The organism is Rhodosalinus halophilus, from assembly GCF_003298775.1.
Lineage (GTDB): Bacteria > Pseudomonadota > Alphaproteobacteria > Rhodobacterales > Rhodobacteraceae > Rhodosalinus > Rhodosalinus halophilus.
In genome coordinates this window covers 1-56886 of record NZ_QNTQ01000016.1, presented here as the reverse complement: position 1 = coordinate 56886, position 56886 = coordinate 1, and the positions used below count along the sequence as shown (strand labels likewise).

The 56886-nt window shown below is 67.4% G+C and carries 53 protein-coding genes (1 of these 53 only partly in view); 31 read left to right on the top strand and 22 right to left on the bottom strand.

Annotation, left to right across the window (positions count from 1 at the left end; genetic code table 11):
• On the bottom strand, window positions 1–182 hold the 5' end (the start) of the coding sequence (locus DRV85_RS15665) for a phytoene desaturase family protein (protein WP_113290422.1). 1399 nt of this gene lie to the left of the window's left edge; only the first 182 of its 1581 coding nucleotides appear in the window; it begins with the start codon at window positions 180–182; the stop codon falls past the left edge of the window.
• Window positions 179–1816: a phytoene desaturase family protein gene (locus DRV85_RS15660; RefSeq protein WP_113290421.1), complete on the bottom strand. Its 1638-nt coding sequence runs from the start codon at window positions 1814–1816 to the stop codon at window positions 179–181. Before DRV85_RS15660 ends, DRV85_RS15665 begins: the two co-directional genes overlap by 4 nt.
• A gap of 140 nt (window positions 1817–1956) precedes the next feature.
• On the opposite strand from DRV85_RS15660, the gene DRV85_RS15655 reads away from it, so the two are divergent.
• The 9 genes from DRV85_RS15655 to DRV85_RS19050 all read left to right on the top strand — a co-directional run bounded on the left by DRV85_RS15655 (window position 1957) and on the right by DRV85_RS19050 (window position 10483).
• Window positions 1957–2610, top strand: coding sequence for a TetR family transcriptional regulator C-terminal domain-containing protein (locus DRV85_RS15655; RefSeq protein WP_233495547.1), 654 nt, complete (start codon window positions 1957–1959; stop codon window positions 2608–2610).
• 305 nt (window positions 2611–2915) lie between these two features.
• On the top strand, window positions 2916–4031 hold the full coding sequence (locus tag DRV85_RS15650; protein WP_113290420.1) for an ABC transporter substrate-binding protein: 1116 nt from the start codon (window positions 2916–2918) through the stop codon (window positions 4029–4031).
• A gap of 98 nt (window positions 4032–4129) precedes the next feature.
• Window positions 4130–5068 carry an ABC transporter permease gene (locus DRV85_RS15645; RefSeq protein ID WP_113290419.1) on the top strand — a complete coding sequence of 313 codons (939 nt, stop codon included), beginning with the start codon at window positions 4130–4132 and terminating at the stop codon, window positions 5066–5068.
• On the top strand, window positions 5065–5889 hold the full coding sequence (locus tag DRV85_RS15640) for an ABC transporter permease (protein WP_113290418.1): 825 nt from the start codon (window positions 5065–5067) through the stop codon (window positions 5887–5889). The genes DRV85_RS15645 and DRV85_RS15640 overlap by 4 nt, the downstream gene beginning before the upstream one ends.
• Window positions 5886–6974 carry an ABC transporter ATP-binding protein gene (locus DRV85_RS15635; RefSeq protein WP_113290417.1) on the top strand — a complete coding sequence of 363 codons (1089 nt, stop codon included), beginning with the start codon at window positions 5886–5888 and terminating at the stop codon, window positions 6972–6974. Before DRV85_RS15640 ends, DRV85_RS15635 begins: the two co-directional genes overlap by 4 nt.
• Window positions 6975–6994: 20 nt before the next feature.
• Window positions 6995–7651 (top strand): transcriptional regulator BetI, encoded by a 657-nt coding sequence (gene betI, locus DRV85_RS15630; RefSeq protein ID WP_233495546.1) that lies wholly within the window; start codon window positions 6995–6997, stop codon window positions 7649–7651.
• Complete coding sequence (locus DRV85_RS15625) at window positions 7648–9735, top strand: oxidoreductase (RefSeq protein ID WP_113290415.1); 2088 nt, start codon at window positions 7648–7650, stop codon at window positions 9733–9735. Before betI ends, DRV85_RS15625 begins: the two co-directional genes overlap by 4 nt.
• The gene (locus DRV85_RS15620) at window positions 9732–10241 is read left to right on the top strand and encodes a hypothetical protein (RefSeq protein ID WP_113290414.1); all 510 of its coding nucleotides are present in this window, start codon (window positions 9732–9734) and stop codon (window positions 10239–10241) included. The genes DRV85_RS15625 and DRV85_RS15620 overlap by 4 nt, the downstream gene beginning before the upstream one ends.
• A gap of 14 nt (window positions 10242–10255) precedes the next feature.
• Window positions 10256–10483, top strand: coding sequence for a hypothetical protein (locus tag DRV85_RS19050; RefSeq protein WP_233495545.1), 228 nt, complete (start codon window positions 10256–10258; stop codon window positions 10481–10483).
• On the opposite strand, the gene DRV85_RS15615 is transcribed toward DRV85_RS19050, so the two are convergent.
• Entirely contained in the window at window positions 10461–11888 is a 1428-nt protein-coding gene (locus DRV85_RS15615) for an aldehyde dehydrogenase family protein (RefSeq protein WP_113290413.1), read from the bottom strand. The genes DRV85_RS19050 and DRV85_RS15615 overlap by 23 nt on opposite strands.
• A 209-nt stretch (window positions 11889–12097) precedes the next feature.
• On the opposite strand from DRV85_RS15615, the gene DRV85_RS15610 reads away from it, so the two are divergent.
• Window positions 12098–14554: a GcvT family protein gene (locus DRV85_RS15610; protein ID WP_113290412.1), complete on the top strand. Its 2457-nt coding sequence runs from the start codon at window positions 12098–12100 to the stop codon at window positions 14552–14554.
• A 13-nt stretch (window positions 14555–14567) separates the two neighbouring features.
• Here DRV85_RS15610 and DRV85_RS15605 read toward each other — a convergent pair whose 3' ends face one another.
• Window positions 14568–15905 carry a flavin monoamine oxidase family protein gene (locus tag DRV85_RS15605; protein WP_113290411.1) on the bottom strand — a complete coding sequence of 446 codons (1338 nt, stop codon included), beginning with the start codon at window positions 15903–15905 and terminating at the stop codon, window positions 14568–14570.
• Between the two features lie 88 nt (window positions 15906–15993).
• Between DRV85_RS15605 and DRV85_RS15600 the strand changes: the two genes are divergently transcribed.
• The gene (locus tag DRV85_RS15600; RefSeq protein ID WP_147238865.1) at window positions 15994–16623 is read left to right on the top strand and encodes a TetR/AcrR family transcriptional regulator C-terminal domain-containing protein; all 630 of its coding nucleotides are present in this window, start codon (window positions 15994–15996) and stop codon (window positions 16621–16623) included.
• Window positions 16624–16644: 21 nt separating this feature from the next.
• Here DRV85_RS15600 and DRV85_RS15595 read toward each other — a convergent pair whose 3' ends face one another.
• Complete coding sequence (locus DRV85_RS15595) at window positions 16645–17772, bottom strand: permease (protein WP_113290469.1); 1128 nt, start codon at window positions 17770–17772, stop codon at window positions 16645–16647.
• Window positions 17773–17954: 182 nt separating this feature from the next.
• Here DRV85_RS15595 and DRV85_RS15590 point away from each other — a divergent pair, with 182 nt between their 5' ends.
• Window positions 17955–18401: a MerR family transcriptional regulator gene (locus tag DRV85_RS15590; RefSeq protein WP_113290409.1), complete on the top strand. Its 447-nt coding sequence runs from the start codon at window positions 17955–17957 to the stop codon at window positions 18399–18401.
• Here DRV85_RS15590 and DRV85_RS15585 read toward each other — a convergent pair.
• The 6 genes from DRV85_RS15585 to DRV85_RS15560 all read right to left on the bottom strand — a co-directional run bounded on the left by DRV85_RS15585 (window position 18385) and on the right by DRV85_RS15560 (window position 24475).
• Window positions 18385–19041 carry a uracil-DNA glycosylase family protein gene (locus DRV85_RS15585; RefSeq protein WP_158540178.1) on the bottom strand — a complete coding sequence of 219 codons (657 nt, stop codon included), beginning with the start codon at window positions 19039–19041 and terminating at the stop codon, window positions 18385–18387. The genes DRV85_RS15590 and DRV85_RS15585 overlap by 17 nt on opposite strands.
• An 82-nt stretch (window positions 19042–19123) precedes the next feature.
• Entirely contained in the window at window positions 19124–20056 is a 933-nt protein-coding gene (locus tag DRV85_RS15580; protein ID WP_113290407.1) for a metal ABC transporter permease, read from the bottom strand.
• The gene (locus tag DRV85_RS15575; RefSeq protein ID WP_113290406.1) at window positions 20056–21270 is read right to left on the bottom strand and encodes a metal ABC transporter permease; all 1215 of its coding nucleotides are present in this window, start codon (window positions 21268–21270) and stop codon (window positions 20056–20058) included. The genes DRV85_RS15580 and DRV85_RS15575 overlap by 1 nt, the downstream gene beginning before the upstream one ends.
• Window positions 21267–22094 carry a metal ABC transporter ATP-binding protein gene (locus DRV85_RS15570; protein ID WP_113290468.1) on the bottom strand — a complete coding sequence of 276 codons (828 nt, stop codon included), beginning with the start codon at window positions 22092–22094 and terminating at the stop codon, window positions 21267–21269. The genes DRV85_RS15575 and DRV85_RS15570 overlap by 4 nt, the downstream gene beginning before the upstream one ends.
• An 11-nt stretch (window positions 22095–22105) precedes the next feature.
• Window positions 22106–23017 carry a metal ABC transporter solute-binding protein, Zn/Mn family gene (locus DRV85_RS15565; RefSeq protein WP_275401727.1) on the bottom strand — a complete coding sequence of 304 codons (912 nt, stop codon included), beginning with the start codon at window positions 23015–23017 and terminating at the stop codon, window positions 22106–22108.
• A gap of 567 nt (window positions 23018–23584) precedes the next feature.
• Window positions 23585–24475: an AraC family transcriptional regulator gene (locus tag DRV85_RS15560; protein WP_113290404.1), complete on the bottom strand. Its 891-nt coding sequence runs from the start codon at window positions 24473–24475 to the stop codon at window positions 23585–23587.
• A 155-nt stretch (window positions 24476–24630) separates the two neighbouring features.
• Here DRV85_RS15560 and DRV85_RS15555 point away from each other — a divergent pair, with 155 nt between their 5' ends.
• Window positions 24631–25500, top strand: a complete 870-nt coding sequence (locus DRV85_RS15555) for an SDR family NAD(P)-dependent oxidoreductase (protein WP_113290403.1) — start codon at window positions 24631–24633, stop codon at window positions 25498–25500.
• A gap of 10 nt (window positions 25501–25510) precedes the next feature.
• Window positions 25511–26323 (top strand): SDR family oxidoreductase, encoded by an 813-nt coding sequence (locus DRV85_RS15550; protein ID WP_113290402.1) that lies wholly within the window; start codon window positions 25511–25513, stop codon window positions 26321–26323.
• 522 nt (window positions 26324–26845) lie between these two features.
• Here DRV85_RS15550 and DRV85_RS15540 read toward each other — a convergent pair.
• Both DRV85_RS15540 and DRV85_RS15535 read right to left on the bottom strand, forming a co-directional pair.
• Entirely contained in the window at window positions 26846–27160 is a 315-nt protein-coding gene (locus DRV85_RS15540; protein ID WP_113290400.1) for a type II toxin-antitoxin system RelE/ParE family toxin, read from the bottom strand.
• 4 nt (window positions 27161–27164) lie between these two features.
• The gene (locus tag DRV85_RS15535) at window positions 27165–27419 is read right to left on the bottom strand and encodes a ribbon-helix-helix domain-containing protein (protein WP_113290399.1); all 255 of its coding nucleotides are present in this window, start codon (window positions 27417–27419) and stop codon (window positions 27165–27167) included.
• A gap of 383 nt (window positions 27420–27802) precedes the next feature.
• Between DRV85_RS15535 and DRV85_RS15530 the strand changes: the two genes are divergently transcribed.
• The 5 genes from DRV85_RS15530 to DRV85_RS19045 all read left to right on the top strand — a co-directional run bounded on the left by DRV85_RS15530 (window position 27803) and on the right by DRV85_RS19045 (window position 32474).
• On the top strand, window positions 27803–28969 hold the full coding sequence (locus tag DRV85_RS15530) for a MerR family transcriptional regulator (protein ID WP_113290398.1): 1167 nt from the start codon (window positions 27803–27805) through the stop codon (window positions 28967–28969).
• A 29-nt stretch (window positions 28970–28998) separates the two neighbouring features.
• Window positions 28999–29538: a GNAT family N-acetyltransferase gene (locus tag DRV85_RS15525; RefSeq protein ID WP_113290397.1), complete on the top strand. Its 540-nt coding sequence runs from the start codon at window positions 28999–29001 to the stop codon at window positions 29536–29538.
• Window positions 29538–30614 (top strand): ribosome small subunit-dependent GTPase A, encoded by a 1077-nt coding sequence (gene rsgA, locus DRV85_RS15520; RefSeq protein ID WP_113290396.1) that lies wholly within the window; start codon window positions 29538–29540, stop codon window positions 30612–30614. Before DRV85_RS15525 ends, rsgA begins: the two co-directional genes overlap by 1 nt.
• Before the next feature lie 308 nt (window positions 30615–30922).
• Window positions 30923–31762 (top strand): DUF305 domain-containing protein, encoded by an 840-nt coding sequence (locus DRV85_RS15515; protein WP_113290395.1) that lies wholly within the window; start codon window positions 30923–30925, stop codon window positions 31760–31762.
• Window positions 31763–31790: 28 nt separating this feature from the next.
• The gene (locus DRV85_RS19045) at window positions 31791–32474 is read left to right on the top strand and encodes a hypothetical protein (protein WP_147238864.1); all 684 of its coding nucleotides are present in this window, start codon (window positions 31791–31793) and stop codon (window positions 32472–32474) included.
• Window positions 32475–32832: 358 nt separating this feature from the next.
• Here the strand turns inward: DRV85_RS19045 and DRV85_RS15505 are convergent, their stop codons facing one another.
• The 6 genes from DRV85_RS15505 to DRV85_RS15480 form a co-directional block, all read right to left on the bottom strand.
• The gene (locus DRV85_RS15505; protein WP_113290394.1) at window positions 32833–33561 is read right to left on the bottom strand and encodes a DsbA family protein; all 729 of its coding nucleotides are present in this window, start codon (window positions 33559–33561) and stop codon (window positions 32833–32835) included.
• Window positions 33562–33565: 4 nt separating this feature from the next.
• Window positions 33566–33949, bottom strand: coding sequence for a c-type cytochrome (locus DRV85_RS15500; protein WP_420820929.1), 384 nt, complete (start codon window positions 33947–33949; stop codon window positions 33566–33568).
• A gap of 101 nt (window positions 33950–34050) precedes the next feature.
• On the bottom strand, window positions 34051–35445 hold the full coding sequence (locus DRV85_RS15495; protein WP_113290392.1) for a multicopper oxidase family protein: 1395 nt from the start codon (window positions 35443–35445) through the stop codon (window positions 34051–34053).
• Window positions 35446–35489: 44 nt separating this feature from the next.
• Complete coding sequence (locus tag DRV85_RS15490) at window positions 35490–36428, bottom strand: c-type cytochrome (protein ID WP_113290391.1); 939 nt, start codon at window positions 36426–36428, stop codon at window positions 35490–35492.
• Between the two features lie 2 nt (window positions 36429–36430).
• Window positions 36431–37030, bottom strand: a complete 600-nt coding sequence (locus DRV85_RS15485) for a c-type cytochrome (protein ID WP_113290390.1) — start codon at window positions 37028–37030, stop codon at window positions 36431–36433.
• Window positions 37031–37421: 391 nt separating this feature from the next.
• Window positions 37422–37877 carry a c-type cytochrome gene (locus DRV85_RS15480; protein WP_113290389.1) on the bottom strand — a complete coding sequence of 152 codons (456 nt, stop codon included), beginning with the start codon at window positions 37875–37877 and terminating at the stop codon, window positions 37422–37424.
• Window positions 37878–38043: 166 nt separating this feature from the next.
• On the opposite strand from DRV85_RS15480, the gene DRV85_RS15475 reads away from it, so the two are divergent.
• Window positions 38044–38808, top strand: a complete 765-nt coding sequence (locus DRV85_RS15475; protein WP_113290388.1) for a DsbA family protein — start codon at window positions 38044–38046, stop codon at window positions 38806–38808.
• A complete protein-coding gene (locus DRV85_RS15470) occupies window positions 38802–40940 on the top strand; it encodes a protein-disulfide reductase DsbD family protein (RefSeq protein ID WP_233495544.1) in 2139 nt (712 codons plus the stop codon). The genes DRV85_RS15475 and DRV85_RS15470 overlap by 7 nt, the downstream gene beginning before the upstream one ends.
• Window positions 40941–40961: 21 nt before the next feature.
• Here the strand turns inward: DRV85_RS15470 and DRV85_RS15465 are convergent, their stop codons facing one another.
• The 3 genes from DRV85_RS15465 to DRV85_RS15455 are packed head-to-tail and all read right to left on the bottom strand — an operon-like array spanning window position 40962 to window position 43421.
• Window positions 40962–41186, bottom strand: a complete 225-nt coding sequence (locus DRV85_RS15465) for an SHOCT domain-containing protein (RefSeq protein ID WP_233495543.1) — start codon at window positions 41184–41186, stop codon at window positions 40962–40964.
• A gap of 4 nt (window positions 41187–41190) precedes the next feature.
• On the bottom strand, window positions 41191–42702 hold the full coding sequence (locus tag DRV85_RS15460; protein WP_113290387.1) for an ATP-binding protein: 1512 nt from the start codon (window positions 42700–42702) through the stop codon (window positions 41191–41193).
• Complete coding sequence (locus DRV85_RS15455) at window positions 42699–43421, bottom strand: response regulator (RefSeq protein ID WP_113290386.1); 723 nt, start codon at window positions 43419–43421, stop codon at window positions 42699–42701. Before DRV85_RS15455 ends, DRV85_RS15460 begins: the two co-directional genes overlap by 4 nt.
• A 203-nt stretch (window positions 43422–43624) precedes the next feature.
• On the opposite strand from DRV85_RS15455, the gene DRV85_RS15450 reads away from it, so the two are divergent.
• The 10 genes from DRV85_RS15450 to DRV85_RS15405 all read left to right on the top strand — a co-directional run bounded on the left by DRV85_RS15450 (window position 43625) and on the right by DRV85_RS15405 (window position 56825).
• Window positions 43625–44236 carry an EF-hand domain-containing protein gene (locus DRV85_RS15450; protein WP_233495542.1) on the top strand — a complete coding sequence of 204 codons (612 nt, stop codon included), beginning with the start codon at window positions 43625–43627 and terminating at the stop codon, window positions 44234–44236.
• A gap of 83 nt (window positions 44237–44319) precedes the next feature.
• On the top strand, window positions 44320–44706 hold the full coding sequence (locus tag DRV85_RS15445) for a DUF302 domain-containing protein (protein WP_113290384.1): 387 nt from the start codon (window positions 44320–44322) through the stop codon (window positions 44704–44706).
• A 12-nt stretch (window positions 44707–44718) separates the two neighbouring features.
• Complete coding sequence (locus DRV85_RS15440) at window positions 44719–45192, top strand: rhodanese-like domain-containing protein (protein ID WP_113290383.1); 474 nt, start codon at window positions 44719–44721, stop codon at window positions 45190–45192.
• A gap of 1 nt (window position 45193) precedes the next feature.
• Window positions 45194–45925: a TVP38/TMEM64 family protein gene (locus DRV85_RS15435; protein ID WP_420820928.1), complete on the top strand. Its 732-nt coding sequence runs from the start codon at window positions 45194–45196 to the stop codon at window positions 45923–45925.
• Window positions 45922–47268: an APC family permease gene (locus tag DRV85_RS15430; protein WP_113290381.1), complete on the top strand. Its 1347-nt coding sequence runs from the start codon at window positions 45922–45924 to the stop codon at window positions 47266–47268. Before DRV85_RS15435 ends, DRV85_RS15430 begins: the two co-directional genes overlap by 4 nt.
• A 49-nt stretch (window positions 47269–47317) precedes the next feature.
• Window positions 47318–49651 carry a heavy metal translocating P-type ATPase gene (locus DRV85_RS15425; protein ID WP_113290380.1) on the top strand — a complete coding sequence of 778 codons (2334 nt, stop codon included), beginning with the start codon at window positions 47318–47320 and terminating at the stop codon, window positions 49649–49651.
• A gap of 124 nt (window positions 49652–49775) precedes the next feature.
• A complete protein-coding gene (locus DRV85_RS15420; RefSeq protein WP_113290379.1) occupies window positions 49776–49970 on the top strand; it encodes a heavy-metal-associated domain-containing protein in 195 nt (64 codons plus the stop codon).
• Window positions 49971–50036: 66 nt separating this feature from the next.
• Window positions 50037–50489 (top strand): DUF411 domain-containing protein, encoded by a 453-nt coding sequence (locus DRV85_RS15415; RefSeq protein ID WP_113290378.1) that lies wholly within the window; start codon window positions 50037–50039, stop codon window positions 50487–50489.
• Between the two features lie 727 nt (window positions 50490–51216).
• Window positions 51217–53649: an efflux RND transporter periplasmic adaptor subunit gene (locus tag DRV85_RS15410; protein WP_113290377.1), complete on the top strand. Its 2433-nt coding sequence runs from the start codon at window positions 51217–51219 to the stop codon at window positions 53647–53649.
• Entirely contained in the window at window positions 53646–56825 is a 3180-nt protein-coding gene (locus DRV85_RS15405) for an efflux RND transporter permease subunit (RefSeq protein ID WP_113290376.1), read from the top strand. The genes DRV85_RS15410 and DRV85_RS15405 overlap by 4 nt, the downstream gene beginning before the upstream one ends.
• Window positions 56826–56886 lie beyond the last annotated feature (61 nt).

The window sequence follows — 56886 nt, the reverse complement described above, 5'->3', positions numbered from 1 at the left end:
AGCAGGTGCGCGATCCGCGGCATCGGCGTTCCGTCCGGGAAGGCGCCGCCCGCCGCCATCCCGCCGAGCCGGTCGGCCCGCTCCAGCACGCAGACCCGGCGCCCGGCGCGCGCGAGCGTCGCGGCGGCGACGAGGCCGTTGTGCCCGCCGCCGACCACAACGGCGTCGTAGCGCGCGCTCATGCCGCGAGATCCGGCATGTTGCCGGCCCGCCCGATGCGATGCAGGATCTCGCGCGCCGCGTTCGCGCCCGGCGCGGCCATGACGCCGCCGCCGGGATGCGCGGAGGAGCCGACGATGTAGAGCCCCTTCACCGGCGTGTCGTAGCGCGCATAGCCCGGCACCGGACGGTTGAAGAGCAGCTGGTCGAAGGTCAGCTCGCCCTGGAAGATGTTGCCCTCGGTGAGCCCCACCTCGTCCTCCAGCTCCTTCGGACTGCGGATTTCCATGTGATGGATGCGGCGACGGATATCGGGGCAGGCGACCTCGATCTTGTCGAGGACGGTTTCGGCCATCGCCTGCCGGCGCTCGGGCGTCCAGTTCCCGGCCGCGCGCAGGCCCTCCGCCTCCAGCTCGTAGGGCGCATACTGGATGAACACCGTCATCATGTGCTTGCCCGGCGGCGCCATCGTCGGGTCGATCTGCGAGGGGATCAGCATGTCGAAATAGGGCTCGTCCGACCAGCGCCCGCGCTTCCAGTCGTCGTAGGCGCGCTCGAGCTCCCGAAGCGACTCCGAACAGTGCAGATCGCCGCGCAGGAAGCTCGCGCCCGGCGGCGCCGCGGGAAACTCCGGCATGCCGTCGAGCGCGATGTTGAGCTTGGCCGAGGAGCCGCGGATCTTGAATCGCTCGACCGCGCGCAGGTAATCCTCCGGCAGCGCCGCGCGCGGCGTGTGGCGCAGGATCGTGCGCTTGACGTCCATGTTCGAGGCGACGATGGGCGCGCGGAACTCCGCCCCGTCCGACAGCGCGAGGCCGGTCACCTTCCCGTCGTCGACGAGGATCTCCTCCACCCCTGCGCCGGTGCGGATCGTGCCGCCGGCTTCCTCGAAGGCCGCCGCCAACGCGTTCGAGATCGCGCCCATGCCGCCCCGCGCGAAGCCCCAGGCGCCGATCGCGCCGTCCACGTCGCCCATGTAGTGGTGCAGCAGGACATAGGCGGTGCCGGGGGAATAGACGCCGAGTCCCGTGCCGATGATGCCCGAGCCGGCGAGATGCGCCTTGACCAGGTCGCTCTCGAAATGCTCGTCGAGGAAATCGCCGATCGAGGCGGTCCAGAAGCGGATCGTCTCGCCGAGCTCGCGGGAACCAAGGCCGTGCGCCCGCTTGAGCAGGAAGGCCAGTTCGCCCAGGTCCCGCGGCCGCGCCGAGAGCGGATCGGGCGCCGGCCGCAGCAGGAAGGGTCGGATGAAGCGGCACTGCCGCAGGATCGTCCGGCTGTAGCGCTGGTAGGCGTCGGCGTCGCGTGGGCTGTGGCGGCGCAGCTCGCGCCGAAGTTGCGCAGGGTCGGCGTAGTAGCCGAAGTGCCGCCCGTCCCGGGTGAAGCTGCCGCCGCCTTCGTAGGGGATCACCTGCAGCCCGAAGCGCGGCAGGTCGAGGTCGCGCACGATCTCGCGGCGCAGCAGCGAGCAGACGTAGGAGCAGTTGGAGTAGGTCCATCCAGGCGTGAGCGACCGGCTGACCGCGGCGCCGCCGATCCAGTCGTTCTTCTCGACGACCAGCGTGCGCAGGCCCGCCTTCTGCAGGTAGCAGGCGGCGGTCAGGCCATTGTGGCCCGCGCCGGCGACGATGGCGTCGTATCGGCCATGCTCCGACATCTTGCTCCCCCGGTGAGTCGCCCCGACGGTAGCGGGCGCGCAGGCCGCGGTAAAGTTTGAATGAACGCTCAAACAATTCCTGCGCTGGACCCCCATGGGACTTGCTGCTATTCGCGGCGCGCCAAGCGGGAGAGACTGCGATGAGCGAGATGCGCACCGGGCAGAGCGGCTCGCAGCGTCCCCGGAAGGAGCGCAAGACCAACGCCGACATGCGCCGCCGGCAGCTGGTGGAGGCGACGCTGAGCTCGATCGTCCGGCACGGTCTGGCGCGTACGACGCTCGCCACCGTGGCGCGCGAGGCCGGGCTCTCGCAGGGCGTGGCCGTGTTCTACTTCGAGACCAAGCAGGGTCTTCTGACCGCAGCGCTGCGCGAGATCTATCGCCGCTACGAGGCGAACTGGATGGCTGCGCTCGACGCTGCCGGCCCGCGCGCCGAGGACCGGCTGCTCGCGCTGCTCGACGCGGATTTCCGGCCGGAAGTCTGCAGCCGCGACGCGCTGGCGGTCTGGTATGCCTTCTGGGGCGAGCTGAAGACGACCGAAACCTACGCGGAGATCGCCGCCGATTTCGACGCCCGCAGGTTCGACGCGCTGCGCGGCATCTGCCGCGAGCTCGTGAGCGGCGACGCAGACGCAGGCGAGTTGGCCGAATGGCTCGACACCTTCTGCGACGGCTACTGGCAGAAGCTCTATCTGTTCCCCTCGGCGCACGGGCCCGAAGACGGCCGCCGCGCGCTGCGCGGTCTGCTTGCCCGGCTGTTGCCGGACCGCGGGGCCTTCGCCGCCCGGGACTGACCGATACGGGCGGGCGAGCCGATTCGCCCTGATGGCGGTCGTCCGGCCGTGGAAGGGCCTGTGGCCGCGTCAGGTCCGACGGCGCCGGAACGGGCACGAGACCGTGCATTTCTTGTGCGTTTCGAGGAGACCGCGCGGGAACGCCCGTGTTCGGCCACGAGCACGGGCTTGACGCGGCGGGAGGCTGCGGACACTCTTTGAATGAGCGCTCAATCAATGAGCGGTCCGGCCTCCCGCCCGCGGGACGCCGCAATCCGGAAAAGGGCAGGGCGGCTGGAACCGTCCGCACGACAGGGAGACAACGCATGGACGTGATCGATCATCTCGCCGCCGTCCGGCGCGGCAGGCTCAGCCGGCGGGCCTTCACCAGGACGCTGCTGGCCGCCGGCGTCGCCACGGTCGCCATGCCGCTGCGCCCGGCGCGCGCGCAGAGCGATGGGGCGACCTTCTTCACCTGGGGGGGCTACGACATCCCCGAGCTTTTCGTGCCCTATGCCGAAAAGCACGGCGCGCCGCCCAACTTCACCACCTTCGGCGGCTCCGAAGAGGCACTGACCAAGATGCGGGCGGGCTTCGTCGTCGATGTCTCGCATCCCTGCAACCAGGGGCTGCCGCGCTGGGTGGCATCGGGGCTGTTCCAGCCGATCGACACGGCGAAGCTGTCGAACTGGGGCGACGTGATGCCCGAACTGATCGACCTGCCGGGCAACGAGGCCGAGGGCGGCCTGCCGTGGATGGCGCCCTTCGACTGGGGGCAGACATCGGTCACCTACCGCACCGACATCTTCGAGGTCGAAGGCGAGGAGTCCTGGGACATGCTCTGGGACGATCGCTACAGCGGGCGGCTCGGCAGTCTCGCCTCGGCCGGCGACGCCTGGTGGTGCGCGGCGATCAAGGCGGGCGTGGACTTCGCCGACATCGCCACCGAGGACGGCTTCCAGGCGACGGCGGCGGCGCTGCGCGAACAGCGCCCGCACATCCGCGTCTATACCGACGACACCACCACGCTGGAACAGGCGCTCGCCTCGGGCGAGCTCGCCGCCGCGATGACCTGGAACTCCTCGGCGGTTCTGCTGCAGGCCGACGGTGTCCCGGTGAAATTCGCCAAGCCCAGGGAGGGCGCGCTGACCTGGGTCTGCGGGCTCATGATCCACAAGGATGCGCCCCACCCGGAGCTGGCGCACGACATCATCGACTCGCTGCTCAGCGTCGAGAGCGGGCACTTCATGATCGAGGACTACGGCTACGGCCATTCCAACATGCGCTCCTTCGACAAGTTCAGCGAAGAGACGCTTACGGGCCTCGGCCTGTCCAAGAACCCGCTCGAGATCCTGCAGGCCGGTCACTTCCAGACACCGCAGACGCAGGAATTCGAGACCCGGATCAACGAGGAGTTCGAGATGATCAAGGCCGGCTTCTGAGCCGGCCTGCGACGCACCGCTCCGGAGCGCGGGCGCCCCGCGGTCCGGCCCGCCGCCCGCCCCGCCGGGCGGCCCCATCCTGAACCGGAGGCGCGCGCGTGGCCGACATTGCCGAGCCAGCCCAGGCGCAGCAAGCCGCCCGGCCCGCACGACGCGGGCGGGGCGCCAACGGACGCCTGTTCTACAGGCACGAAAGGCTGCGGGGCTACGGGCTGCTCATGCCGGCGCTGCTGTTCATGGCGGCGGGGATCCTCATCCCCTTCGGCATTCTCGTGACGATGAGCTTCTGGACCCAGACCGGGTTCGACATCGACACCTCCTTCACCCTGGACAACTACGCCAAGGCCTTCGAGCAGCCGGTCTACCAGACGCTCATCCTCCGCTCGCTCTACATGTCCGGCGCGGCCACGGTGGCGACGGTGCTGTTGTGCTATCCGATCGCCTATTTCGTGGCCTTCCATGTCCACCGCGGCAAGATGCTCTGGCTCATCCTGCTGACGCTGCCGTTCTGGACGAGCTACCTGCTGCGCGTCTTCGCGTGGAAGACGGTGCTCGGTTACAACGGGGTGATCAACTCGGCGCTGATGTCCGTGGGCCTGATCGACCAGCCGCTCGAGTTCCTGCTCTACAGCCAGTCGGCGGTGATCATCACGCTCGCCCATGCCTGGGCACCCTTCGCCATATTGCCGATCTACGTCTCGCTGGAAAAGATCGACCGCTCGCTGCTGGAGGCGGCGACCGACCTGGGCGACGGCCCCTGGCGGCGCTTTCTTCGCGTCACGCTGCCCCTCTCGGCGCCGGGGATCATCGCGGCCACGCTGCTGATCTTCATTCCCACCGTGGGCGACTACATCACGCCCGCGCTCCTGGGCGGGCCCGACGGCGTGATGATCGGCAACATGATCCAGATGCAGTTCGGCCGCATCAACGACTGGCCGATGGGCGCGACCCTCGCGATCATCATGATGATCTGCGTCGCGATCGTGGCCCTGACGGTCATCGTCGGCACGAGTCGCCTGAAGGCGCGGGCGTCATGAAGGGCGACTCCTACATCGACCGGTCGAGCCGGACGCTCACGCTCTACGCCGTGCTGTTCCTGATCGTGCTCTACTTGCCGATCCTCTTCCTGCCGCTCTTCTCGTTCAACGACTCGATCTACATCGCCTTCCCGCTCCAGGGATTCACCACCGCCTGGTACGCGCAGATGTGGGAGAACCCGCAGATGTGGGCGGCGCTGGGCAACAGCGTGAAGGTGGGGATGGCGACGGCGGTGATCTCCACCGCGCTGGGCGTCTTCGCCGCGAAGGCCATCACCCGCTACCGGCTGCCGGGGCAGGGGCCGCTCGTGGGCTTCATGATGCTGCCGCTGGTGGTGCCGCTCATCATTCTCGGGGTGGCGATCCTGATCCTGATGTCCCGGCTCGGCGTGCCGCTCTCGCTCTACACGGTGACGCTGGGCCATCTGCTGATCTGCACGCCCTTCGCGATCGCCACGCTGATCCCGCGCTTCGAGGGGCTCGATCCCTCGCTCGAGGAGGCCTCGGCCGATCTGGGCGAGAACATCTGGTGGACCTTCTGGCGCGTGACCTTCCCGGTCGTCTATCCGGGGATCATCGCGAGCCTGCTGCTGACCTTCACCATCTCCTTCGACGAGTTCATCGTGGCCTTCTTCCTGGCCGGCACCGAGCAGACGCTGCCGATCTACATCTGGAACCAGCTCCGCTTCCCGCGCGAGCTGCCCAAGGTGCTCGCGCTGGCGTCGGTCATCCTGCTCGTCTCCTTCGTCGTGGTGTTCCTCAGCCTCTGGCTGACCAACCGCGGTAACCGCACTCTCGTCCAGCCCGGCAAGGATCAATGACCCAGGACGCCTACATCCGCATCGAGAACGTCACCAAGCGTTTCGGCAGCTTCACGGCGCTCGGCGACGTGTCGATGGACATCCGTGAGGGCGAGTTCTTTTCGCTTCTGGGCGCCTCGGGCTGCGGAAAGACGACGCTCCTGCGCCTGCTCGCCGGGTTCGAGAGCCCGACCGAGGGCGAGATCTATCTCGACGGAGACCCGATCAGCGGCGTGCCGCCCAATCACCGGCCGGTGAACATGGTGTTCCAGTCCTACGCGATCTTCCCGCACCTCGACGTGCGCGACAACATCGCCTACGGGCTGCGCAAGCGGAAGCTGCCGAAGGCGCGGCGTGACGAGATGGTGGACGAGATGCTCCACCTCATCAAGCTGCCGGACTACGGCGACCGGCGCGCGAACCAGCTCTCGGGCGGCCAGCGCCAGCGCGTGGCGCTGGCGCGCGCGCTGATCCTGCGGCCCAAGGTGCTGCTGCTCGACGAGCCGCTGGGCGCGCTTGACAAGAACCTGCGCGAGCAGATGCAGCTGGAGCTCAGGCAGATCCAGCGCACGGTGGGCATCACCTTCGTCTTCGTGACCCACGACCAGGAGGAGGCGCTGACGCTGTCGGATCGCATGGCCGTGATGGCGCGCGGCAAGCCGCTGCAGATCGACACGCCCGAGGCGCTCTACGAGCGCCCCGCCAACCGCGAGGTGGCCGAGTTCATCGGCAGCATGAACTTCTTCGAGGGCCGGGTCACGCAGGCCGACGGGCAGGGCGTCGATCTGGACGTCGCGGCGCTCGGCCGGATCGCGGCGCCGGACGGGGCAGGGGGGCTGTCGCCCGGCCAGCGGGTCGCGCTCGCCATCCGTCCCGAAAAGATCGCTCTGAGCGACACGCGCCCCGAGCGCGGCCACGCCGTGCGCGGACGCATCCAGAACGCCGCCTACCTGGGCGAGCGCAGCCACTACTACGTGCAGCTCGACGGGATCGAGGCGCCTGTCGCGGTCTCCGCCAACAACAGCGCGCCGGTGCGGCACGTCCCCGAGGCCGGCGAGGTCTGGCTGAGCTGGCCGGACGAGGCGATGCGCGTGCTGGCCGAATGACCGCGCGGGAGGTCGGCGCCATGACGACGCGGACGCGGCCCCGCCGCACCGAACCCAGGGAGGTTCGCCGCCAGCAGTTGATCGACGCCACCATCGCCTCGATCGCGCAGCACGGCATGTCGGGCACGACCATGGCGACCGTCACGCGGCTCGCCAATCTGTCGAGCGGGATCGTCGCCTTCCACTTCCAGAGCAAGGAGAACCTGTTGGTGGAGACGCTGCTGAGCCTCGCGCGCGAGCATCGCGAGGTCTGGCGGGCGGCCTACGACGACGCGGCGCTCGCGCCCGAGGCGAAGCTCTGGGCCTTCGTCGCCGCGCATTTCCACCCCTCGGTCTGCGAACGGCCCAAGCTGTCGGTCTGGTTCGCCTTCTTCGGCGACGCCCAGTTGCGGCGGCTCTACCGCGAACGCCTCGGCGAGATCGACGAGGAGCGCTGGCAGGAGGCCAAGCGCCTGTGCCGCGCGCTGCAGGAGGAGGGCGGATACGAGGGCCTCGATCCCATGGATATCGCGAAATCCCTCGAAGGGCTCTACGACGGCCTCTGGCTCAACATGATGATCCACCCCGAGGAGTTCACCGCCGAGGATGCGAAGCGGCAGGTGCTGCAGTTTCTCGCCCGCACCTTCCCGCGGCACTTCGATCCCGAGAGACCGCCCGACCCGGAGCGCCCCGAATGAACCGCGATCCCCGCTATGACCTGCTGTTCGAACCGCTCCGGATCGGGCCGGTGACGACGAAGAACCGCTTCTACCAGGTGCCGCACTGCACGGGCATGGGCTGGCTGCGGCCCCGGATGCTGGCCGAGATGCGCGGCGTGAAGGCCGAGGGCGGCTGGGGCGTGGTCTGCACCGAGTACAACTCGATTCACCCCGCCTCGGACGACCTTCCCCATCCCTCCGGCTCCCTTTGGGACGACAGCGACATCCGCGCCAACGCGCTGATGGTCGAGAAGGTGCACGCGCATGGCGCGCTCGCGGGCGCGGAACTGTGGTTCGGCGGCGCGCGCACCGCGAACCTCTACAGCCGCGAAGTGTCGATGGACGTGATCTCGGCCCCGAACTTCACCGGCCACCCGTTCCAGACGCGGGCGATGGACAGGCAGGACATCCGCGACTTCCGCAGCTGGCACCGAGATGCTGCCCTGCGCGCGAAGGAGGCCGGCTACGATATCGTCTATGTCTACGCCACGCACGGCTATCTGCTGTCGAATTTCCTGTCGCCCGTGATGAACACGCGCAGCGACGACTACGGCGGCAGCCTGACGAACCGCGTCCGCCTCGTCCGCGAGGTGGTCGAGGAGACGAAGGAGGCCGTGGGCGACCGCTGCGCCGTCGCGGTGCGCTGGTCGGCCGACGAGTCGATCGGCGAGGACGGCGTGCCCGTCTTCGGCGAGCGGCACGAGATGTTCGGGCTGCTGGCCGACCTGCCCGACCTCTGGGACATCAACATCGCCGACTACTCCGTCGAGATGGGGCTGTCGCGCTTCGTCAAGGAGGGCGCGCTCGAACCCTACATGCGGCACGTCAAGGCGATGACCTCGAAGCCTGTGGTGACGGTGGGCCGCTTCACCTCGCCCGACACCATGGCGCGCTGGGTAAAAAGCGGCCTCGTGGACCTGATCGGGGCCGCGCGGCCCTCGATCGCCGATCCCTTCCTGCCGAAGAAGATCGAGGAGGGACGGCTCGACGAGATCCGCGAATGCATCGGCTGCAACGTCTGCTACGCGGGCGACGGCATCGGCGTGCCGATCCGCTGCACGCAGAATCCCGCGATGGGCGAGGAATGGCGCCGCGGCTGGCATCCCGAACGCCTGCCGCCTGCGCCGCGCGCAGCGACCGTGCTGATCGTCGGCGCGGGGCCCGCGGGGCTGGAAGCCGCGCGCGCGGCGGCGGTGCGCGGCTACGAGGTGATGCTGGCCGAGGCCGGGACGGAGCTTGGCGGTCGGGTCACGCGCGAGGCCCGCCTGCCTGGGCTCGGCGAATGGATCCGGGTGCGCGACTATCGCGTGCAGGCCCTGCAGAAGATGCCCAACGTGCAGATCTTCCTCGACAGCGAGATGACGGCCGAGGCGGTGCGCGAGGTCGGTGCGGATCACGTCGGCATCGCCACCGGCGCGCGCTGGCGGCCGGAGGTGCACGAGATGGGCGCGTTCCGCGCCGTCGCGCCCGAGGGCGTCCCGGTGCTCACCCCCGACTCCATCATGGCCGGACAGATGCCGGAGGGGCCCACGCTCGTCTTCGACGGCGACGGCTACTACCACGGCGCCGCCATCGCCGAGAAGCTCGCGGCGGCGGGCCGTCCCGTGACCTATGCCACGGCCGAGGATTCCGTGGCGAGCTGGGGCGGCTACACTATAGAGAGCGGCCGCGTGCGCGCGCGGCTCATGCGCCTTGGCGTGCGGCTCGTCCTTTCGCACGCGATGGGGGCGTTCGACGGGGCGCGCGCGCGGCTCTCCTGCGTCTATACCGGCGCCGAGCAGGAGCTCGCCGCCACCTCCCTCGTGATGGTCAGTGCGCGCCGGCCGAACGACGGGCTCTATCGTGCGCTGCTCGACGCCGCCGGGGGGGATCCCGGTGCGCTGCCTTTCACGCTTAAGCGGATCGGCGACTGCGAGGCGCCCGCGCTCATCGCGGCAGCGACCCACGCCGGCTATCGCTACGCCTTCGAACTCGACGCGCCGGATGCGCCCGAGGGTCCGCCCGCCCACGATCGGGTGGATGTCGGCTTCGACGGTCTGGAAATCCCGGCGCACTGGAAATGACGACTCCCGACCGAAGCTACACAGAGCGGCTCACGCTCTTCCACGAGGAGGAGGTGACGGGCGTCGCCTATTTCGCGGCGCTCGCGGCGATGCAGCCCGAAGGCGCGCGCCGCACCGCCCTTGGCCTGCTGGCCGAGGTGGAACGGCGCACGGCCGTGGTGACGGCGCCGCTGCTCGCCCGGCATGGCCTGACGCCGCGGGCCGCGGCGACCCTCGCGCGGATCGGTCGGGACCAGGCCCGGGCGCAGGGCGGCGACTGGCAGGCGCTTCTGGCCGAGATGCTGGAAACCTATGGGGGCTTCATCGCGGCGTTCCGTGCGCTGGAGGCCCACGCGCCGCGCGAGGATCGTCCACGGCTCGAGGTCATGACGGCCCACGAGGTCGCGGCGCTCGACTTCGCGCGGCGCGCCCGCGCCGGCAGGCCCGACGCGACGGCGCCGCTGCGCGCCTTCCTTTCGGACAGCGCGGCCCTTGTGGACGACGCCGGAGGCGACGCGGAGCCATGAGGCCGGCCGCGATCATGCCGACAGTGGCGGCGGCCCTCGCCGCGCTCCTCGCCGCCGGGGCGGCCCGGGCCGCCGAGGACGAGAGACCCCTGCGCGACGGCGCGGCGGCCCGCGCGGCCGCGTGCGCCTCCTGCGACAACCGGCACCGCGCGTTGCAGCGCCTTCAGAAGGCCCGCAGTACGCCGGCGACGCCCGCCGAATCCACCGTCGCGCCGCCGCTCAGCCGAAATGAAGGCTCTTGACCTCCTGGTAGTCCTCCAGGCCCATGAGCCCGCCCTCGCGCCCGTTGCCGGAGGCCTTGTAGCCGCCGAAGGGCGTGCCCCAGCCCATGCCGCCGCCGTTGACGTGCACCGCGCCCGCGCGCAGCCGCGCGGCAACACGCTCGGCGCGCGCCGCGTCGCCGGTCTGCACGTAGGCGGCCAGCCCATACTCGGTGTCGTTGGCGATGCGGATGGCCTCGGCCTCGTCCGCCGCGGGCAGGATCGACAGGACGGGGCCGAAGATCTCCTTCCGCGCGATCTGCATGTCGTTGGACACGTCGGCAAAGACGGTCGGCCGCGCATACCAGCCCTGATTGAGCCCCGCGGGCCGTCCCGGCCCGCCTGCGACCAGCCGCGCGCCTTCCTCGATGCCCGTCTCGATCATCGCCTGCACGCGGTCCCACTGCAGCTTGTCGAAAAGCGGGCCGATGTGGTCGCCCTCCTGCTTCGGGTCGCCGACGCCCGTGGACTCGGCCGCGTCGCGGGCGATCTCCACCACCTCGTCGTAGCAGGCGCGCTCGACGATGAGCCGCGTGGGCGCGTCGCAGGACTGCCCCGTGTTGAGGAAGCACTCGGCGACCGAGTCGCGCACCCGCTGTTCGAGCGCGTCGCCGCAGTCGGCGAAGACGAGGTTGGGCGACTTGCCGCCCAGCTCCAGCGTGACCCGCTTCACCGTGTCCGCAGCCGACTTCGTGACAGAGATCCCCGCCCGCGTGGAGCCCGTGAAGGACACCATCGCCAGCTTCGGATGCCGCGCGAGCGCGTCACCCACCTCGGGCCCCGTGCCGTGGATCAGCGCGAAGGCGCCGGCGGGCACGCCGGCCTCATGCAGGATCTCGGCGTAGATCGCTGCCGAAAGCGGCGTGTGCTCCGACGGCTTGAGGATGCAGGGGCAGCCGGTGGCGAGGGCGGGCAGCACCTTGAGCGCGATCTGGTTGATCGGCCAGTTCCACGGCGTGATGAGGCCCGCGGGACCGATCGGCTCGCGCACCAGCGTGTCGCCGTTGGCCAGCCGCCAGCGCTCCTCCTGCGCCTCGAGCGCCTCGATGAAGCCGTCGGCATGGCCGGTTCCGGCCTCGGCCTGAACCTCGCGCGCCATGGTGATCGGCGCGCCCATCTCGCGCGTCATGGCCTGGGCGAGATCCTCGCGCCGCGCCTCGGTTCCCGCGCGGATGCGGCGCAGCAGTTCGATCCGGTCGGCCTTGCGCCATCGCCCGAACTCCTCGAAGGCGGCGACGGCGGCCTCGGCGGCACGATCGACGTCCGCCGCGGTCCCGAGCGCGACGGTGCCGATCTGCGCATCCTCGGCCGGGTCCATGATCGGCATCGTCCCGGTGCCCTGCGGCGCGACCCACGCGCCGTCGATGTAGAAGCGATCGGTGTTCATCCTGGCTTTCCTCCACTCACTGCCGTGCGGCCCGGTCGGGCGTCGGTCTTCCATCATGCTGCCAGATGCGGCGCGGCTCCGACAGCAGATCGCGCGCTGCTGTGGCGCTACGCGCCATTGATTGAGCGTTCATTCAAAATCTCCTTGCACGCGTCGATGCCGGGGCGCAATGCTTCGGGGACACGGGAGAGGCACAGGAGGGACGGGGAATGCCGAGGCTGCCATCGCACGCGCAAGTGGTCATCGTGGGGGGCGGCTCGATCGGCTGCAACACCGCCTATCACCTGACGAAGCTCGGCGTTGCGGACGTGGTCGTTCTGGAGCGCGATCAGCTCACCTCGGGGACGACCTGGCATGCCGCGGGCCTGATCGTCGCCGGCCTGCTGAAGTCCGAGGCGGAATGCGAGATCTACACGCATGGCCGCGACCTCTATGCCCGGCTCGAGGAGGAGACGGGCGTGCCCACGGGTTTCCGCGCCGTGGGCTACCTTCAGGTCGCCAGCAACGAGGAGCGGGTGCACGAGATGCGCCGGGTCGCGCCCTTCATGCGGCGCCACGGGATCGAGATGCACGAGGTCTCGCCGCGCGAGGTGCAGGAGCTCTTTCCCATCGGCGACGTGCGCGACGTGCTGGCCGGATTCTACATCGCCGAGGATGGCCGCGCGAACCCGGTGGACGTGACCATGTCGCTCGCCAGGGGCGCGCGCATGGGCGGCGCGAAGATCTTCGAGAACACCGCCGTGGCGGAGATCCTCACGGAAAGGGACCGCGCCGTGGGCGTGCGCACCGCCGGGGGCGAGGAGATCCGCGCCGAGCATGTGGTGATCTGCGGCGGCATGTGGTCGCGGCAGCTGGGCGCGCGGGCCGGCATCACCCTGCCGCTGCAGGCGGCCGAGCACTACTATCTCATCACCGACAAGATCGAGGGGCTGCCGCGCGACCTGCCGGTTCTGGAGGATCCCAAGACCTACACCTACTACCGCGAGGAGGTGGGCGGCCTGATGCTCGGCCTCTTCGAGCCCGGCGCCGCGCCCTGGAAGCTCGAGGGCATCCCCGAGGATTTCGCCTTCGGCGAGATCGAGCCCGACTGGGACCGGGTGGGCCCCTGGCTGGAGCTCGCCTACAGCCGCGTGCCGCAGGCCATGGACGTGGGCGTGCGCAAGCTCTTCTGCGGGCCGGAGAGCTTCACGCCGGACAACGCGCCGCTGGTGGGCGAGACGCCCGAGCTGCGCAACTGCTGGGTGGCCTGCGGGATGAACTCGCTGGGTATCCTGAACGGGGCAGGGACGGGCCGGGTGCTCGCCCACTGGATCGTGGACGGGCTTCCGCCCATCGACGTGACGGGCATCAACGTGAACCGCTTCACGAAGCATCACGCCACGCCGGCCTTCCGCCGCGACCGGACGACGGAACTGCTGGGCAAGATGTTCGGCCAGCACTACCACAACGAGGCGCCGAAAACCGCGCGCAACCTCAAGCGCTCGGTGCTCTACGACCGGCTGAAGGCCGCTGGCGCGTATTTCACCGAGGGCAACGGCTGGGAACAGCCCGACTGGTTCGCGCCCACGCCGGAGGAGGCGAGGATCGAAAGGCTGAGCTGGTTCCGCCAGAACTGGTGGGACTGGCACGCCGAGGAACACCGCGCGGCGCGCGAGGGCGTGATCGTGATGGACATGTCGAGCATGTCCAAGTTCTCGGTCGAGGGGCCGGACGCCTGCGCGCTGCTCTCGCGGCTGAGCTGCAACGAGGTGGATGTGGCGCCCGGCCGCGTCGTCTATACCGCCTGGGCGAACGAGGCCGGCGGCTTCGAGGCCGACCTGACTGTCACCCGGCTGTCGGAGACACGCTTTCTCGTCGTGGTGGGCGAGAACTCGCACGGCCACACCGAGATGCGGATGCGCCGCCATATCGGCGCGGGCGAATGCGTCACCATCACCGACATCACCGCCGGCATCACGCAGATCAACGTTCACGGTCCGAAGGCGCGGGCGCTGATGCAGAGGGTGAGCACCGCGGACCTCGGCCACGAGGGGTTCCCCTTCATGACCGCGCGCGAGATCGACGTCGGTTACTGGAGCCTTCTCGCCTTCCGCGTGACCTTCGTGGGCGAGCTGGGCTGGGAGCTGCACGTGCCCGCGACAGCGGCCGTGCAGGTCTATGACCTGCTGATGAAGGCCGGCCGCGACCTCGGCGTCCGGAACGCCGGCATGCAGACGCTGAACTCGCTGCGCCTGGAAAAGGCCTACCGCGACTTCGGCATCGACGTGGACAACACCGACAACCCGATCGAGGCGGGCCTGGGATTCGCGGTGAAGCTCGACAAGCCGGGCGGCTTCATCGGGCGCGACGCGCTCGCCGCGATCAAGGCGCGAGGCGTGCCGAAGACCCGGATGCTGCAATTTCTGCTCGAGGATCCCGAGCCGCTGCTCTACGGCAACGAGGTCGTCTATCTCGACGGCGCGGCGGTCGGCCACCTTCAAGTGGGGGGCTACGGCCACACGCTGGGCGGCGCGGTGGGGATCGGCTTCGTCGAACTCGACCGCCCCGTGACGCCCGAGATCGTCGAGGCCGGCCCGTGGGAGGTGGACGTCGCGGGCGAGCGGGTGCCGGCCCGCGCCGCGCTGCGGCCGATGCTCGACCCGCAGATGGCGCGCGTGAAGTGCTGATCGCGCGCGCGGGTCAGGCCAGAAGGCGCACCACCGCGCGGGCCGTCTCGGTCCCCGAGATGTCGGCGCCGCCGACCGTCGCCCAGAGATCCTCGTGGCAGGCCTCGCCGGCGAAGAAGATCCGGTCGGCGACCGGCGCGCGCAGCACCTCGCGCATCGGGTAACCGCCCGGCCGGGCCGAGGCGTAGCAGCCCCGCACCAGGGGGTCGCTGCTCCAGGCCGTGACGGCGCCGCCCATGTAATGGCGGTCCACGTCTGACCCGATCATCCCGCGCAGCTTGCCCAGGACGAAGTCGATCGCGGCGTCCGGGCCGGCCTGCTCGAGGTCGCGCGCGAAGCGGCCCCCCACGTCGCAATAGGCCAGCCCCGTGCCGCTGGCATTCGTCAGCGCGCCGAAGGCCTCGTCGCTCGCGTCCACCTGATGCAGCAGGTATCCGTCCTCGCCCATACCGAAGATGTCTTCGGCGAAGCGCAGGGTGATGTGGTTGTAGTCGCCCATCGCGATCTCGTGGAACGACGCCTGCTTCGGCTCGGGAAGGGCGGGGTCGAAGGCGATGCCGCCCGCCGCCAGCACCCCCGTCGAGACGGTGACGATGACCGCGCGCGCCCGGATCATGCCGCGTGGCGTCTCGACCTCCACGCCCGGCCCGCCCCAGCGGATGCGCGTGGCTGGCGTGTTCCGCGCGATCGGCAGGCCGGCGGCATGGGTTGCCACCAGCGTGCCGTACCCGGCAGCATGGTAGTAATCGGTGCTGTCGGCCGAGTTCCACCAGTCCGCGCAGGAGAAGGCGTCCATGTCCTTGCCCATCTCCCAGGGGCCGATGCCGAACCAGGCGGTGCGCGTCCAGGTGCCGGTCGAGGGAACGACCCCGGCCGGTGCGATGTCGCGGCCCCGCCGTCCGGCCTTGCCGATCGCACCCTCCACCGCGTCCCAGGCGTCCCAGAGTTCGGCGGTTTCGGCCGGGCTCGCGGGGCGGTCGTCGGTGAAGATGCGGAACGCCTCCGGCGCGCGGTAGAAGCGGTGTCCGCTCGCCTCGGCGCGCGCGAAATAGGGGTTGCGCCGCCCGTTCTGCACCCAGTGCGCGCCCAGGTCGTGCGGCACGCCGAAGCTCTCGGTCTCGGTGCGCGCGCGCCCGCCGACGTATCGGCCGGCCTCGAGGTGGACATGGCTGAGTCCCGCGGTGCGCAGCACATGGGCCGCGGCGATGCCCGCGGCGCCGGCGCCCACGATCACCACGTCGGGGTTGGCGGGAAAGTCCTGGCTCGCCGCCGCAGCCGAGGGCAGGAGCGTCGCTGCGCCCGAAATCGAGACGAAGCCGCGGCGCGTGAGTCCGTGGTCGCGTGACGTCATGCCGGGATACTCCTAACCTGCGCGGCAAGATCGGAACGTAAAGTAGCTCTACGCTGTAGAGTTAGTCAACGAAAAAGGGAGACCGGCCGTGCCGAGACCGGCCAAGCTGTCGCGTGAAACGATCGTCCGGGCTGCGATGGAGATTCTCGACCGAGAGGGCGAGAGGGGCTTCAGCATGCGCAAGCTCGCCGCCGATCTCGGCGTCGATCCCATGGCGCTCTATCATCATTTCGCCAATCGGCGCGCCTTGCTGCACGAGGTCCTCGAGACGATGATGGCGGAATGTCCGGTGCCGCCTCCGGGCAAGGACTGGCGCGAGGATCTGCGCAATATGTGCAACGGCTTGCGCGACCTCGCGCGCCGCCATCCGGGGACGTTTCGCGCCTACGAGCTCTACGACGAATGGCTCTCCGCCGAGCACCGCCTGCGCGAGGCGGTCCTCGCCACCCTGCGGCGGGCGGGTTTCCCGCCGCGCCGCGCCGTGCAGGCCGCGCGCCTGCTGCTGACCTATGCCGAGGCCTTCGCCGTGGACGAGATCAGCGGCTGGATGGAGCCCTTCGACGCGGCCGAGCGCGCGGCTTTCGAGGCCAGCCTGCCGGCCCGCGCCTGTCCCGTGACGGCGGAACTGGCCGAGGAGATCGGCGCGGTCGATCCCGACGCCGACTTCGACTTCGCCCTCGACACGCTCATCCGGGGACTGGAGAGCAGTCTCCGCTGAGCCCGGCCGCGGATGGTGCGATCAGCCCGCCGGTCCCGTGACGTTCAGCGCCCAGCCGATGGCCACGACCTGCGGCACCGTGAGCAGCGGGAGCAGCAGCGCGGCGCGCAGTCGGCCGGTCGCCTCGCGCAGGATCAGGATTTCGGTATAGTCTGTGGCGACCCCGGCCATGAGGAAGGTGAAGGCGTTTCCCGGCGCCGCTGCGCGCGTCATCAGATCCGCGGCGATCGGCACCGACCCCTCCGAGCAGACCTCGATGATCGTGGCCGCCGCCAGCGTCGCGGCGAGGCCCATGAGCGTCGGACCGAACCATGTCCGGAACACCTCCGCTGGCACCGTCGCCTGAATGAGCGCCGCCAGGACGACCCCGAAGAGCAGCCAGCGCAGGATCATCCGGCTGGCCGTGACGGCGCGGCGGGCCACGTCGCCGAAGAACGCAAGGTCGTAGCGTTGCGCCGCGAGCCCCGCCTTCGCCTCGCGCCAGAGGTCGAAACCGGCGGGCAGGTCCACGCGGTTCGGATTGGGCCTCACCCGGCCGCTGCGCTCCAGCGCCTCGACCACGAGGCCGGTCAGCAGCGCCATGACCAGCGATGCGACGAGGAAGACGACCATCCATCCCCAGCCCATCAGCGCGCCGATGATGATGGTGAGGGAAAGCGAGTTCCAGGGACTCGCGATCAGGAAGGCGAAGACCTGGCCCAGGCTCGCGCCCCGCTCGTAGAGCTTGGCGCCCACCATCAGCACGCCGTGATTGCACAGATCGAGCAGAACGCCCGCCAGCACGGCGCGCAGGAGGCTCTTCGCGCCCTGGTCGCGGCCGATGACGCCGATGACGAAGGCCCGCGGCACCCGGTCGATCAGTCCGACAGCGAGCATGCCCACCAGGATGCCCCACCACATCGCGTTCATCATCTCGCGCACGCCATGGGCGAAGTGCCCCAGCCCGAAGGGCGTATCCTGGCCGATGGCGAAGGAGGCGGGATAGGCCAGCAGGATCGCGAGCGCCGATCCCCAGAGCAGCCAGTCGAAGCGCCGCCGCCCCCCACCCGCCGAAGCGTCGCCACCGCAGCATGCCGCGTCCTCGACGTGCGGCGGAGCCGCGTCCGGAAGGACGAAATCGCCGCCACAGCACGGGGGCCTGCTGGGCATGGGGGCGCGCCGGGACAGGGTTCGGTCGTCGGTCATGCGGCGGATATGCATCCTCTAGCCGCTGTAGGTTCAAGAGGCGCAGGACGCTCGCGTCGCGGCGTGGTCCCGCGCGCGCCCCCGGCTCGCCTTGCCGGCGGCCCGGCCCGAACCTACAGTTCGTGAAGAGAGCAGGGAGCAGCGCGATGCTGACGATCGGCGCACTGGCGCGCGACACCGGCACCAAGGTGCAGACCATCCGCTACTACGAACAGATCGGGCTGATGCCCGCGCCCGCCCGGACCGCGGGCGGGCAGCGCCGCTACGCGCCGTCGGACCTCGACCGGCTGGCCTTCATCCGGCACGCGCGGGAACTGGGCTTCGGCCTGGACGCCATCCGCGATCTGCTCGGCCTCGCCGACGATCCGGAGCGGCCCTGCGCCGAAGTGGACCGGATCGCGCAGCGGCAGCTCGGCGAGGTCGAACGCCGGATCGCGCGGCTCGACGCGCTGCGCGCCGAACTGCGCCGCATGCTCGAGGACTGCCGCGGCGACCGGATTGCCGACTGCCGCGTGCTGGAGGTGCTGCGTGACCGCTCGAGGTGCCTGACGGAGCATGGCGAAGAGCGCGAAACAGTCACCCGAGGTTCCTGAACAGGTCGTCCAGCGCCTCCTGGCTCTCGCGCCTTTTCATGATCTTGAATTGGGAAAGATGCGGCAGGCCGATCCATATCCCGCCGGGAAAGGTGCCCCGAGACGCCGTGTAGTTGCCCCATCCCGTCGGATAGCGCCTGGCGGCGCGAACCCGGAGAAGGCTTGCGATTTCGCGATTTGCTGTGCGTCCCATCGACACCACGACCCGCGGCGTGACCTTGCCGAGGATTTCCCTCCAGAGGGTCTTGCCGAAGGCTATCGCTTCGGGAGCACCCTGCAGCGTGTCTTCGCTCGGGGAGCGGAACGGCACGAGATTCCCTGCAAGAACCTCCTCGGGCACCACGTCGAGCCGGGCGAAAAGCGCCATGACCTGATCCTGCAATGCGCTGCTCGGCCCCCAGTCTTCGACCTCCCGGCGATAGGCGGACCCGGCCTCGCTCGAAAATTTCCCGTGAGACGGGTCCACGACCCTGCCGCCGGGGTTCAGGCCGATGAATGCAACCCGCGCTCCGTTCAGCACGCGACGGGGGCTGTAGAGCAGACGCCACTCCAGCGCCTGATCGGGGTAGCGCCGGCGCCGCGCCTGATACGCGCGCTCGATCGCAGCCTCCCAACGCGCCGCATCATCCTCGGCGCTCACGACGCAATGCCTCTGACCGCTCGGAGGGCCATTCGTACCGGTCCGGCATGTGTCCTCCGATCCTGCGGGCTGCCAATCGCCATCAAGGCGCCTCCTGCCTGCCCACACCAACCCGGCTCCGGTGCGGGCCGAAGAGGCAGGCGAGGCCGAGGATCGCGCCCGAGACGGCGGCGATCATGCCCGCGGCGCTGACGGCGTTCTCGGCCCCGAACCAGAGCGGCCCGTAGCCGGCGAAGACGTAGCCCAGCACCGCCGAGAGCGTGGCGAAGCCGACCGACCACCAGACCTGATGCGCGAGCCGGTTGGTCATGAGCCGCGCCGCGGCGGGCGGGCAGACGAACATGGCGATCACGATGATCGACCCCACCGCGTCGAAGGCCGTCACGGCGGCGACCGCGGCCGCGATGACGAGGCCGAAGCCCACGGCCGAGGCGGGAATGCCCAGGGCCCGGGCGAAGCCCTCGTCGAAGGTGGCGATCTTGAGCCAGCGCCAGAAGACGACGGTGCAGGCGACGAGCAGCGCGCAGACCACGGCCATGCGCGGCAGCTCGTCGGGCACGGTGGCGAGCGCGGCCGGATCGAGCAGCGACTCCCATCCCGTCGCGCGGAACCAGACCAGCGTCTCCAGATTGCCCATCAGCGCGTGCTGCACGTCGAGATGCACGTCGCTCGTGTCCGTCTGCTCGAGGATCAGCACGCCGGCGGCGAACATAGTGGTGAAGACCACGCCCATCGCCGCGCCGGGCTCGATGCTGCCCAGCCGCTTGACCGCCTCGATGAGGACGACGGCGACCACCGCCGCCGCCGCCGCCCCCAGCAGCATCGGGATCGCGGCGACGACACCCGTGACGAGGAAGGCCACGACGATTCCCGGCAGCACCACGTGGCTGATGGCGTCACCGATCAGCGCTTGCCGGCGCAGGATCAGGAAGTTTCCCGGCAGCGCGCAGGCGACCGAGGCGAAGATCCCGATCAGGATCGGCGTCAACGAGAACTGGACGAACTCCGGGCCCATCAGCGCGCTCCCACCGCCACCGGCGGGCCGAGCCGGCGGTCGAACTCCGCGATCTCGTCGGGGGTGAAGACCTCCTCGATCGGCGTCAGCCCGTCGTAGCGGCCGGTCAGCCCCGCGTCCTGGTGGATCTCGCGCGCCACTTCCCAGCGGCGTTCGTCGCGGGCGACCTTTGCGGCCTGAGCGCGGCCCGCTTCCGTCGGCACGCCGTCGGGGCGGACGAGCCCTTCGCGCGCAAGCAGACGCAGCGTGTAGGCCTCGCGGATCGGGTGGTGCGCGGCGAGCGCCAGCAGCCCCTGCCGACGATGCACGCGGCGCTGGAAGCGTCGGTGGCGCAACAACGCGGCCAGAACGCCGCGCACCGGCGCGAAGAGCAGCGACAGCACGAAGATCGCCGCGGCGACCAGCACGATGATCGGCCCCGTGGGCAGCGCCGGGGCGGAGGCGGACATCGCCGCGCCCAGATAGCCGGCCGCGCCCCCCACGCCGCCCGCGATCCAGATCACCCGGCCCGCCCGCTCGCTCCAGAATCGCGCGGCGACCGGGGGGATGATCAGCAGGGCGACGATCAGGATCAGCCCGACCAGCTTCAGCCCGATCACCGTGATCGCCATGACGAGCGCCATCATCAGCAGGTCGATCCGGCGCACGTCGTAGCCCGCGGCGGCCGCATATTCGCTGTCGAAGGCCACGAGCGTCATCGGCCGGCGCATCAGCCAGGTGGCGAGGACCGCGAGCGAGCCGCCCACGGCGATCACCACGGCGTCCTGAAGAAGCATCCCCGCCGTGGACCCGAGCAGGAAGCTCTCGAGACCGGCCTGCCGGCCCGCACTCATGGTCTGGACCACGGTGAGCAGCACGATGCCGATGCCGAAGAAGACTCCGAGCACTGCGCCGATCGCGGCGTCTTCTGCCAGCCGCGTGCGGCGGGTCATCCACTCGATGACCAGCAGCCCGATCCAGGCCGTGACGGCCGAGCCGAGCAGAAGCCCCGCGAGGTTGCGCCCGTCGCCGCCCAGCGACACCATGACGATGAAGGCGAGGCCGACGCCCGGCAGCGTGGCATGGGCCACGGCGTCGGAGACCAGCGCGCGCTTGCGCAGGAACATGAAGGTGCCCGACGCGCCCGCCGCGAAACCCAGCAGAGCCGCGCCGATGGCCACCAGTGCCGCGTTGTAGCCCGCCTGCAGGAGAAGCGCGTCGAGCAATCCGGTCAGGCCCTCCCGCCCGCGACGGCGAGTTCGTCGAGATGGGCGGCCGCCAGCCGTCCGCCATAGGTGGCCTGCAGCGCCTCGGTCGTGAAGGTGGTTTCGACCGGCCCCTCCGCGATCCGCCGCACGTTGATCAGAAACACATGGTCGAAATAGGCGCGCACGGTCGAGAGGTCGTGGTGCACCGCGACCACGGTCCTGCCCTCTGCCTCGAGCGCTTTCAGCACGTCGATGATCGCCCGTTCCGTCGCGGCGTCCACACCGGCGAAGGGCTCGTCGAGCAGGTAGAGATCGGCGTCCTGCGCGAGCGCGCGCGCGAGGAACACGCGCTGCTGCTGGCCGCCCGAGAGCTGGCCGATCTGGCGGTGGCCGAAATCGGCCATGCCCACCCGGTCGAGGCAGTCGCGGGCGGCCCGTGTCATCCGGCCCGAGAGACGGCCGAGGAGACCGACGCGACGATAGAGGCCCATCTGCACGACGTCCATCACGGTGGCCGGGAAATCCCAGTCCACGCTGGCGCGCTGGGGAACATAGGCGATCCGCTCCCGGGCTTCCTTGACGGGCCGGCCGAAGACGTGCACCTCGCCGGACAGGCGCGGGATCACGCCGAGAGCGGCCTTGAGCAGCGTGGACTTGCCCGCCCCGTTCGGGCCGATGATCGCCGACATGGATTGCGCCGGAAAGGTCGCGTCCACGGAAAAGACCGCCGGCTTCTCGCCGTAGGACACCGTCAGGCCGCGCACGGCGAGCGCGGCTTCGGCGGGGATCGCGTCCGGGCGGGCGGGCCGGCCGTGGTCGGCCGCGATCGCGGGTCGGCTTGACGGTGTCATGCGGCGCTCCATCAGTTCAGCAGCCCCTGCATGCCGGTATCCGGCGCCGCGCCGCCCAGCGCGCGGGCGATCGTGGTGGCGTTGGAGTCGATCATGCCGATGTAGGTGCCCTCGTAGGTTCCGGGCTCGCCCATCGCGTCGGAATAGAGCTCGCCGCCGATGACGACGTCGTGGCCTTCGGCCCGCGCGCCCTCGACCAGCGCGCGGATGTTCCTGTCCGAGACCGAGGTCTCGACGAAGACGGCGCGGATGTCGCGCTCGATCAGCAGGTCGACGAGCTCTGAGATCCGCGCGAGGCCCGCCTCCGACTCGGTCGAGATGCCCTGGATGCCCACGACCTCGAAGCCGTAGGCGTTGCCGAAGTAGTTGAAGGCGTCGTGCGAGGTCAGCAGGATGCGCGACTCGGCGGGCACCGAAGACAGAACCTCCGTCGTGTAGCGCGAAAGCTCGGCCAGTTCCTCGAGATAGGCCGCGGCGTTGGCGGTGAAGGCCGCCTCGCCCTCGGGGTGCGCCTCGATGAGCGCGTCGCGGATGGTCACGACGACCCGCGCCCATAGGTTGGGATTCATCCAGACGTGCGGGTCGAAGCGGCCTTCGTAATCCTCCGAGCCGATCAGCAGGTTTTCCGGCACCGCCTCGGCGACGGCGACGACGTGCTTGTCCTGCGCGAGGTCGAGCAGGAATTCCTCCATCTGCGCCTCGAGATAGAGGCCGTTCCAGAGGACGAGATCCGCCCGGGCCGTCGCCACGATGTCCGTGCGGGTCTGACGATAGGCGTGCGGGTCGACACCCGGTCCCATGAGCGCCTCGACCTCGACGAGGTCGCCGCCCACGTTTCTGGCGGCGTCGGCGATCATGCCGGTCGTCGCCACCACGGCGAGGCGCTCCTGTGCTGTCGCTCCCACCGCGAGCAGGAAGGACATGAAGGCCGCCGCGGCGGCCAGAAGCCCCCTCTTGATCCTATGCACTCTCGAAACTCCCCATTTCGCGCGGCATGCCAGCGGCGCCGTTCTCATGCACAATCAATAGTGCGAAGCAGTCGCAAGGTCAATGCTTTTGCAAGTCATTATCAATTGCGGCGGTGCGAGGTCGCCGGTGCCGCGCAGTCACGCGCGCAGGGCGTTTTCGGCGGAAGGGCGCCTGCGAAGGCCGGGCCCTCGCGTCCGCCCGGCCGGCCGAGGGATGCTTGCGCGTCTCTCGGTGGCGAAGCGGGTGTCTGGGCCCAGGCGCGGCCGCCGTGCGAAAGCGTGAACGACCGAGGGGCCCGCATGGGCACGAATCCCGCCAAGACATTGTCCTGGCGGCGTTCTCCGTTGCGTCGCCTGTGCGGAGCCCCTTGTCGCGATCGGGCGCGGATCGGAGCGGACGGGACCGGGGTCGAACGTTCTCTACCCCATAAGCCATTGTTTCTATTTGCTAGACCATATTTGAGATCGCCATCCGCAAAAGAGGCGACTGCCATCCAAAAACAAAACGTCGAAGACCCACGGCTATTCCGCCGCCTGCGCCACGCGGTCCTGCCTTGGCGCCAGCCCGAACTTGCGGGCGTACTCCCGTGAGAACTGGGCCGAGCTTTCGTAACCCACCCCGAAGGCGATCTCGGAGACCTTCCCTTTCGTGCTGCGCAAGGCTTCGCGGGCGCGCAACAGGCGCAGGTCTTTCTGGTATTGCAGCGGAGACGTGCCGGTCACCGCCTTGAAATGCTCGAAGAAGGCCGAACTGCTCATGCCGGCCCGGTCCGCGAGATCACCGACGACAATCGGGCGGGCGAGGTCCGACTGGATCTCGCGCGTGGCCTGGAAGATGCGGCTGGCCGTCGTCTCGTGCCAGAGCAGCTTGCGCAACGGCTCGGCATGGGGGCCGAGCAGGAGCCGCGCATGGATCTCGCGCGCCGTGATCGGGGCCAGCAGGCGGCGCGAGTCTTCGCTGTCGCAATGCCGGAGATGGCGCAAGAGCGCCTCCTCCATCTCCAGGTCGGTCTGGCAGAGCGAGATCGAGAACGGGTCCGCCTGCCCCGGAGCGCGGGCCGGCGCCACGTCGGCGGCCATCCCGCGCAGGAGGTCGAGGTCGATCGGGAAGACCAGCGCGATGTAGGGCCTGTCCCGCGCCGCCTCGGTAATGCGCGACACGACCGGCAGGGCATGGCTGACGACAAGGGATTGCCCGTCGGCCACGCGCAGGGTTCTTTTGCTCGTGCCGACCTCCTTGGCGCCTTGCAGCACGAGGCACAGAAGCGGGCGATAGACGGTCGCATCCTGCCCGCTCGGCGCGCAGAACCGCAGGAAATGGAGGCCGCTCGGGCCATGCGCGAGCGCACCTTGCGCCGGTCCATCCCGGTCGAGCAAGGCCGATACATGATGCAAGAGGGCTCCGTGGGTCATGCTGTCCTCCCTGCGCCTCTCTAGCACAGCGCACCTGCTTTTTTGTGCGAAAACTTTCCCACTTGGAGGATCAGGCAAGAAATGCGGTCAATCGTGAAAGATTGGCCGTCACCATCGGACTAGGGTCGATCCATCAACACACGAGGAGGACGACCATGGCGAAGGTCTTGATCACGGGGATAGCGGGCGGTTTCGGCAAGCCGACGGCGCTGGCGCTCATGGCCCGCGGGCACGAAGTGGCGGGCAGCGTGCGCAGCCGAGCGGGGCAAAACGCCGAGACGGTTGCCGAGCTGGAGGCCGCCGGTGCGCAAATCGTCGAGATGGACGTGACGGATACGGCCAGCACCGAAGCCGGCGTCGCCGAGGCCATCGACGCGCTCGGCGGCCTTCAAGTGCTCTTCAACAATGCCGGGATCGGCTCCTACGGGATCCAGGAACTGATGGCGCCCGAGGACATGGCCCGCGTCTTCGACGTGAACGTCACCGGCGTACAGCGCGTGATGCGCTCCGCGCTTCCGCACCTGCGGGCGCAGGGGCGCGGCACGGTCCTCTACACCTCCAGCCTGATCGGACGGATCGCGACGCCCTTCTACGGCACCTATTCCGCGTCGAAATGGGCGCTGGAGGCCATCGTCGAATGCTACCGGACGGAGCTCTCCGGCTTCGGCATCGAATCCTGCATCATCGAGCCCGGCGCCATGCCGACGGCCTTCTTCGACGGCCTGGTCACGCCGAGCGATCCCGACCGGGAAGCCGGCTACGGCGACTTCGCGCAGGTGCCAACGATGTCGGCGGCGGGCCTTGCCCAGATGCTCGACGCGACACCGGCGCAGCGGCCCGAGCGGATCGCCGAGGCGGTGTTGGCGCTGCTCGACATGCCCCATGGGCAGAAACCCTTCCGCACGGTCGTCGACCATACCGGCGTCGGCCCCGAGATCGAGCGCTACAACGACGTGCTGCACGACGTGACGCGGACCGTCCTGACCAATTTCGGCATCGAGCGGATGCTCGACCTGAACGCCTGAGGAGAGAGACATGAAGACCATCCTGATCACCGGCGCCTCCTCCGGCATCGGCAAGGCCACCGCCCTGCGCTTTCAGGCCGAGGGCTGGAACGTCATCGCCACGATGCGCGATCCCTCCGCCGGGGGCGATCTGGCGGCGCTCGACAACGTTCACGTCACCCGGCTGGACGTGACCGACGCGGGCTCCATCGCCGCCGCGGTGGCCGACGGCATCGCCCGGTTCGGCCGGATCGACGTCATCCTGAACAACGCGGGCTACGGCGCCTATGGCCCCCTCGAGGCCTTCTCGGCCGAGCGCATCCGGCGCCAGTTCGACACCAATGTGATCGGCCTTCTGGAGGTGACGAAGGCGGTGCTGCCGCACATGCGCGCGAACCGCGCGGGCACCATCGTCAACATCTCGTCCATCGGCGGGCAGATCACCTTCCCGCTCGGCACGCTCTACCACGGCACCAAGTTCGCGGTCGAAGGCCTCTCCGAGGCGCTGCACTACGAGCTGGAGCCGCTCGGCATCCGCGTGCGCATCATCGAGCCCGGCATGATCCGGACGGACTTCGGCGGCCGGTCCTTCGACTTCGCGATGGACGAGAGTCTTACCGACTACGCCCCGACCGCCGAGGCGATGGGACGCTTGTTCGGCAAGCTGGCAGCAGAGCCGTCCGCGCCCGAGGTCGTCGCGGAAGTCATCTGGGAGGCCGTCAACGAGCCCGGCGGCCGCCTCCGCTTCCGCGCGGGCACCGATGCCGAGGCGTTGCTCGACGACCGGAAGGTCCAGGACGACGAGACGTTCATAGGCAGGATCAAGGACCTGATGGGGAGCTGACGTCCGCCTTTTGAGTAACCACACACCAAAGCTGACGGACCGGGAGCGTCATAGCCCGGGGTCGAACGGCCCCGCCGCCAACCTTTGGCTGATCATGAGGCGAGGTCGATCCCGGTCGCGAAAGGTGGCCGAGCCAACGGGACGAGTATCGGACGTTCCAAAGCCTGCAGCAATTTCTGAGCGCTCCCACAGGGCAAAACCACCTTCGACTTGCCTATTCCTCGCGCCCGCACCTTCGTTTCCGCACGCCACAACGAGTTGCCCGAAAGGAAGCGAAGATGCCCGAGCAATACGCCGACGAAATCGAATTGGCGAATCCATGGCAAATCAGCCCACGAATATTGAAGCAGTCAGGCTGGCAGGGAGAGCCACCCATCATCAAACGCCCTAATTCGATCTCCGCCGCTCTAATCACACCTGCAGAGCGTCGCGCCGAGCTTTGCACGTTTCTGGCACTCGCACTGGTACGATCCCGGATTCGCGACAACAATCGGAGTCAGTGCCGCGGTCATAGATTTTACGTTAGGGAGAGCCAAAATCCTCCTTGAAGCGGTCGATCTGGTGCATCCGCTCGTGGAGGATGGTGACGATGCCAATGTCGCCATTTGAAAGCCGCCTCCAGTACACGAAGTGCCGCTCATAGCGGAAGAAATACCCCTCCACGCCGAACTCGGCCGGTACGGGTCTCGACATGACTCCGCGTGTGTCGATCTGCTCGAAGGCGGCGAACAGACCGGTGATGTAGATCTCGGCTTGCGCCTCGCCCCAGCGGTCGCGGGTGTATCGGTAGATCTCGTCGAGGCGCAGTGAGGCCGCCTCCTGGACCCGGATCGTCATGGGCTCAGGTCCGGTTCCGGGCGATCACCTCAGCAGCGGTCAGCGGCTTGTAGCTGTCCTCGGGCGCGGCGAAGGCACGCTTCAGTTCGGCCTTCAGACGATCGAACGCTTCGCGCTCCACACGCTCCTTGTCGCGACGGATCAGGTCGCGGATATACTCGCTCACGTTCTCGTAGGCGCCGTCCTCGCCGACGTTGGTCGCAACGAACTCGCTGAGGGCGCCGCTGACGCGGACGGTCATGGTGGTAGTGCGTGGCATGGGCGCTCCCTTCTCGCGCGTGTGCAAGATAACCAAAAATGAATACGGTGCAAGTCCAGAGAGACCGTCTGGCACCTCCGCGTTTTCAGTTTGCTCGCCTTCCCGCCCCTCGCACTGGCAGCTCGGTGGGTAGACGAGCCGGCTGGGAGCCCGCCAACCCGACGCGAGTTTTCTTGCTGACCGCGCGGCAGCGTGTGCGGCTGCGTTCCATTCGGAGCGTGTCGGGGGCCGGGTCACTCGGCACGCCCGGCTTCTCATTGCGATCGTGGTTAGAACCGCAGGTGCCCTTGGGCACCACCCTCCGGCTTGACCTGTCTATAACTTCACACCTTAGGAGAATCTCGTAGGTCGAGAATCGGTGTGAGCGGACAAGGCGGCGGACGGTGAGGATTTCAGAACTGGCGGAGAGCGTAGGGCTCTCGCGCGCGACGCTGCTCTACTACGAGAAGCTCGGCCTCGTCAGGGCCGCGCGACAGGCCAACGGCTATCGCGTCTACACCGACGCCGACCGACAGCGGCTGCGGCTGATGCAGCAGCTTCAGGCCGGCGGGCTGAGCTTGCAGGAATGCCAGGCCTGCCTCGATGGCAAGCTCGACCGCGACATGCTGGGACGGCGCCTCGCCGTTCTGGACGCGGAGATCGCCGAGAAGACGCGGTCGCGCGACCTTCTGGCGGCTCTCCTCGGACGCTCGAGCCTCAAGGACTGGCACGAGGAGGTCGAGCGCGTCGCTCCCGATCTGCACCGCGCCTGGCTGATGTCACAGGGGTTTTCCAGCGCGGAGGCCGGCCTGGTCGCGCTGGTCTCCAAGGACATGAACGCGCACGACGCCTATATGGCGGGCTTCATGGAGGTGTTCGCCGACCTCGACTGGTGGGGCCCGGGAACGGCCGAAGCGACACGCCGGGCGCTCGCCATGCTGCCCTTCGCGCCCGAAACCATCCTCGAGATCGGCTGCGGCCCCGGCATGGCGACGATGACGCTGGCCGAGGCGTCACGGGCACGGATCACGGCCACCGACACGGCCGAGGTCGCGCTCGACAAGCTCAGGGCGCGGATCACCGTGGGCGGTTTCACCGACCGGATCGAGGTGCAGAACGTCGATATGGCCGCACTTCCTACGCCCGAGCGCCCCTGGGACGTGATCTGGTCCGAGGGCAGCGCCTACATCCTCGGCGTGGAAAAGGCGCTTGCGGACTGGCGCGCACTCATCCGCCCCGGCGGCGCGCTCGTGGTCTCCGACATGGTCTGGCGGACCGACACACCCGACGACGAGGTCCGCGCGTTCTGGGCCGCGGAATACCCCGCGATGACGACGCCGGCGACCCGCGCAGCACAGGCGAGGCGCGCGGGCTACCGCGTCCTCGGCCATTTCGACATCGGGCCGGAGGGGATGGAGACCTACTACCGTCCGCTCGCCGCACGGCTCGACGCCCTCGAGCCGCGTCTTGCGGGGAGCCCTGTCCTCGACGACCTGCGCCGCGAGATCGCCGTGCTGGAGGCCGGCCGTGGTCAGTTCGGCTACGAGATGTTCGTGCTGAAGCGGGCCTGACCCCGACTGGCACCAAAAAGGATCGAGACATGGACTATTCAACGGATTACACCACCCACGCCGAGGCAATTGCGGAGCTCTTCGCGTCGACCTTCACTGCCTCCGAAGGGGCTGACGAAGGCGCGCTGATCGGCGCCCTTGCGCGCCGTCTGATCGCGGAGACGCCCGCCGAGGATCTGCGCGTGTTCACCGCCTGGGAGGACGGCGCGCTCCTCGGCGGAATCTTCTTCACTCGCCTCACCTATGCAGGCGATCCGCGCACGGTTTTCCTGATGGCCCCCGTTGCGGTCGCCACGGCGCATCAGGGCAAGGGCATCGGGCAGCGGCTGATCGCCCACGGTCTCGGCGCGCTCAGGCAGGAGGGCGTGGACATCGCGGTGACCTATGGCGACCCGGCCTTCTACGGCCGCATCGGGTTCGAGCCCGTCTCGGAGGCCGACCTGCCCGCGCCGCAGCCGCTCCAGCAGCCGCAGGGCTGGATCGCCCAGTCCCTGACAGACGCGCCGCTCACGCCGCTCAGAGGGCCGGCGCGTTGCGTCGCCGCGTTCGACGATCCAAGGCTCTGGTGATGGTCCGCGACTACTCCGCCTTCCTGCCGGGTGCCGCACCGGCGCGCCGCGAGCCCACGGCGCTTGACCGCCTCGGCTGGGGCCCGGCCTTCGCCCGCCAGATCGAAGCGGAGGCCCTGACCGCGACGCCCCCGGTTCGCGTGGTCGCCGTGCATCGCAGTGGCCTGCAGGTGGCGGGCGACGGGATCGACGAGACGATCCCGCCGGGACCGGAGGCGACAGTCGGCGACTGGCTGCTCTACGATCGCGCGCGGCCCAGGTCGAGCCGCGTGCTGGAGCGCAAGAGCCTCATCAAGCGCCGCGCACCGGGCACGAGCCGCGAAGTGCAGCTGATCGCGGCGAACATCGACACGGTCTTCGTCGTCACGTCCTGCAACGCGGATTTCAACGTGGCGCGGCTGGAGCGCTACGTCGCGCTGGCCTTCGAAGCCGGGATCGAGCCGGTGATCGTCCTAACGAAGGCAGACCTTGCCGAGGACACCGCGCCCTATGTGGACGCGGCGCAAGCTGTGTCGGACCGGGTGCCGGTGGTGGCGCTTGACGCCCGCGGCGCCGAACCGGCGGAGGCGCTGGCCGACTGGTGCAAATCGGGACGGACGGTCGCATTCCTCGGCTCATCCGGCGTGGGCAAGTCGACCCTGACCAACGCGCTCCTCGGCACTCAGGCCATCGCCACCCAAGGCATCCGCGAGGACGACGCAAAGGGCCGGCACACTACGACCGCACGGGAATTGCACATCACCCCAGGTGGTTGCCTCGTCCTCGACACACCGGGCATGCGCGAGCTTCAACTGACCGACGCGGCGACGGGCATCGCCGACGTGTTCGAGGATATCGAGGCGCTGGCAGCAAGCTGTCGCTTCACTGACTGCCGGCATGAGACCGAACCCGGCTGCGCCATCCTGGCCGCCACCGAAGACGGCAGCCTCGACCCCGCGCGGCTCGCGCGCTGGCGCAAGCTCCAGGCCGAGGACGCCTTCAACTCCGCAAGCCTCGCCGACCGCCGTGAAAAGGACCGCGCCTTCGGCAAGCTCGTCCGCAGCGCAGTGCAGGCGAAATCGGATCGGAAGCGGTAGACCGTTTCAACTCGCCCGTGCCTGCCCCCGCTTCACCGCGTGGTCGGTCATCATTTCAGCAATCGCCAAGCCCTCCTTCAGCAGAGGCAGTTCCGCTGCCGTCCGTGCCTGTCACTACAAGCGGTATTCAACAACGGGCGCACACGCTTCTGACCCGCCACCGTCAGGAAGGCCGGTCGCACGGCCCCTGCATGCTGGGCCATGTCGCGAAATGTAACGGGAACTTGAACAACGGCGACAGGTTTTTCCCACAATGGATCGTGATTGCACCCCAAGGGAGCATTCGCGTGCAAGATAGGGAGGCGCCCATGTCCTACTGGCGGTTCGCCGCGATGATCGCGACCTCGACGGTCGTCATGTTCATCCTGATGTATCTCAACACCTACGCGCTCGAGCACCTCTTCTGGTCGGAAACGCGCGCCTATATGGCCGTGCTCATGGGCGCGACGATGGCGGTCATCATGCTGGCCTACATGCTGTCGATGTATTCTTCGAAGGCGATCAACGCGGCGATCTTCGTGGGCTCGATCATCGTCTTCGCGGGGTCGCTGTGGCTCGTGCGCAGCCAGGAAACGGTGCAGGACCGCTCGTTCATGGCGGCGATGATCCCGCACCATTCGATCGCCATCATGACATCGAGCCGGTCGGAACTGACCGACCCGCGGGTCGAAAAGCTGTCGCACGACATCATTGCCGCGCAGAACCGCGAGATCGCCGAGATGCGCTACCTGATCGCCGCCATCGATGAGCGTGGAGAAATCGAAAGTATCTACGAAGACCCGCCACCAGCCGTCGGCACGCTGGAAGAGGCGCTGAACAACACGCTGATCGCGTCGCTCGACCCCTCGCCAATCGCGCTTGAGGCGCTTCCCGAAGGCACCGACACGTCCTCGCTGACCTGCGGCTTCCGCCGTGTCGAGGATGAGGACCCGATCCTGCTGCACAACGAAGAAGGCGCGCTCGCGCAGCTGAACGGTGTGATCCTGACGCTCGAGTCCGACGGCGCGGAAACCTTCGCCGCCCCCGGGATCACAATGACATTGCGCGACGTGGACGAGGCCGACTGGCGCGGCGGAGCGGAACTGATCTTTGCCCTCGACCAGGGTTTGACCGTGGGCTATCGCGGCTTCTACGATTGCGACATCTGACCAATGCGGGCGAACGGCAGCTTCCACCATGCTGCCGCCAAAGGAGTCCGAGGAACGGGGCGTCGTGCAAAGGTGGTTCTCCAGCGATCTGCCGTTCCACCGGTTTGCATGGCATACCATCGTTGTCAGCCTTGCGGGCATCCTGCCGCTGCTTGCGCTTTATGTCGCGCTGACACCCGACTTTGCCCGGCACCTCGCCGACGGCGGCCCCGCCCTCTCGCGGTTCCTGCGGCAGGTGCTGACGAACGGCATTCCGGTCGTCTTCGTGGTCAATTACGTGGCCTTCTTCCTTTTTGCGGCTGCCAGTACGCACGAGGCGCTCCGGCAGAGACATGTCTTCATCCTCGCGCTCGATGCATCGGCCCGGATCGTCACCTTCGTCCTTCTTCACGGCTTGATCTACGTGCTGTCTGCCGACTGGTTCGGATCCTTCGGCGGCAACCGCGCAACGGCGGTGCGCGTCGTGGCGCCAACCCTCGCGCGCTCGGCTTTTTTCGAGAACATCTCGGGAGTCTATCTCTACGCGACGATGTTCAGCGCAATTCCCCTCTATGTCTCTGTGATCGAGGGTTGGCTCGCGCAAGGCCGATCATTGGCGCACCGACGTTGTCGGGGGATTGCTGTATTCTTGTCGCTCGTGCTCTTCGGTGCGGTCGTCGTGCTTTTGACCGGCATCGGCTATCTTGTGTCCGCGCTCCAATCATCCAGCTGATGCAACGACACTCACCGGTAGGGGATGGGGCTGCGTATAACGCAGAATTCGTGCTGTCACTGTCGTTGCCCGAGGCCGGATTGTTCAGTCTGGGAACAACAAAGATTCGACTGGCAGAGGGCGGTTTTACCCGGGTTGGCAGGAAGCGCGGATTAAGGCCCGACGGGTTCGACGTGGCCGATCGTAGTTCGCAGGCGTGACCTGCGCATCCCAATCCGCTTTCTGTGCCTCGCTGGGCCAGCTGCTGGCAACCAGCGGACCGGTGATGGGCGGCGAGAACAGGGCGGCCGTGGAAGCGATGAAATGGCGGCGGGTCAGCATCGCGCGTAACTCCGGCCGCTCGATCGCAGGCTTGCGGTCATTCGGACCCATCACGCACCTGCGCGACCAGGGCCTGTAACTGTTCCTGTTCGACGAGACCCGGAACAAGCGCCTCGCCGATCACGAAGGACGGAGTGCCGTTGAACCCCAGAGCCTGGCTAAGGCGCATTGAGGTTGCGATATGTTCTTCGATTTCGGGCGCCGCCATGTCCCGACGGAGCTGCACGAGATCGAGCCCGACTTCTTCGGCCACCCGCATGACGGCTGCTTCCTCCGCCCGGCCGTTCATCCCCATAAGAGCCCAATGGAATTCCTCGTAAAGGTCCTGTTCGCGTGCGGCGAGTGCCGCCCGCGCGGCAAAAACAGATCCCTCGCCCAGAATGGGCCATTCGCGATAGACGAGTCGAACGTTTGAATCGGCGGCCAACAAGGCCTCGATCTCCGGTTTGACTTGGCGACAATAAGGGCAGTTGTAGTCGAAGAACTCGACGATGGTGACGTCGCCATCCGGGTTTCCGAGTACGGGCGCGTTCGGATCCTGCTCGAGAAGATCGCGCTCGACCTCCAGAACCTGCGCTTGTGCCTGGGCCTCTGCGTCGGCCTCCTGACGTTGCAGGATGGCGACGGCTTCCATCACGATTTGCGGGTTCTCGCGAATGGTCTCAAGGACCAGCTCGCGTACCCGATCCTCCGACAGGTCGTCCGCGGACGCGGCGACTGGCAGAAAAACAGCCATTACCGTGGCGCAGAGAATGGATTTCTTCATTGGGTCAACTCCCTTCGTTGGCGAGGCTCGCCTCGGTACGGGCGGCCTGCGCGGCACGCGCGCGCTCCGGCCACGTCGATCGGATGTAGGCGAGAATGGTCCAGATTTCCTGATCGCTCAGCTGCCCTTCGAGGCCGGGCATGCCGCTGTCGAACTCGATGCCCTGCAAGGCCAGCGTCTCACGGCCGCCAAGCTTCGTGTATTGAAACAGGACGCTGTCGGGGTGGTGCCATGTATGCCCGGTCTCGTCATGAGGGGGCGCCGGCAACCGGCCGTCGGGCCCCGGGCTTTGCCAGTCAGGCTGCCCTTCGAGGTTTGCGCCATGACAGGACGCGCAGTACTCGCCGTAGAGCACCTCACCTTGTGCCAGGTCGAGACCTTCCGGCATGACCAGCGCAGCTTCCGACCCCGACCCTCCGCCAGTCCACCAGAGAGCAACCAGCGCAACGGAGGCGATGGCTGCAGCTACCGCGGCCACACTTCTACGCATCAAGTCACTCTGACCCAAGTCATCATCCCTGACGCGGCATGTGAAAGCATGTGGCAGTGAAACAGCCAGTCGCCGGGATTATGCGCCGAAAACGCGATCTCGCGCGTCTCGCCCCCGAATGTCAGAATGGTGTCCCTGAGCGGTTCCAGGGAGCCATCGGCACCGATTTCGCGGAAGTGCATCCCGTGGAGGTGCATGGCATGCGGAAAGGAGGTGTCATTGACGATTTCAAGACGGACCGGCTCATCACGCGCGAGATCGGCCAGTGGGTCATCCGTCATGCCGATGACGTCATTGAAGGCCCAGAACTGGTTGGCATCGACCAGTTGGCGAAAGGTTCTCCGCTCACCGTTGAATTGGGCCGACTGCAGGCGGCCCATCGCGCCTCCACCCATGTGAAGGCGCACATGCCGGGCTTGTGAGAGATCCGGAGGAGCCATGTTGGCGTTCGGGGGCAAGGCCTGCGGGGCATCCCTACGCGCGCCGGACGATGCCGCGATCACCGGGAAGGCCGACTGAACGAACCCCTCACCGTTGTCGACGCGAACCAGATAGGCCGTCTCACCTTGCTCCGCCGCGACGTCCACAAGGAGGTCGGCCCGCTGCCCCGGCCCGAGCAAAACCGTATCGGACACGGGCTGCGGCGCCTCCAGCGGCATGCCGTCGAGCGCCATCACCCAGCCTTCGAGGCCGGCCAGCGCCAGTTCGAAGATCCGGGCATTTGCTGCGTTCACGAGGCGAAGCCGCAGCCGCTCATTGCGGCGCACATCGAGACTGTGCCGGTACTGCCCGTTCGTCGCGATGAAGTTCCCGACCCGGCCCGCGTGGCTGCGATCATGGCGCGAGGTGAAGTCGGGATCGATCTGGGCAGTGTCGGGGTTCAGGAGCCAGTCATCGAGGATCAGCACCTCGTCGCGATCCACGTCGGGCCCCTCCGGCTCTTCGACCACGAGCGCGCCGTAGAGACCGCGCGCAACCTGTTCCACGGAACGGTTGTGCGCGTGGTACCAGTAGGTGCCGGCATCGTGCGCGACGAAATCGATGTCGAAGGATGCGCCGGGGGCGACGGCTTCCTGCGTCAGGCCCGCGACACCGTCCATCGCGTTGTCGATCCGGACGCCATGCCAGTGGAGCGACGTGGCCTGAGGCAGTTCATTGACCAGACGGCGCGTGACGCGGCCGCCCTGCCGGACCCGGATCACCGGCCCCGGCATGGAGCCGTCATAGCCCCAGATGGCCGTCCGGGGGTAGTCCGGGGGCGCCAGTTGCATGCTGGCTTCCCGTGCCGTCAGCGCCACGCCCGAGTTGCTCTGTGCAAGCAGATGGGACGGCGCAGCCGAGGCGAGCCCCGCGGCCGCCCCGATCTTCAGGATATCGCGTCTTGAGTAAGTCATGTCATCTTCCTCGGGGGCGCGCGCCAGGATCGGATCGCGCCTTGTCAGTCGGCCTCGCTTTCCGTCGCATGCACACCTGCCATCTCGATCCCTGCGACATCGCTGTCGAGCAGGTATGTCGCCATTGCCTCGAGGTCCGCGGGTGTCAGGAAGCTCGTCCCGTACATGACGACCTCTCCCATCGAGCCTCCGAAAGCGTCGCCGGAGGGCGTGATGCCCGTTTTGAGAGCGTAGGCGAGGTTGGAGACGGTCCAGCCGCCCGCAATCAGGTCGGGGGGCCTGATCGACGGAGCGTCGTTTCCGCCGGGAAGCGCATCGTTGCCGGCGAACATGGCGTCGAGCACGCGCGCACCCGCGAGATTCCGTTCCGTATGGCAGGCGCCGCAGTGTGTCGCACCCCGAACCAGTTCCCGCCCGCGGTTCCACACGTCGCTCTGCCCATCGACCGGCTCCGTCTCCGGATCATCGAGATAGGCCGCCCGCCAGAGCTTCAGGCCCCAGCGCTGATCGAAAGGGAACACCATGTCATGCGAGGGCGCATTTTCGGCCACCGGAGGAACCGTCTGGAATGCGGCCCACAGGTCGGCAATGTCCTGGTCGGAAAAGTCGGCGTAGAACGGATAGGTGAACGTCGGATAGTAGGGCGTGCCATCTGGCCCGATGCCTTGGCGCACCGCGCGGGCGAAGTCCTCGACAGTCCACGCTCCGATTCCAAAGTCGGGATCCGTCGTGATGTTCGGCGGATAGAATGTGCCGAAGTCGGTGGGAAGCGGCGCGCCGCCGGCGAGGGGCGCGCCTCCTTCCTCGAAGTTGGTGTGACAGGCAATACATCCGCTGGCGCGGGCCAGATAGGCCCCACGCTCGACATCCCCGACCAGCTCGATCGGCTCCGGCTCCACCCCAACCGGCCATGCGGCCAATGCTGCGACGGTGGCCACACCAAGCACCGCAGCCGCTGAGCCGGATCTCAGGACCGGTCGCATCGTCACTCGTCCTCGGCGCGAAACCGGGTGTGACAGGCCGAACAGACCTGGCTCGTCATCGCGAAGGCCGCATCCGCAGGCATGGCGCCGATGTCCTCAGCCGTCATGCCACTCATCATGCCGCCGCCCATCATGCCACTGCCACTGCCCATCATGGCGCTACCGTTTCCACCCATCATGCCGTCGCCGCCCATCATGGCGCCCGTAGACATCCCGCCTTGCTCATGAGCGAGGCCGTTGTCTGCGGCCATGGCGAGACCGCGTGCCGTCTCCTCCATCCGGTCTGCGAGGGCGGCGAACCTCTCCCATTCCTCCCAGATCAGATCCCGCGCCTCGGAAGGGTCACCATTGCTGCCCTCGGGGAAAAGATCCGTAATGGCGCTGCCGGAATGGGCCTCGATGGTTTCTGCCGCGCGTCTCAGGGCGTCTGCATCGTAATCGCGTTCGCCGCGTATCATGGGGGCGACGGCCTGCACCGCATCGCCCATGGCCTTCATGCCTTCCATGCGCTCCAGGACGACGCCCGTGGCGCCTGTATGCGCCAGCGCGGCCGCACCGGCGATACCACTCGCAAGAGCAATGGCTGTGAGTCTGATGTTCATGGGGTTTCTCCTCGTCTTGGGGGTCGCAATTCTTGAAAGGCTCACGACCCAATTCGTGGAGGCGGTAGATCAAAAGGCACCGTCACGCTTTGGCCATCGCTTCTGGTCAAAGCAAAGCGATGGCCGAATTCCGCAACTTGGATTTCGAACCGGGGACTATTCAGAAACACGGATACGGTCTTGCAATCGAGCCCTGGATGACAATGCCGGTCCACCGCTGCGTTTTCATCCTCGGCATGGCCTCGATGAGCGTCTGCATGGTCGTGCAGGTCCACTTGCTCCGACACTCCGCCCATAGCCTCGGCGGTATCGGGCAAAGACGAAAGGGCCATCGACAGCATGACGCAGACGACAAGAATAGCTCTGGCCAAGGTGCGATGCCCGGTTCGCATCAATCGATCCCGTTCGCACGCTGCAGTTCACGGACATACGCCGTTATTGCCATCACATCGGCGCGCGTGACGCCCTCAACCGGCGGCATGTTCCCGAAATTCCAATGATGCGCCCTCACGCCGTTCTGCGCGGCCAGAAGAAACGCAGCATCTGCATGGTGGCTGGGTTCATAGATGCGGTGCACGAGCGGCGGCCCGATCCCCTGACGTCCGGCCGCGTTCTCGCCATGACATTGGGCGCACAGACCCTCAAACCCGCGTTGCCCGATCTGCGCCTGTCCCGAGAGTGTTTCAGGCACCTGCACCTCGACCATGGGCGAGCCCTCTGCGACCGCCACTGGGTCCGAGGCAGCCGTTGGATTTTGCTCGTTGCCGCCCGGCGCGAATAGCCACCAGCCAACTCCGACGAAAACCGCAATGAATGCGATCGCGACCGTGACAGTCCTAGAAGTCATTCTGCTCTCACATCTTGTCGTGTGCTCGGCTTGGCGCCCATGAATTTCTTACCCGCTTCGCGCCATCCCTCAACCTGACAAGGCGGTGATTTTTGTATCGGTATGTATCCTTGACCTACCGGCGGTGATGGACTGCAAATGGCTTCGGCGGTTTGGGAACGGTTTGATGGCCGACAGGCGCACACTTCTCTTGATGCTTGTTGCAGGCGGCGCCGTGGCCGGCGGATTTCGCGTGCTGCCTTCCCTGTTCGAAGGTTTGCCTGAGTTTGAACCCCTCGATGACCCGCCGGGATTTCGACGGGTCGCGGGCGGATCCGTCTCTTCGGGCTTCAATCCGTTTGCGGGTCTGAGCGTCGGCGGATCAGAGGAAACACCGGCGCGAGTGAGCCCTGACAGCCTCCACGCAGATCTGTGTTCGCATCTCTTCAGGACTGCGGCGAGATCCGAAGGCGTGGTCCCGATTGCGTCGTTCGCCGACTACTACTGTCCATATTGCAGGGTGCAGACCAAGCGGCTGTCAGAACTGGGATCCGAACTTGGCCCGGAGGTCGCCATCGAGTGGCATGAGCTGCCGCTTCTGGGCGAAACCTCTATCCTTGCAGCGCGCGCTGCGCTCGCCGCAAAGCGCCAGGACGCCTACGTAGCGTTCCACGAGAGCCTACTGACAAGCCCGTTCCGTGCGAACGCGGAATATCTGTCCCTGCTGTCCGAGCGGATTGGCGTCGACCACGATCGACTGATCGCGGACATGGAGAGCGAAAGCGTCTCTCGCGAGCTTGAAATCAGTGCCGCGCTCTCGCGCCTGTTCGCTTTCGTGGGGACGCCCGCAATGGTGGTCGGTCGGACCGTGATCCAGGGAGAGATCTCGGATCGAACCTTGCGCCGGATCATCAGCCTGGAGCGAGAGGAAGGCTGGTCCTCGGTATGCTGACCCGTTTCAAGGCGGATTGTCTCCGCATTCTGGCGGGCGCCATGCTCGCGGCCATCTTCCTTTCCGCCGCCCCTTCCCAAGTCGGCGCCGCCAGTTCGGATCCCGTCGCGACGCCGTCAGTGACCGCGCGGCTGCTGACCGTCGAGAACGGGATAGCGCCGGGGGCCGGCACACTTTCGGCCGGGTTGGCGCTGGATCTCGCCGAGGGCTGGAAGACCTACTGGCGCACGCCCGGGGAGGTTGGCTTTCCGCCGGAGATCGACTGGTCGGGATCGCAGAATATTGCGTCGATCGATTTCCAGTGGCCGGCGCCGGAGCGCTTCACCGCATTCGGCATCGAGAACTTCGGCTATCACGACGAGGTTGTCTTTCCGATCCGCATAACGCTGGCGGAGCCGGGCGCGCCGGTTCGGCTTTCTGCGAACGTGACACTGCTCACATGCTCGGACATCTGCGTTCCACAGGAGTTCTCCTTGTCCCTCGATGTGCCGACCGGAATCGGCATCGACGAGGCGAGCGCGGCACGCATCACGGCGTTTGCCGATCGGGTTCCTGTCGATGCATCGGCGGCAGGTATCACCGACATTTCCGCGTATGTCGATCCGGCCATGAGCGCGGTGGTGGTCTCGCTGCGGGGCGAAGCGCCCTTCACCGCGCCGGACATCTTTGCCGAACTCGGGCCGTTTACCTCCCTCGGCCGTCCGGACATCCGGCTGGGAGACGGTGGACATCTCCTCTGGGCCCGCGTTCCGATCCTCTCTGCGCCGGACAGCCCTTTGCAGGACATCTCGGTGACGGTGACTGACGCGGGCGGGCGCGCTGTAAGCGCAGCCCCCCGATCCCTTTCGGAACCGCCCGAACCGCCCTTCGCTGTCGCGACCTCAGGCGTCGATCTTGCGGCGCTGGTCTGGATCGCCGTTACCGCGTTTCTTGGAGGGCTCATTCTCAACGCGATGCCTTGTGTCCTTCCAGTGCTGTCGATCAAGCTCGCTTCCGCCATGCGGCTGGGTGGCGACGACAGAATTGCGGTCCGACTGGGGTTCCTCGCTTCGGCCGCAGGCGTGATGGCATTCATGTGGGGCCTCGCTGCCGTTCTTTTCGTGCTGCGGGAGATCGGCGTCACGGTGGGATGGGGCCTTCAATTCCAGAACCCGGTCTTCCTGTCCCTGATGGTGCTGGTCCTTGGGGTATTCGCAGCCAATCTCGCGGGCGCGTTCGAGATTGCGCTACCGTCTCGCCTGCAGACGCGGCTGGCGAATGCAGGCTCAGCGCAAGGCCTGTCCGGGGATTTTGCCGCGGGGGCTTTCGCAGCCATCCTCGCGACCCCGTGTTCGGCCCCCTTCCTCGGAACGGCCGTCGCCTTCGCGCTGGCCGGTCGCGGCATCGACATCGCGGTCGTCTTCACGTTCCTCGGCCTTGGTCTGGCAGCCCCATACCTAGTCATCGCCGCGCGGCCCGGATTGGTCCGGCGCCTCCCGAAACCAGGGAGGTGGATGAGCCTGCTACGCGCGGTTCTCGGTCTCCTGCTCGGCGGGACAGCTCTTTGGCTGGTTTGGGTCATGATTGGCGTTGCAGGACCGATCGCGACCCTCGCATCCGTTGCAGTGACCGCCGTCATCGTCGGGGTTCTCTCTATGCGCGGTGTGAGCGGTACAGCGCGCGGCGCAACCGCAGCCGCTCTCGCCATCGTGATGCTGATCGTCTCAGGAACCCTGTCCGATGGCCTTTCATCGCGAGGAACGATCGCATCCGAGACGGGCGGAATTGCCTGGCTCCCTTTTGAACGGGCCGAAATCGCCCGACGCATCTCCACGGGGGAAGTTGTCTTCGTCGACGTGACGGCGGACTGGTGCCTGACCTGCAAGGCGAACAAGGCGCTTGTGTTCGACCGAGACCCGGTCGCGACTGCGTTAGGCCGTCCTCGGGTCGCAGCGATGCAGGCCGACTGGACCCGCCCGGATGAAGCGATTTCCCGCTATCTCGAGGGCTTCGGCCGTTTTGGTATCCCGTTCAACGTCGTCTATGGGCCGGGTGCGCCGGAAGGTATCGTTCTGCCGGAACTGCTGACAGCCGACGCAGTCATGGACGCCCTCGATCGGGCCGGAACCCGCGAACTGGGCCGGACTGAGTGACCGACCGGGCCGGGCGACATCTCAGCGCTCCAGCGCCTTCTTCCGGCGTTCGAATTCCTCTTCGTCGATCTCGCCCGCGGCGAAGCGTTCGCGCAGGATGTCGATCGCGTCGCGCCGTCCAAGAGTGCCGCCGTGCTGGTTGTTGGTGAACCACTTCACGGCCAGAACGATCAGGACGATGACGACGCCCCAGAAGAGAAGCATCATCAGGCCGCCCACCATGCCGTAGCCGCTGCCCCACATCATGTGATCATACCTCCCCTGCCAATCCGCCTGAGGATCGGCGGCCACTGCCGTCGGAAGCATGGCGAACGTCGCCATTGTCGCTATCGATCTCGGCATTCTCCCACTCCTCTCTATTCGTTGACGTCTTGTGAGACCGCCTGCCTGCGAGCGGGACGGCCATGGTCGCCACGAGTCCGCCGTGTCTCCGGTTCGCGAGTTGGATCTCGCCGCCATGCGCACGGACGATGGATCGGGCAATGGAAAGCCCCAGGCCATGCCCGCCAGTCTCAAGCGAACGCGAGTCTTCAAGCCGGAAGAACGGATCGAAGACCTGCTCGAGCTTGTCGGACGGGATGCCAGGGCCCTCGTCGCGTATCTCGATGACGAGGGTATCGCCTTCGGCCCGCCAGGCTATCTCGGCGCTCCCTCCGTAGCGGAGCGCGTTCTCCGCGACGTTTCGCACTGCGCGGCGAAACGAGACCGGGCGCAGGCGCGCATGAACGTCGGGACCGCCGAGGATCTTGGGCGAGTCCGGCATGTCGGAGGCGAGGTCGTGAAGAAACGTACCGACATCGACCTCTCGCGGCTCTTCGGTGCCGGTCAGGTCCTCGGCGAAGCTCAACGTCGCCTCCGCCATGGTCTGCATTTCCTCGATCGACTCGATCAGGCTCTCTCGGGTCTCGTCGTCGTCCACGATCTCGGCGCGCACCCTGAGTGCCGTGAGCGGCGAGCGCAGGTCATGACCGACGGCCGCAAGAACGCGTGTCCTGTCGGCGACGTATCTGGTCAGGCGTTCCTGCATAAGGTTGAACGCCCGCGTCAGGTCCTCGACCTCTGCGGGGCCCACGAGGGGCAACGGTACCGCGTCTTCACCGCGCCCGAGTCGCTCGGCCGCGCCGGCCAGCTTGCGCAATGGCCCGGTGAGGCGCGTGACCAGAAACCAGCACACCGTGACGAGGATGAGCGCCGCCGTCAGCGCGAAGGTGAAGGTGGAGAACAGGGGCCATTGCAGCGGCGGCCGCTCGAACCGGGTCCCGACGTTCAGCCACTGCCCGCCTGAGAGTGCAATGGACAGATTCAACTCAACCGCCGCGATCTCGCTCCGCATCATCGAGCGGTGCATCTCGGCCATGTGGGGCGAGAGGTTCGGCAGCGGCAGGACCGGCGTCTCGACGTCATCCAGCTGGACGCGGATATCGCGGCTGTAGCTGTCGCCAAGAAGTGCTCGCACGCGGGCTTCCACGGGCGCCGCATGGTGGTGGTCCGACTCGGTCACGCTTGGTGCGTCGGACAACTCGAAACGGACGAGCGGCGAGTTCGCGGCACGCAGGATCGACGCCTGAAGGTCGGGCGGCGCTTCCTCGAGAAGCAGGGCGACGTTGGCGGCACGGCCGGCGGCCTCGAAGCCAAGCGCCGCGCGGATGGCCAGGCTGCGCTCGTCCACGAAAAGCCACAGGCTGATGGCCTGCGCGACGACGAGTGCGGCGACGATCAGAATGACGAGTTGCGCGCGCAGGCTTCGGAACGGCTGTCTCATTCGACGACCTCGACATCCGCTGCGAGGCAGTAGCCCCCGTTTCGGACCGTCGTGATGATCCTCGGCCGCAGTGGATCGGGCTCGATCTTGCGCCTGAGCCTGCTGATCTGGTTGTCGATGGTCCGGTCCATGGGGCCCGCAGCTCGGCCCGAGGTCAGGTCGAGCAGTTGATCCCGGCTCAGGACCTTCCGGGGGCGCTCAAGGAGGACCGTCAGCAGGCGAAAGTCCGCGGTCGTCAGCGGCAGACGTTCCCCGCCGGGCGTCTCGATCGCCTGTCCATCCGTGTCGAGCGTCATGCCGGCGAAGCGCACGCGTTTTCCTGCGAGTTCCCCGGCGTGGTTCTCGGCGGATGAACTCCTGCGCAGCACGGCCTTGATGCGCGCCAGCAGCTCACGGGGGTTGAAGGGCTTCGGCAGGTAGTCGTCCGCACCGAGCTCGAGGCCGACGATTCGGTCCGTCTCCTTCCCGAGCGCGGTCAACATTATGATTGGGAGGCTCGATTGCCCCGCAAGCCTGCGGCAGACCGAAAGACCGTCCTCGCCCGGCATCATCACATCCAGCACCAGCAGGTCGTAGTGGCCGGAGGCCAAACGGGCATCCATTTCGACGGCGTCCTTGGCCGCGGTAGCACGCATGCCGTTCTTTTCCAGGAACCGGGTGACCGACTCCCGGATCTGCCTGTGGTCGTCCACGACCAGGATATGAGGGCTTGTGGACATCGTTTTCTTGTTTACCGAACGGGCTTTCCACGGTCAGAGGCTGTTTTGTCTCCGATTGTATCAGATCGGCTGCCTGCGACACGCGGATACAAATCCCTGCATGACGCCCGTTCCGATTTGCGCTGTGACTACCGACATGAGGCGGGCAAGGCAAAACGGAGGATATTCGAATGACGTTGCGTGGAAAGATGGCAGCTTCCGCGGTGGCGGTCCTGCTGGCGTCAGGAGCGGCACTGGCGGACAGCGGGCCGCATCACGGGGATGCCCGCGGCGCAGGCATGGGCGGCGGGCACGACATGATGGAGATGATAATGCGCATGCACGGCATGATGGGCGTCGATGGCGCGATGCCAGGCATGGGCATGGGGGTGATGGGCATGCCTGGCGGCATGGGCATGATGGGCCCCGGCGGACCCATGATGGGCGGTATGACAGGTTCGCCCGGGATGGGCATGATGGCGGATCTCGATGCGGATGGCGACGGTGTCGTGACGCCTGAGGAGGCGCGCACCGGGCTCGGCAGTCTCCTGTCGGAGTACGATGCGGATGGCGATGGCACACTCTCCATCGCGGAGTTCGAGACGCTGCACAGCGCGCTCATCCGCGAGACGATGGTCGACCGGTTCCAGCATCTCGACGCGGACGGCGACGGCCGGATCACCGCAGAAGAGATGCAGGCACCTGCTGCGCAGATGCAACGCATGCAAGGCCTGCGAGAGCGGATGATGAACGAAGGGGGATATGCTCCGGGCCAGATGATGCCCGGCGGAGGACGCATGATGGACGAAGGCGGCCCGCGCATGCAGGGCAACTGAAGGTCTCTTCACGCGTTGTCGAGAATGAGGGCCGGAGCGAACCTCCGGCCCATACCCATTGAAGAAGAAGGAGGAACTCGGAGATGCCCTACACTCATGATCGCCTGATCTCCGATACCAGCATCGAGGAAGCGGATCGGCGCGTGCGCGAGGCGCTGACGTCCGAAGGCTTCGGCGTACTGACCGAGATCGACGTGAAGGCCACCATGAAGAAGAAGATCGATGCCGATATGGATGGGTATCTGATCCTCGGCGCCTGCAACCCGAAAATGGCCTGGGAGGCCATCGGTCTCGAGCCGCGGATCGGCGCGATGCTGCCATGCAACGTCATCCTTCGCAGCGTCGATGGCGGGACCGAGGTGAGCGCCGTGGATCCGGTCGCCTCCATGACTGCCGTGGACAACCCCGACCTGCACGCGGTCGCCGGTCAGGTCCGCGACATGCTCGTGCGCGCTGTGGATGCGGCCTGAAGGAGACAACCGATGACAATGGCACACGGTCGGCGCGTCTTCGTTCTTGGGCTGGCGGCAGCGCCTGTTACCCTCATCACGTCTCCCCTGACCGCACAGGCCCGGACAATCTGGTCGGCAGACGAGGCCTACGACGCCCTTCTCGCAGACAGTGCGCGTGTGATCGATGTGAGGTCGCGCGAGGAATGGCTGGAAACCGGCGTCGGGGCCGGTGTCTGGCCGATCAGCATGCACGAGGACCGTTTTCCAGATCGTCTATTCGCGGCGAAGGCGCTGGCCGGATCCCGAGACGTCGGCCTGATCTGCGCGACCGGGGGGCGTTCGGCGTCCCTGCTCCGTGCGCTCAGGCAGGCTCGCTACGATGGCTACGTGGACATCTCCGAGGGAATGCTGGGATCTCGCCGGGGCCCCGGCTGGCTTGGTGCCGGTCTGCCCGTGGTTCCGCTGGATGCAGCGCTTGCTTCGATGCCGGAGGATCTTGCCTGACGTGCCCGAAGAGAGCGCTTCAAAGAGAAAAGGCCACCTGTCCCTCGGCAAGGGTGCCGCCCTTGTCGTCGGCGCCGTCCTTGGGCTGGGCCTCGTTGGCTGGGCTGCAGGATGGTGGTCGTTCGACCTGGACCGGGTGACGGTCGAGACGTGGGTCGCGCGCGCCGGACCTTTTGGGCCGCTCGCGGTAGTCTTCCTCATGACGGTCGCGGTCGTTGCCAGCCCCATTCCAAGCGCGCCGGTCGCACTGGCTTCGGGGGCCGCTTATGGCCACTACGCCGGTACCCTCTATGTCGCTCTCGGATCCGAGATCGGCGCGCTTGTGGCCTTTCTCATCGCTCGCGGTTTGGGGCGTGGACCGGTTGAGCGCCTTCTCGGCGAAAAGGCCGATTACGGTCTGCTGGGCTCGCAGAACGCGCTGACGCTCACGGTTTTCGTAAGCCGTCTCCTGCCCTTCGTCTCTTTCGACGCGATGAGCTATGCCGCCGGGCTCAGTCGCCTCCACTTCTGGCGCTTCGCCCTCGCCACGATGGCCGGCATCCTGCCCGCGAGTTTCGTGCTCGCGCATTTCGGCAGCGCTGCGATGGAAGGCACCTTCGGGAGCGCGGAATGGATCGCTCTTGGACTGGGTCTCATGACGGGCCTTCCCCTCCTGCTGGTTGCGCTTCGGCGTGGTGCCGCTTCGAGAAAGGACAGGCCAAAGACGGACATTACGCAGGCCAGTCGATCATGAGTTCCGACTACCAGCGGAACAACCTCAGCCTGCCCGACGCAGTGGCGATGGGAACGGGCGTGATGATCGGCGCCGGGATCCTTGCCCTGACCGGGCAGATCGCCGAACTGGCGGGCCCGTTGTTCCCATTGGCGTTCGTCGCTGGCGCCGTCGTGACCGCCTTCAGCGCCTACACCTACATCGAGATGTCGAATGCCTGGCCGTCCGCGGGCGGCATCGGCATGATCCTCAAGAAGGCCTATGGGCCGACAACGGTTGCCGCTGGCGCGGCACTCCTGATGGCCCTTTCGATGGTCATCAACGAAAGCCTGGTTGCACGGACCTTCGCCACCTACCTGATGCGCGGTCTGGAGATGGAGCCGGGCGGCTGGCTCGTCCCGGCGATCGGTGTCGGCCTCATCGTCTTCGCCTACCTCGTGAATGCCTCCGGCAACAGATCGGTGGGGCTGCTGTCGCAGGTCATGGCGGTCCTCAAGGTTGGAGGGATCGCGCTCTTCGGCATCGCGGCGCTGTGGGCGGGTGGCATCTCCTTCGAGGCGTCGGGCGACGGGGAAACGGGCGCCGCCGGTTTCGTCGCATCGCTCGCCCTCGCGATCCTCGCGTTCAAGGGCTTCACGACGATCACGAATTCCGGCGCCGAGATCACGGACCCGCACCGCAATGTCGGCCGCGCCATCGTCATTTCCATCGCGATCTGCGTGGTGGTCTACCTGCTCGTGGCCTTCGCCGTGGGCTCGAGCCTGCCGCTCGACCGGATCGTCGCCGCGAAAGACTATGCGCTTGCCGAAGCGGCGGAGCCTGCGCTTGGCCGGATCGGGTTCTACCTGACGGTGGCGCTGGCGCTTGTCGCAACGGCCTCGGGCGTGATCGCAAGCATCTTCGCGGTGTCCCGCATGCTCGCCATGCTGACCGACATGAAGATGATCCCGCACAGCCATTTCGGGATGCCGGGCACGATCCGGGGTCACACACTTGTCTACACGGTCGTGATCGCCGGGGGTCTCACCATCTTCTTCGACCTCAGCCGCATCGCGTCTCTCGGCGCCTTCTTCTACCTCGTGATGGACGTGCTGATCCATTGGGGCGTCTGGCGCCACCTCAGGGAGGAGATCAGTGCGCGGGGCTGGATCCTCCTGACTGCCATCGGGCTCGACGCCGTCGTGCTTGGAGCCTTCACCGTGATGAAATGGCAAAGCGACCCGACGATCGTTCTGATCGCGCTGGCCGCCATGGCCGCCGTCTTCGCGTTCGAGCATGTCTTTCTGAAGCTTAATCCGCCCATGGACGACGGCCATGACCACGGGCCAGCAGACACCGGTGAAACAGGGAAGGCATCCCCTTGACCTTCCAATAACTGGAAGCCCCACATTGAGTCCCGAAAGGGGAGTCCCGATGTCCGACCACGCCCATCATCAACATGACGCTCCAGCCTCTGGCGCGAAGACCGCGACGGATCCTGTCTGCGGCATGCAGGTCGAAATGCGCGAAGACGCGCGATCTCGCGAGTATGGCGGCGAAACCTTCTGGTTCTGTTCGGAAGGCTGCCAGACGAAATTCGATGCCGATCCCTATTTCTACGCGTCGGGAAACGCTGAGAAGACCGAGCAGAAAGCCCAACCCGGCACCCAGTGGACGTGCCCCATGCATCCCGAGATCGTCCGCGACGAACCGGGGAGTTGTCCGATCTGCGGCATGGCGCTGGAACCGATGGTGCCCTCGGACGAGCCCAGCGAGGAACTGACCGACTTCACCCGCCGGATGTGGATCAGCGCGGCCGCGGCCGTGCCGCTGGTGATCCTGACCATGGGCGAACTGGTCGGCCTGCCGGTTCGTGACTGGCTCGGCCACCAACTGGCGGTCTATGTCGAATTCATCCTCGCCACGCCAATCGTCCTCTGGGCAGCGCTTCCGTTCTTCAGGCGCGGTGTCGACTCCTTCCGGAACCTGTCCCCGAACATGTGGACGCTGATCTCGCTCGGGGTCGGCGCGGCCTATGTCTATTCGCTCTTTGCTACCTTCGCGCCGGGAGTGTTCCCGGATCAATACCGGATGGGCGAAGGCGTCGGCACGTATTACGAGGCCGCCGTCGTCATCATCGCGCTGGTCTTCGTGGGCCAGGTGCTCGAATTGCGGGCGCGCGAGCGAACCGGCGACGCGATCCGGGCGCTGCTGGATCTCGCACCCAAGACCGCGCGGCGTATCCTGGAGGACGGGACGGAGTACGACGCGCCGCTCGAGAATATCGTCGAGGGCGACCTCCTGCGCGTGCGGCCGGGCGACAGCGTGCCGGTGGACGGCGAAGTGGTCGAGGGCCGCTCTTCCATCGACGAAAGCATGATCACGGGCGAGCCGGTTCCTGTCGAGAAGACCGAAGGCGACCGGGTGACCGGGGGCACGATCAACAAGAACGGGACCTTGGCGATCCGGGCGACCCAGGTCGGTGCCGACACGGTGCTTGCCCAGATCGTCGAGATGGTCGCCGGGGCCCGACGCTCCCGCGCGCCGATCCAGGGGCTGGCGGACAGGGTCTCGTCGATCTTCGTGCCAGCGGTCGTCGCGGTCGCCATCGTGGCGTTCTTCGCGTGGCTCGCGCTCGGTCCCGAACCGGCGCTGGCCTTCGCCATCGCCTCTGCCGTCTCCGTCCTGATCATCGCCTGTCCCTGCGCGCTCGGGCTCGCCACGCCGATCTCGATCACGACGGCTGCGGGGCGCGGCGCACAGGCGGGCGTGCTGATCAAGGATGCCGAGGCGCTGGAGCGGATGGCGCGGGTCGACACTGTGATCGTGGACAAGACCGGCACGCTGACCGAAGGCAAGCCGAAGCTCACCGATGTCGTGGCCCTCGAGGGGCACGACGAGACCGAGGTGCTGTCGCTCGCCGCGGCGCTCGAACGCGGGTCCGAGCATCCGCTCGCCGAGGCCATCGTCGAGGGCGCACGCGACCGCCGCGCGGAGATCGGTCGATCGGACGACTTCGACGCCGTGACCGGAAAGGGCGTGCGAGGCACCGTCGGGGGAAGGACGGTGGCCCTCGGCAACGCTGCCATGATGGTCGAGTTGGACATCGCAACCGACGTGGCGGAAGAGGCCGCCGATGGCCTGCGCGCCGAAGGCAAGACGGCGATGTTCGTCGCGGTCGATGGCGACCTGGCGGGGATCGTCGCCGTGGCCGATCCGATCAAGGAGACCACGGAAAGCGCGATCCGCGACCTGCATGCCCTGGGGCTGACCGTGATCATGGCCACCGGGGACAACCAGAGGACGGCCGAAGCGGTCGCGCGGAAGCTCGGGATCGACGAGGTACGCGCCGGTGTACTTCCCGAGGACAAGAAGACGCTTGTCGAGGAGCTTCGCGCCAAAGGTGCGCGGATCGCCATGGCCGGCGACGGGGTGAACGACGCGCCGGCGCTCGCGGCGGCTGATGTCGGCATCGCCATGAGCACCGGTGCAGATGTCGCCGTTGAAAGCGCCGGGATCACCCTGATGCGCGGCGATCTCGTCGGGCTCGTGCGCGCAAGGAAACTCGCGACAGGCACCCTGCGCAACATCAAGCAGAACCTGTTCTTCGCCTTCGCCTACAACGCGGCCGGTGTGCCGATCGCGGCCGGGGTCCTCTATCCGTTCGTCGGCCTGCTGCTGTCGCCGATGATCGCGGCAGCGGCGATGAGCCTGTCGTCGGTCTCGGTCATCTCGAACGCGCTGCGGCTGCGGCGCCTCGAACTCTGAGCGATGCGACTTTCAGGTCCAGGTTTTCCCGCAAATGCCCGGTCCGTCCAAGCAGATACAACGGTCTTTGACTTGTCGCCGGTAGGCAGGCCCTTAAGACTCGCTATGAACAGGAGAACTCAAGATGAAGTTTCACGTCCCGGACATGAGCTGCGGCCACTGCACGGCCGCGATCGACAAGGCGCTCAAGGCGATCGATCCGGATGCAAAGGTCGATACCGACCTGCCATCGAAGACCGTGACGATCGGCTCGGCCAAGGATCCCGCCTCCTTTCAGGCCGCCCTGACGGAGGCCGGCTATCCCGCCACCCCGGCCTGACGCACACGATGTGAATTCTTGGGCAACCAAAACTGAAACCTTGCAGAATTGGAACTGGAACCACGCATGAACAGACGATCATTTCTCTTGACGGCCGTCGCCGCTGGGCTGGCAGGCAGGACTTCTGCTCAGTCGCTCTCACCGCACGTCGAGGTCTACAAATCGCCCACCTGCGGATGCTGCTCGGCCTGGGTCGACCACATGGCGCGTGCGGGCTTCGCCGTGGACGCGCGGGATATCGACCAGGACGCGCTTTATGCGCTCAAGGCCCGGTCCGGAATCACGCCGGAACTGGCCTCCTGCCACACAGCACTCGTCGACGGGTATGTCGTTGAAGGTCACGTGCCGGCCGCAGATGTCGAACGTCTCCTTGCCGAACGCCCCGACGCCATCGGTCTGTCGGTTCCGGGCATGCCCATCGGCTCACCGGGCATGGAGATGGGCAATCAGCGAGACGCCTTCGATACCCTGCTGGTGATGCGTGACGGATCGACGGCAGTCTTCCAACGACACGCCTGAACCGGTGTTCGCAACGCTCGCCTGCGCTTGCACAACGGCACAGTGGGCGAGGTGCGCCTCGATCGCCGAAATACTCGGCGGTTGAGTCGGTTCTTACGCCGCATTTGCTGGGACTCTCCGCATTGCATGGCAACGCGCGGACATGCCCCCATGCCATCGCGGGCCGAGCCGACTGTATCTGTCGCGTGTCCGGTCAAAAAATCCAGTTGTCTAGGCACGTGGCCGCAACTAATTCATGATCATGAATAGTGTTGCGTCCAGCTTTGCGGCGAAGCGTCTGATGGCGCTGATCATGTGCCTCGCGCTCATGATCGCTGGTGCCGCTGCTGCTGTCGCGCTGGAGCATCCGGGTCACGGCGGCTATGGAAGCGACGCCTGGGGCCCAGCCGATCCCGGACCGATGTCGCACGCATCGCACCACATGCCGCCGGGAGAGGCCGCCGCAGAGTGCTGTGACTCCGAGCTAGCAGCGTCGTCAAGCTGCCATCCATGGGGATGTTGTCTCTCCGAACTGCAACACACGGACCTTCCGACATCCACGAAGCACGGACGAAGCGCCTGTGCTCATTCACTCGTGCCAGTGGTCGCGCCTTCGATCGACACACCACTGCCTGAACGACCTCCTCGAATTTCCTGACAGGTTCTTGCAGGCCCGAGCCCTTTTCCGGCTCGGGTCCACCTTGAATTTCGGGCCGGTCCCACGCGGGTCGGCTGGCAGGAGGTTCCAATGCGCGGACGTTACTCGGCCCTTGCGATCCTTGCCCTGGCGGGCGGCACCGCAGGCGGCATCGCACTCGAGAGGTTCTACCTCAATCCGGCGAACACCGGCGGATCGGACGGGCCGGAGATCCTCTACTGGGTCGCGCCGATGGACCCGAATTTCCGGCAACCGGGACCGGGCAAGTCGCCCATGGGAATGGACCTGATCCCGGTCTATGCCGGGCAGGAACCCTCCGGCGATCCCGCCGAGGTCTCGCTCAGCGCGGCGGAGATCAACGCGATCGGGGTGCGAACCGCGCTGGCGCGGATGACGGACGTGGCACAGCGGATCGAGACGGTGGGATTCGTCGGCTACAACGAGCACCGCACCAGCCATGTGCACACCCGCGTCGAGGGCTGGATCGAGCGGCTGGAGGTGCGCGCGGTCGGCGACCGGGTCGAACAGGGGCAGGTCCTGTTCGATCTCTTCTCTCCGCTCGTGGCCGCCGCCACGGGCGATCTCATCCGGGCGGTCGAGGACGGCGACCCGCGCATTCTCGACGCCGCGCGCAACAAGCTCATCAGCCACGGCATGTCGCCCCGCCAGATCGCCGAGATCGAGCAGACCCGCCAGCTCGCCCGCAACGTGGAGATCGAGGCGCCGCAGGACGGCGTCGTCATAGCGCTCGACGCTGCCGACGGAATGTATCTGCAGCCGGGCACCCGCGCCTTTTCCATCGCGGATCTGGCCCAGGTCTGGCTGATCGTCGACGTCTTCGAGCGCGACATGGCCCGCCTCTCCGAGGACATGACCGCCGTCGCCCGGTTCGAGCATCTTCCCGGGCGCGTCTTCGAGGGCGAGATCGACTACATCTACCCCGAACTCGACCCGCGCACCCGCACTTTGCCCGTGCGCCTCAGCTTCGACAATTCCGACGGCCTTCTCCGTCCCGGCATGTTCGGCACGGTGAGCCTCGTTCCGAATGCGAGCCGACAGGTACTGACCGTGCCCTCCGAAGCGGTGATCCGCACCGGGGCGGCGGAGCGGGTGATCCTCAGGACCGGCGAGGGCACCTTCCGCCCGCGCCTCGTCACCACGGGGCTGCGCGACAGTTTCGGCGAGGGCGGCCGCACCGAGATCCTTCAGGGGCTCGCGCCCGGCGAGGAGGTCGTGGCCTCGGCGCAGTTCCTGATCGACAGCGAGAGCGCCCTGAGCGCCGGCTTCACGCGCATGGCGCCCACCGATGAGGACCCCGCGCGCGGGACGGGCACGCTGGTGGCGCTCGACCGGGATCGGCGCCTCGCGACGCTCCGCCACGACGCGCTCGAGAGCCTCGACTGGCCGGCGATGACCTCCGAGTTCCCGGTGCGCGCGGACGTGGCGCTCGAGCGGCTCCGCGAGGGAGAGGAGGTGGCGTTCCGGGCCGCGCGCGGCGCCGACGGCCTTCTCGGCCTGATCGAGCTGGGCCCGGACGACGGTGTGGCGGCGACGGGCACCGGAATCGCGCTCGGCGTGACGCCCGAGGGCCGGCTGACGCTCGATCACGACCCGATCCCGGATCTCGGCTGGCCCGCGATGCGGATGGACCTCGACGTGGCGGGCCTCGATCCGGCCGAGGTTCCGCTCGAGACGCCCATCGAGTTCGATCTGGCGAGGGACGAGGCGGGGATGTTCTCCATCATTGCCGTGCGCGCCGAGGGCGAAGACTCTGGGCCGGCGCAGGCGGAGGATGACGCCGCTGCGGCAGCGGCCCCGCCGATCGTCGTGTCGGGCGTGATCGACGCCATCGACCCGGCGACCCGGCAGGCCACGATCACCCACGGACCGATCGCCGAGATCGGCATGCCGGGGATGACGATGGACTTCGCCCTCGACGCCGCACTCGATCCCGGCGGCATTGAGACGGGGCGCGAGATGACGCTGACCTTCGCGAGGCCCGATGGCATGACGATGGTGCTGGCGTCGGCCGACCCCGTGATGCCGGCCGCGCCGCCCATCGTCGTGACCGGCACCATCGACGCCATCGATGCCGTGAGCCGACAAGCCACGATCACGCACGGGCCCATCATAGAGATCGGGATGCCCGGCATGACCATGGACTTCGCCGTCGACCCTGCGCTCGATCCGGCCACCCTCGGGACGGGGACGGAGATGACCCTGACCTTCGCGCGCCCCGACGGCATGACGATGGTGCTGGAAGCCGCCGAGCCGATCCAGCCGCCGATGGAGGTCTCGGGCACCATCAATGCGGTCGACGCCGAAGGCCGCACGGCGAACGTGACCCACGGGCCGATGATCGAGATCGGGATGCCGGGGATGACGATGGATTTCGTCCTCGGGGACGGCATCGACCCGGCCGCCCTGCCCACGGGCGAGGAACTGACCCTGCTCCTGCAGCGCAATCCCGACTTCTCGATGACCCTTGTCGGCACCGCCGCCCCGCGGAGCGTGTCGCAATGATCCCCGCCATCATCCGCGCCTCGATCGCGAACAGGTTCGTCATCGTGGCGCTGGCCTGCATGATGGCCGTGGCGGGTGTCTGGGCTATTCGCGAGACACCGGTGGACGCGATCCCCGACCTCTCCGACGTGCAGGTGATCGTGCGCACGCCCTATCCGGGGCAGGCCCCGCAGGTCGTGGAGAACCAGGTCACCTACCCGCTCGCCACGGCGATGCTCGCCGTGCCCGGGGCGCAGGATGTGCGGGGCTTCTCTTTCTTCGGCGACAGCTTCGTCTATGTGGTCTTCGAGGACGGCACCGATCTCTACTGGGCGCGCTCGCGGGTTCTGGAATATCTCGGCCAGGTCTCCGGAAGCCTGCCCGAAGGCGTGTCGCCGCAGCTGGGGCCGGATGCCACGGGCGTGGGCTGGATCTACCAGTATGCGCTGATCGACCGAACCGGCAATCACGATCTGTCCCAGCTCCGCACGCTGCAGGACTGGTTCCTGCGCTATGAGCTGCAGGCGGTGGACGGCGTGTCCGAGGTCGCCACCATCGGCGGCATGGTCCGGCAGTACCAGGTCGTCGTCGATCCCAACCGGCTAAGGGCCTACGACATCACGCTGGCCCAGCTGCGCAGTGCGATCCAGGCGGCGAACCGCGAAACCGGCGGCAGCGTCATCGAGATGGGCGAGGCCGAGTTCATGGTCCGCTCGTCCGGTTACATCGACGAGCTGTCTGATCTGGCGAGCGCGCCGCTCATCGTGAACGAACGCGGTGCCGCGCTGACATTGGGCGACGTGGCCGAGATCCGGCTCGGGCCCGAGATGCGCCGGGGCGTGGGCGAATTCGACGGGCTCGGCGACGCGGTCGGCGGCGTGGTGATCATGCGCTGGGGCGGCAACGCGCTAGCCACGATCCGCGCGGTCGAGCAGCGGATCGACGAGCTGCGCCTGAACCTGCCCGAGGGCGTCGAGATCGTCACGACCTACGACCGCTCCGGCGTGATCGAGCGCGCCATCGAGAACCTGGAGAAGAAGCTCACGCAGGAATTCGTCGTCGTCGTGCTGGTCTGCGCCGCCTTTCTGCTGCACCTGCGCTCCTCGCTGGTGATCCTTCTTTCGCTGCCCTTGGGCATCTTCGCAGCCTTCATCCTGATGAAGGCGCAAGGCGTGAACGCCAACATCATGTCGCTGGGGGGTATCGCCATTGCCATCGGCGCGATGGTCGACGCCTCCATCGTGATGATCGAGGCGATGCACCGGCGGCTCGAGAAGGAAAAGCTCACGGCCGCAAATCGCTGGCGCATCGTGCAGGACTGCGCCTCCGAGGTCGGGCCGGCGCTCTTCTATTCGCTCGCGATCATCACCGTCAGCTTCCTGCCCGTCTTCGTGCTGGAGAACCAGGAGGGGCGCCTGTTCCAGCCGCTGGCCTATACCAAGACATACGCCATGGCCGCCGCCGCGATCCTGTCGATCACGCTGGTGCCGGTGCTGATGGGATACTTCGTGCGCGGCCGGATATTGCCGGAGCGGAAGAACCCGCTGAACCGGATCGTGGTCTGGCTGTATCGCCCGTTCCTCGACGCGGCCATCGCCTGGCCCTGGGCGACGACATTGCTGGCCGCCGCCGTCGTCGCCTCGATGTGGTATCCGCTCCAGCGCCTCGGCTCGGAGTTCATGCCGGAACTGAACGAGGGCGATTTCCTCTACATGCCGACGCTCTATCCCGGCGTGTCGATCGGCGAGGCACGCGAGGTCCTGCAGCAGACCAACCGCCTGATCGCGACCGTGCCGGAGGTGCTGACCGTCCACGGCAAGGCCGGACGCGCGGAGACGGCGACCGACCCGGCGCCGCTCACGATGATCGAGACGACCATCCAGCTCAGGCCGGAGGAAGAGTGGCGCCCGGGCATGACGATGGAAGGCATCCGGGACGAACTCGACCGGATCGTGCAGGTACCCGGTGTCACGAACGTCTGGATCCAGCCGATCAAGAACCGCATCGACATGCTGGCGACCGGCATCCGGACGCCGGTCGGCGTCAAGATATCCGGTCCGGATCTCGACGTGATCGCCCGGATCGGGATCGAGGTCGAGCGCGCGGTTGCGAATATCGAGGGCACGTCATCGGCCTATGCCGAACGCCCCGTCGGCGGCCGGTTCATCGAGATCGACGTCAACCGGGAAGCCGCCGCGCGCTACCTGATGAGCGTGCGGGATGTGCAGGACGTGGTGCAGATGGCCATCGGCGGCACGCAGGTCTCGGAGTCGGTCGAGGGGCTCGAGCGGTTCCCGATCAACCTCCGATACCCCCAGGAATGGCGCGACAGCCCCGAGCGGCTGGAAGGGCTGCCGGTTGTCACGCCCTCTGGCGCGCATGTGCCGCTCGCGGCGCTGGCCGATATCCGCATCGTCGACGGGCCCGGGATGATCCGCTCGGAGAATGCGCGCCGCACGGGTTTCGTCTTCATCGACATCGCGGGGCGAGACCTCGGCGGATACGTGGTCGAAGCGAGAGCCGTCGTCGCGGAAACGGTCGACCTTCCGCCGGGCTACTCTCTCACCTGGTCGGGGCAGTACGAATACATCGAGCGCATGCAGGAGCGGCTCATGATCGTGGCGCCCGCGACGCTCCTGATCATCACGCTGATGCTCTTCATGGCCTTCAATCGGGTGATCGAGGTGGGCATCATCCTCGCCGCCCTGCCGGTGGCGCTGGCCGGCGGCGTCTGGTTCCTGTGGTACCTCGCTTTCGACATCTCGGTGGCGGTGCTGGTGGGCTTCATCGCGCTCGCCGGCGTCGCGGTGGAGACGGCCATCGTGATGCTGCTCTACCTCAACCTCGCCTGGGACAAGCGCCGCGACCTCGCCCGGGCCGAGGCCCGGGCGCTCACGCGGGACGACATCGAAGAGGCGGTTTTCGAGGGCGCCGTGCTGCGCGTACGGCCGAAGATCATGACGGTGGCGACGATCTTCGCGGCGCTCATCCCGATCATGTACGGCACCGGCACCGGCTCCGAAATCATGCAACGGATCGCCGCGCCGATGATCGGTGGCATGGTCACGGCGACCCTGCTGACGCTCTTCGTCATCCCCTCGATCTTCGTGATCTGGAAACGGCTCGCGCTCAGGCGCGTGAACCGCGAGATCGCGCCCCTCCTTCTTCGGCCGGAGGAATTGGTGCCGGCCGAATGATGACCCCCGAAGCAAGCAAGGACTGGAACTTCCCATGAAGTGTCCACTTAACCTTCTTTCC

Coding starts and splice junctions, on each gene's coding strand:
- DRV85_RS15515 (WP_113290395.1), top strand. CDS start 30,923: ATGTCCTACTGGCGGTTCGCCGCGATGATCGCGACCTCGACGGTCGTC.
- DRV85_RS15570 (WP_113290468.1), bottom strand. CDS start 22,094: ATGACACCGTCAAGCCGACCCGCGATCGCGGCCGACCACGGCCGGCCC.
- DRV85_RS15465 (WP_233495543.1), bottom strand. CDS start 41,186: ATGATGTGGGGCAGCGGCTACGGCATGGTGGGCGGCCTGATGATGCTT.
- DRV85_RS15470 (WP_233495544.1), top strand. CDS start 38,802: ATGCTGACCCGTTTCAAGGCGGATTGTCTCCGCATTCTGGCGGGCGCC.
- DRV85_RS15535 (WP_113290399.1), bottom strand. CDS start 27,419: ATGCCACGCACTACCACCATGACCGTCCGCGTCAGCGGCGCCCTCAGC.
- DRV85_RS15605 (WP_113290411.1), bottom strand. CDS start 15,905: ATGACGTCACGCGACCACGGACTCACGCGCCGCGGCTTCGTCTCGATT.
- DRV85_RS15495 (WP_113290392.1), bottom strand. CDS start 35,445: ATGACTTACTCAAGACGCGATATCCTGAAGATCGGGGCGGCCGCGGGG.
- DRV85_RS15555 (WP_113290403.1), top strand. CDS start 24,631: ATGGCGAAGGTCTTGATCACGGGGATAGCGGGCGGTTTCGGCAAGCCG.
- DRV85_RS15565 (WP_275401727.1), bottom strand. CDS start 23,017: ATGTCCTTCCTGCTCGCGGTGGGAGCGACAGCACAGGAGCGCCTCGCC.
- DRV85_RS15475 (WP_113290388.1), top strand. CDS start 38,044: ATGGCCGACAGGCGCACACTTCTCTTGATGCTTGTTGCAGGCGGCGCC.
- DRV85_RS15460 (WP_113290387.1), bottom strand. CDS start 42,702: ATGAGACAGCCGTTCCGAAGCCTGCGCGCGCAACTCGTCATTCTGATC.
- DRV85_RS15500 (WP_420820929.1), bottom strand. CDS start 33,949: ATGCCGGAAGGTCTCGACCTGGCACAAGGTGAGGTGCTCTACGGCGAG.
- DRV85_RS15640 (WP_113290418.1), top strand. CDS start 5,065: ATGAAGGGCGACTCCTACATCGACCGGTCGAGCCGGACGCTCACGCTC.
- DRV85_RS15610 (WP_113290412.1), top strand. CDS start 12,098: ATGCCGAGGCTGCCATCGCACGCGCAAGTGGTCATCGTGGGGGGCGGC.
- DRV85_RS15405 (WP_113290376.1), top strand. CDS start 53,646: ATGATCCCCGCCATCATCCGCGCCTCGATCGCGAACAGGTTCGTCATC.
- DRV85_RS15655 (WP_233495547.1), top strand. CDS start 1,957: ATGAGCGAGATGCGCACCGGGCAGAGCGGCTCGCAGCGTCCCCGGAAG.
- rsgA (WP_113290396.1), top strand. CDS start 29,538: ATGGTCCGCGACTACTCCGCCTTCCTGCCGGGTGCCGCACCGGCGCGC.
- DRV85_RS15660 (WP_113290421.1), bottom strand. CDS start 1,816: ATGTCGGAGCATGGCCGATACGACGCCATCGTCGCCGGCGCGGGCCAC.
- DRV85_RS15590 (WP_113290409.1), top strand. CDS start 17,955: ATGCTGACGATCGGCGCACTGGCGCGCGACACCGGCACCAAGGTGCAG.
- DRV85_RS15420 (WP_113290379.1), top strand. CDS start 49,776: ATGAAGTTTCACGTCCCGGACATGAGCTGCGGCCACTGCACGGCCGCG.
- DRV85_RS15430 (WP_113290381.1), top strand. CDS start 45,922: ATGAGTTCCGACTACCAGCGGAACAACCTCAGCCTGCCCGACGCAGTG.
- betI (WP_233495546.1), top strand. CDS start 6,995: ATGACGACGCGGACGCGGCCCCGCCGCACCGAACCCAGGGAGGTTCGC.
- DRV85_RS15650 (WP_113290420.1), top strand. CDS start 2,916: ATGGACGTGATCGATCATCTCGCCGCCGTCCGGCGCGGCAGGCTCAGC.
- DRV85_RS15425 (WP_113290380.1), top strand. CDS start 47,318: ATGTCCGACCACGCCCATCATCAACATGACGCTCCAGCCTCTGGCGCG.
- DRV85_RS19050 (WP_233495545.1), top strand. CDS start 10,256: ATGCCGACAGTGGCGGCGGCCCTCGCCGCGCTCCTCGCCGCCGGGGCG.
- DRV85_RS15620 (WP_113290414.1), top strand. CDS start 9,732: ATGACGACTCCCGACCGAAGCTACACAGAGCGGCTCACGCTCTTCCAC.
- DRV85_RS15615 (WP_113290413.1), bottom strand. CDS start 11,888: ATGAACACCGATCGCTTCTACATCGACGGCGCGTGGGTCGCGCCGCAG.
- DRV85_RS15525 (WP_113290397.1), top strand. CDS start 28,999: ATGGACTATTCAACGGATTACACCACCCACGCCGAGGCAATTGCGGAG.
- DRV85_RS15540 (WP_113290400.1), bottom strand. CDS start 27,160: ATGACGATCCGGGTCCAGGAGGCGGCCTCACTGCGCCTCGACGAGATC.
- DRV85_RS15410 (WP_113290377.1), top strand. CDS start 51,217: ATGCGCGGACGTTACTCGGCCCTTGCGATCCTTGCCCTGGCGGGCGGC.
- DRV85_RS15440 (WP_113290383.1), top strand. CDS start 44,719: ATGACAATGGCACACGGTCGGCGCGTCTTCGTTCTTGGGCTGGCGGCA.
- DRV85_RS15635 (WP_113290417.1), top strand. CDS start 5,886: ATGACCCAGGACGCCTACATCCGCATCGAGAACGTCACCAAGCGTTTC.
- DRV85_RS15625 (WP_113290415.1), top strand. CDS start 7,648: ATGAACCGCGATCCCCGCTATGACCTGCTGTTCGAACCGCTCCGGATC.
- DRV85_RS19045 (WP_147238864.1), top strand. CDS start 31,791: ATGCTGCCGCCAAAGGAGTCCGAGGAACGGGGCGTCGTGCAAAGGTGG.
- DRV85_RS15580 (WP_113290407.1), bottom strand. CDS start 20,056: ATGGGCCCGGAGTTCGTCCAGTTCTCGTTGACGCCGATCCTGATCGGG.
- DRV85_RS15560 (WP_113290404.1), bottom strand. CDS start 24,475: ATGACCCACGGAGCCCTCTTGCATCATGTATCGGCCTTGCTCGACCGG.
- DRV85_RS15485 (WP_113290390.1), bottom strand. CDS start 37,030: ATGAACATCAGACTCACAGCCATTGCTCTTGCGAGTGGTATCGCCGGT.
- DRV85_RS15480 (WP_113290389.1), bottom strand. CDS start 37,877: ATGACTTCTAGGACTGTCACGGTCGCGATCGCATTCATTGCGGTTTTC.
- DRV85_RS15415 (WP_113290378.1), top strand. CDS start 50,037: ATGAACAGACGATCATTTCTCTTGACGGCCGTCGCCGCTGGGCTGGCA.
- DRV85_RS15445 (WP_113290384.1), top strand. CDS start 44,320: ATGCCCTACACTCATGATCGCCTGATCTCCGATACCAGCATCGAGGAA.
- DRV85_RS15595 (WP_113290469.1), bottom strand. CDS start 17,772: ATGCCCAGCAGGCCCCCGTGCTGTGGCGGCGATTTCGTCCTTCCGGAC.
- DRV85_RS15505 (WP_113290394.1), bottom strand. CDS start 33,561: ATGAAGAAATCCATTCTCTGCGCCACGGTAATGGCTGTTTTTCTGCCA.
- DRV85_RS15455 (WP_113290386.1), bottom strand. CDS start 43,421: ATGTCCACAAGCCCTCATATCCTGGTCGTGGACGACCACAGGCAGATC.
- DRV85_RS15550 (WP_113290402.1), top strand. CDS start 25,511: ATGAAGACCATCCTGATCACCGGCGCCTCCTCCGGCATCGGCAAGGCC.
- DRV85_RS15490 (WP_113290391.1), bottom strand. CDS start 36,428: ATGCGACCGGTCCTGAGATCCGGCTCAGCGGCTGCGGTGCTTGGTGTG.